Raw genomic sequence first — 57,671 nt, 5'->3', positions numbered from 1 at the left:
GCGGTTGTGCTTCGTGACGTAGTTGACGCCCTCGACGATCACGCGGTTCTGCTCGACGAGGACCTCGAGGACCTTGCCCTGCTTGCCGCGGTCGCCGCCCTTGTCCTGCTTCTTGCCAGTGATGACCTGAACGAGGTCACCCTTCTTGATCTTGGCCATGCGGTCAGATCACCTCCGGGGCGAGCGAGACGATCTTCATGAACTTCTTGTCGCGAAGCTCACGACCGACCGGTCCGAAGATGCGGGTGCCGCGGGGCTCCCCGTCGCTCTTCAGGATGACGGCGGCGTTCTCGTCGAACTTGATGTAGGAACCGTCGGGACGACGGGTCTGCTTGACGGTGCGGACGATGACGGCCTTGACCACGTCGCCCTTCTTGACGTTTCCGCCGGGGATCGCGTCCTTGACCGTGGCGACGATGATGTCACCCAGGCCCGCGTAGCGCCGGGCGGAGCCGCCGAGCACGCGGATGGTGAGCAGCTCCTTGGCGCCGGTGTTGTCGGCGACCTTGAGGCGGGATTCATTCTGAATCATGGGTTACTTCGCCTTCTCGATGATCTCCACCAGGCGCCAGCGCTTGGTGGCGCTGAGCGGGCGGGTCTCGTTGATGAGGACGAGGTCGCCGATGCCGGCGGTGTTGCCCTCGTCGTGCGCCTTGACCTTCGACGTGCGGCGGATGACCTTGCCGTACAGCGGGTGCTTCACGCGGTCTTCGACCTCGACGACGATCGTCTTGTCCATCTTGTCGCTGACGACGTACCCACGACGGGACTTGCGGTACCCGCGGGCGTCCGCGTCGCGGACGTCGTGCTCAGCGTGCTCGTGACCGGGCTCGACGGCCTGGTCTGCCTTCTTGGCGGTGGCCATCACTCAGCCCCCTCTTCCTTGGTGGCCTCGGCGGAGTCCGCCTTGCTGGCCTTGGTCTTCTTGGCCTTGGTCTTGGTCTCCACGGGCGCGGGAGTGGCACGGATGCCGAGCTCGCGCTCACGGATCACGGTGTAGAGCCGCGCGATGTCGCGCTTGACGGCGCGGATGCGACCATGGCTCTCCAGCTGGCCGGTGGCCGACTGGAAGCGCAGGTTGAACAGCTCTTCCTTGGCCTTGCGCAGCTCCTCGACGAGGCGCTGGTCTTCGAACGTGTCGAGCTCGCTCGGTGCGAGCGTCTTGGTGCCGATCGCCATTACGCGTCGCCCTCCTCGCGCTTGATGATGCGTGCCTTCAGCGGCAGCTTGTGGATGGCACGGGTCAGGGCCTCGCGAGCGAGTTCCTCGTTGACACCGGCGACCTCGAACAGGACGCGACCCGGCTTGACGTTTGCAACCCACCACTCCGGCGAACCCTTACCCGAACCCATGCGGGTTTCGGCGGGCTTCTTGGTCAGCGGGCGGTCGGGGTAGATGTTGATCCACACCTTTCCACCACGCTTGATGTGACGGGTCATCGCGATACGCGCCGACTCGATCTGTCGGTTCGTCACGTACGCGGGGGTGAGGGCCTGGATGCCGAACTCGCCGAAGGAGACCTTCGTGCCACCGGTCGCCTGGCCGTCACGCTTGGGGTGATGCTGCTTGCGGTACTTGACCTTGCGGGGGATGAGCATTACGCCGACGCTCCTTCTGCCACGGGGGCCTCGTTGCGAGGACCACGGCGACGGTCGCCGCCGCGGTCGTCACGACCGCGGGACTTCGGCGCGTTGGCCTGCTCGCGGGCGAGCTCCTTGTTGGTGAGGTCGCCCTTGTAGATCCACACCTTCACGCCGATGCGGCCGAAGGTCGTCTTGGCCTCGTAGAAGCCGTAGTCGATGTTCGCGCGCAGCGTGTGCAGGGGCACACGGCCTTCGCGGTAGAACTCCGACCGGCTCATCTCGGCGCCGCCGAGACGGCCCGAGACCTGGATGCGGACACCCTTGGCTCCGGCACGCTGGGCGCCCTGGAGGCCCTTGCGCATCGCGCGGCGGAACGCCACACGAGCGGAGAGCTGCTCGGCCACACCCTGCGCGACCAGCTGAGCGTCGGCCTCGGGGTTCTTGACCTCGAGGATGTTCAGCTGGATCTGCTTGCCGGTGAGCTTCTCGAGGTCCGTGCGGATGCGCTCGGCCTCCGCACCGCGGCGGCCGATCACGATGCCGGGACGCGCGGTGTGGATGTCGACGCGGACGCGGTCACGCGTGCGCTCGATCTCGATGTTGCTGACGCCCGCGCGGTCGAGGTTCGACTGCAGGAGCTTGCGGATCTTGATGTCCTCGGCCACGTAGTCGGCGTAACGCTGGCCCGGCTTCGTCGAGTCGGAGAACCAGCGCGACACGTGGTCCGTGGTGATGCCGAGGCGGAAGCCGTACGGGTTTACCTTCTGGCCCATTACTTGCTCGCCTTCTTCGTGGATGCCGAAACCGTCTCGTCCACCTCGGGGGTGGACAGCACGACGGTGATGTGGCTGGTGCGCTTCTTGATCTGGAAGGCCCGACCCTGGGCGCGGGGCTGGAAACGCTTGAGCGTCGTGCCCTCGTCGACGTACGCGTTCTTCACGTACAGGTCGGACTCGTTCAGGTACTCGCCGTCCTTGTCGGCCTTGACGCGAGCGTTCGCGATGCCGGCGGCGACGAGCTTGTAGATGGGCTCGCTCGCACCCTGGGGCGCGAACTTGAGGATGGCCAGGGCCTCCTCGGCCTGCTTGCCCTTGATGAGGGCGACGACACGACGAGCCTTCTGAGGGGTCACGCGGATGTGTCGCACACGTGCGATGGACTCCACCATTTCTCTCTCCTCTTCGCACCGCCGCGTCAGCGGCGGCGGCCCTTCTTGTCGTCCTTCACGTGGCCGCGGAAGGTGCGGGTGGGCGCGAATTCGCCCAGTTTGTGGCCGACCATGGTCTCGGACACGAACACGGGGATGTGCTTGCGTCCGTCGTGCACGGCGATCGTGTGGCCGAGCATGGCCGGGACGATCATCGAGCGACGAGACCAGGTCTTGATGACGTTCTTGCTGCCGGCTTCGTTCTGCGAGACCACCTTGCGAAGCAGGTGCTCATCGACGAAGGGGCCCTTCTTAAGACTGCGAGGCATCTTCCTCTACTCCTACTTCCGCTTCTTGCCGGCGTTGCGACGACGGACGATGTACTTGTCGCTTTCCTTGTTCGCGTGACGGGTGCGGCCCTCGGCCTGGCCCCACGGCGACACAGGGTGACGTCCACCGGAGGTCTTACCCTCACCACCACCGTGCGGGTGGTCGACCGGGTTCATCGCGACACCGCGGACGGTCGGGCGGACGCCCTTCCAGCGCTTGCGTCCGGCCTTGCCCCAGTTGATGTTCGACTGCTCGGCGTTGCCGACCTCGCCGACGGTCGCGCGGCAGCGCGCGTCGACGTTGCGGATCTCGCCCGAGGGCAGACGCAGCTGCGCGTACGGGCCGTCCTTGGCGACGAGACGCACCGAGGTGCCGGCCGAACGGGCGAGCTTCGCGCCGCCGCCCGGGCGCAGCTCGATGGCGTGCACGACGGTACCGGTGGGGATGTTCTTCAGCGGCAGGTTGTTGCCCGGCTTGATGTCCGCCGAGGCGCCCGACTCGACGACGTCGCCCTGCGACAGCTTGTTCGGCGCGAGGATGTAGCGCTTCTCGCCGTCGAAGTAGTGCAGCAGCGCGATGCGCGCGGTGCGGTTGGGGTCGTACTCGATGTGCGCGACCTTGGCGTTGATGCCGTCCTTGTCATTGCGACGGAAGTCGATGACGCGGTACTGGCGCTTGTGCCCACCACCGATGTGGCGGGTCGTGATGCGGCCCTGGTTGTTGCGACCACCGGTCTTGCTCAGCGGGCGGAGGAGCGACTTCTCGGGCGTCGATCGGGTGATCTCGGCGAAGTCGGCCACCGACGAGCCGCGGCGACCCGGGGTCGTGGGCTTGTACTTGCGAATAGCCATGTTCTTGGTCCTCTGTTCCGCGGGGTCAGCCGACGGCCGTGAAGATGTCGATGGTGCCCGACTTCAGCGTCACGATGGCGCGCTTGGTGTCCTTGCGCTTGCCGGTACCGAAGCGGGTGCGGCGTGCCTTGCCGACACGGTTGATGGTGTTCACCGCGGCGACCTTGACACCGAAGATCTTCTCGATGGCGAGCTTGATCTCGGTCTTGGAGGCACGGGGGTCCACGAGGAAGGTGTACTTGCCCTCGTCGATGAGCGAGTAGCTCTTCTCGGACACCACCGGCTTCAGGATGATGTCGCGCGGGTCCTTGTTGCCCGCGGTCTGCAGAACGTTGTCGGCGCTCATGCGGAGACCTCCTCGGTCGCCGTCTTGGACGCGACGAAGGCGTCGTAGGCGGACTTGGTGAAGACGATGTCGTCGGAGACGAGCACGTCGTAGGCGTTGAGCTGGTCGAAGGTCAGCACGTGGACGTACGCGAGGTTGCGCACGCTCAGGACGCTGAGCTCGTCGGTGCGGTCGATGACCACCAGCACGTTCTTGACGGCGCCGAGGCCGGACAGCACCGCGGCGGCAGCCTTGGTCGAGGGCGCGCCCTCGATGCCGAAGGAGTCGACGATGTGCAGACGCTGGCCGCGTGCGCGGTCGCTGAGCGCACCCGCGAGGGCGGCGGCGATCATCTTCTTCGGGGTGCGCTGGCCGTAGTCGCGCGGCTTCGGGCCGTGGACGATGCCACCACCGGTCATGTGCGGCGCGCGAATCGAGCCCTGACGGGCGTTACCCGTGCCCTTCTGCTTGAAGGGCTTGCGGCCGGCACCGGAGACCTCACCGCGACGCTTGGTCGAGTGCGTTCCCTGGCGGGCGGCGGCGCGCTGGGCGACGACGACCTGGTGGATGAGGGGGATGTTCGTCTTGACGTCGAACAGCGCGGCGGGCAGGTTCACGGAACCGGCCTTCTTGCCGTCGGTGGTGACGACGTCGAGCGCGAGCGTGGAGTCAGCCATGGTCAGGCACCCTTCACTGCGTTGCGGACGTAGACGATGCGGCCGCGCGCACCGGGGACGGCGCCCTTGACGAGCAGCAGACCCTTCTCGGCGTCGACGGCGTGCACCGTGAGGTTGAGGACGGTCACGCGCTCGCCACCCATACGGCCGGCCATGCGCATGCCCTTGAAGACGCGGCTCGGCGTCGACGAGGCGCCGATCGAGCCGGGCTTGCGGTGGTTGCGGTGCGCACCGTGCGAGGCGGAGACGCCCTTGAAGTTGTGGCGCTTCATGACACCCGCGGTGCCCTTGCCCTTGCTGGTGCCGACGACGTCGACCAGCTGGCCGGCCTCGAAGACGCCCTCCGCGGTGAGCTCCTGACCGAGTGAGTAGTCAGCGGCATCCGCGGTACGGATCTCGGTGAGGTGGCGACGCGGGGTGACGCCGGCGGCCTCGAAGTGGGCCGTGAGGGGCTTGTTCACCTTGCGGGGGTCGATCTGCCCGTAGGCGATCTGCACGGCGTTGTAGCCGTCCTTCTCCGGGGTGCGCACCTGGGTGACCACGTTGGGGGCCACCTCGATGACGGTGACGGGAACGAGCTTGCCGTTCTCGTCCCAGACCTGGGTCATGCCGAGCTTGGTGCCGAGCAGGCCCTTGGAAACCTTTTCGTTGATGTGTGCCATGTCGATCGCCTCAGAGCTTGATCTCGATGTTGACATCGGCGGGCAGGTCGAGACGCATCAGCGAGTCGACGGCCTTGGGCGTCGGGTCGATGATGTCGATGAGGCGCTTGTGGGTGCGCATCTCGAAGTGCTCGCGGCTGTCCTTGTACTTGTGGGGCGACCGGATGACGCACACGACGTTCTTCTCGGTCGGCAGGGGCACGGGGCCCACAACGGTTGCGCCCGCACGGGTCACGGTGTCGACGATCTTGCGGGCCGACGAGTCGAGGCCGGCGTGATCGTACGACTTCAGGCGAATGCGGATCTTCTGTCCCGCCATTGTCTGCTCACTCTCTTTCCGCGTCATACCTCGAGGGCATTGGACGCACGATGGCGCTTTCGCGCCAGGGCACTTCTGCACCGCTTGCGCAGTGCGTTGCTGCACCGCTGTTCTGATGTCAATCCGGATGCCGCGCCGAAGCGCCGCATATCCCGGCATCCGTTCCCGCCCGCGCACGATCGCAGGGCGTTCGTGAGGGGGGTGTGGATGTGGTGGTTCTGCTGCCCGCGGCCTAGGACCTTGCGCGAGACCCCGGAGGAGTCGTGCGCCGCCTATGCACTGCCCTGGCAGTGATCCGAGACGCGCCAGTGGGCACCCCGGAATGTGGAACCTCGCTAGTCTACGTGCGGCCCGGGCGTGTCGCAAACTCGGGCGTGTCGCCTCGGCGTGTCGTCCGATCCGACGACGAAGGGCCCGGTTCGCACCGGACCCTTCGTGCTCGGAACGGGCGTCTACTCGCTCCCGATCGCCTTGTCGGCGGCGTCTCGCGCGTTGTCGACGTGCTCGTGCACGCTCTCGGGAGCGACCTTCTTGACGAACTCGGCCGCGGCGCCCAGAACCGAGTCCGAGACCTCCTCGGCCTTGTCGGATTTCACCGCCTCCTGGATCTTGTCCTTGTTCTGCTCCAGGAACTGCTTGCCCTGATTGACCAGGTCGTCGATGGCCATGGCCCCTCCTTCGCTTCGGTGCGCGACCCCCGCGCAGCTGGGTTCATTGTCCCGGTGCGGACGCGCCGGGGGAAGAGGTTCCGCCGTCGAACTCGCCCGGTCGCCACGAGGCACGCCGCGCCGGCGCGGCGGCCGCGCGCACGGGCGCCGGACGACCGCTCCACCACACGTAGAGCGAGAGCAGCGCGGCGGCACCGGCGAGGCCGACGATCCAGGTCGGGAAGCCCGGGATGTCGGGGGTCGCGCCCGCGCGCGCCACGTCCTCGGGCGGGGTGGGGAGGAGCCGCTCGCCGGTGACGAGGATCCGATGACTGTTGATGCCCAGCGGGGTGCAGGTGACGAGGGTCACCAGGTCCTCCCCCGCGAACGGGTACAGCGTCTCGGTCTCGTCGGGCGCGACGACCTGCGTGTCGCGCACCCGATAGGTGAGGACCTCGCCGAAGACCTCGACGGTGAAGGTGTCGCCGACCACGACGCGATCGAGGTTCGTGAACAGCTCCGCCGAGGCGAGCCCCCGGTGCGCGGTGAGGACCGCATGCGTTCCCGTCCCCCCGATCGGGAGCGCCGTCCCCTCGAGGTGGCCGACACCGCGCTCGAGGACGTCTTCGGTGGTGCCGTGGTAGATCGGCAGGTCGACGTCGATCGCGGGGATGCGCACGCGCGCCATGAACCCGTCGTCGTCCGCGGCGAGCAGCCCCTCGTATCCCGCGCCGGCGTCGTCGGACTGCGGGATCCGCTCGTCGGGGTCGAGGAACGCTCCGCCGGTCAGGGCGGCGTTGTAGTCGGCCGCGCGGGCGAGCTCGGCCGCGAGCGCGTCGGGCCCGGCGACTTCAACCTCGCGCGCGTACTCGTCGATGCGGAGGGACTGCTGGTACTGCGACATCCACGCCGCGGCCGCGGGGTACAGCAGCACCCCGACCCCGAGGAAGCACACCACCGCGATCACGAGCGGGACGACCGGAAGCCGCCACCGCGCGCGGCGGGCGCGACGGGTCGGCGGCGGATCGGCCGGAGCCTCGGGGCGGATGGCGGTGAGTGTCATCGGGGAGTCCTTCGTGGAGAACGTGGTACTCCGCGGCGGGGGCTCAGCGCCCCCGCCGCGGAGAGCGGGTCGTGCGTCAGGCGCGCACGCGGCGGCGGGCGATCACGACCGCCGCGCCGGCGGCGATGAGCACGAGGGCTGCGCCGGCGATGCCGAACATGACGGCTCCGTCACCACCGGTGAGGGGCAGGATGGGCGGGGGCACCTGGGTGTTCAGCGCCTTGACGACCTCGGCCTTCTCGATCGAGCCGGGCTTCACCGTGACCTTGATCGGGGTCGTGTCGGCGGTGTAACCGACGGGGGCCTTCGTCTCCACGAGCCAGTAGTCCTTGCCCGCGCCCTTCACGCCGGCGAAGAGACCGCCGACGGTGAGGTTGCCGGACGCGTCGGAGACGAACGTGGTCTTGCCGTTGACCGACACCGGGCTGGTGCGGGCGATGGCGTCGGCCTCGCTGGTGAACACCTGGAACTCGGCATCCTTCAGTCCGGTCTCGACCCGGTCCGACTTCGCGTACTTGAACACCTTCAGCGCACCCCAGGAGGTGACGTCCTCGGAGACGACCTTCGCGTCGTTGACGTAGAGGGTGACCGTGTTCTCGATGGAGCCGTCGCCGATCTCCTTGACGGTGGTCTTCACGGTCGCGGTGACCGTTCCGCCCAGCGCCTTGGCCTGAAGTTCGGCAAGGCCCTTCTCGGTGAAGACGACCTTCAGGTCTCCGGCGGCGCCGGTCGCGGGCGCCGTGACGGTGAACGAGCCGTCGGACAGGGTGACGGGTGCACCGGTGCGGTCGGTGACCGCGACGGAGGCGCCGGCGTAGCCGAGGCGGGCGTCGAGCGTGTCGACGATCTCGAAGCGGTTCAGCGAGCGGCCCTCGCCCACGTTCGGGATCTGCGCGGCGACGGTCCAGCTGATCTCGCTGCCGAGGCCCGTGGCCTTCGCGTCGTCGACGGTCTTCGTCACGCCGGTGAGCGAGTTCTTCGGGTACACGTTGACGTCGTAGAGCCAGGTGTTCTTCTCCGTCGACAGCGGCACCGTCACCAGGAACGGCGGGGTGGAGATCGCGATTGGGTTGGCACCCGCGTCGACCTCGGAGACGACGTAGACGCCGAGCGGCAGGTCCGCGAATCCGACGATGCCGGCGGCATCCGTCGGGCCCGACGTCACCTCGGTCGTCGGGTAGGTGGTCGATCCGCCGGTCACCACGCCGTCGGCCGAGACCTTGAGCGTCGCGGCGGTGGTCCACCCGGCGTTGGTGGTGAGGTCGATGCCGTCCACCTTCGCGATGGAGAACGTCACACCCTTCAGCGGGGTGAGGTTCTTCAGCTGCTCCTCGGTGAGCTTCGTCCCATCGTGGGGCAGGCCGGTGGCCTGGTCGGGCTCGGCGTACTTGTGGATCGTCACCGATCCCTTGGCCTTCGGGTCGATGTTCGGACCGTTCGGCGTCTCCGTGGCCGAGGCGGGCGCCGCGAGGGCCACCGCTCCGATCATGGCGATCGCGACCGCGCCGACGGCGGCGACCACGCGGCGTCCCCAGCCGCCGTTGGTGTTGGTTGTCATTGTCTGTACTCCCCAGTTTTCTTCTTCAGACAGGTGATGGTGCGGGTGATTCGGGTTCGGGTGTGAAGTCGACGGCTGCACCGAGCCGTACGTGTGTGATCGTCGTGAGGGGTGAGCGGATGCCGCGTCACACGCTCCGGCGGAGGGCGAATCTGCTTCGCAGGTTCCAGGCGGCGAGGGCTCCCGCCAGCAGGAGGACGGCGAGACCGCCCAGAAGGAAGGCATCCGTGCTCGCGCCGCCCGTGAGGGGCAGCACCACCGCGGGCACGCGGTCGTTCACGAACCGGTAGGTCGCGTGCGTCCCGGCCGGGACGGTCACCCGGTCGCTGTCGACCGCGACCCAGCTGCCGTCGTCGAGCTGACGCTCCAGCGCGAGCTGACGGTAGGCGATGGCGCCGTCGCCGGCGGTGGGCGCCTCGGACAGCGTGTACACGGTTCCGGGCTTGATCTCGAAGGTGTTGGCCGCACTCGCCTGCGACGCCCCGACAGCGCTCTTGGCCGCGAGACCCGAGCCCGCGCCCGGATCGGCCGTGAGCGTCCAGTCACCGGGCGGAAGGGCCTGACCGACGACCTCCTTGAGGATGGTCAGCTTCGCCGTGGTGTTCACGATCGTGCACTCGACGGTCTGCCCGAGCGGGACGGTCACCGTGGAGGCGGTCACGGGCACCGTGGCGGACCCCGCGACGCACGTCCATACGCCGGCGGCGACGTACTCCTTCGGGCCGCCCGCCTCGCCGAGCGTGTAGGCGACTGAGGTGGAGACGGCGCCCGAGACGGGCTTGTCGGCGCGGTAGGTGCCCGAGGGTCCCGCGAGCGCGCTGCTGCCCGCCGGCTTCGTGGCCGACAGGGTCCACGCGTCGGTGGCCGCCGAGCCGTAGCCCACCGTCTTCACCAGGCTGAGGGTCTGCGTGCAGGTCACGACGTTCGTCATCGTGAACGCGTTGGCTCCCTCGGCGAGGGTGGCCGTGTACGGCAGGGAGGCGTTGACGTCCTTCCCCGCCGCACGCGTGAGGGCCTTCGAGGTGAGAACACAGCCCGGGAGAGCGGCGCGGTCGATCGTGACGGTCTCGTCGAGGGCGACGGTCGCGCCGGAGACGTATCCGGTCCGGGCGACTCCCCACTGCGCCGACTGCCCGCCGATCGTCGGCGACGCCGACAGGCCCGCGGGGAGAGCTGCCGCGCCGGGCTCGGCCGGCTCGCGGTAGGTGCCGATCACGGCACCCGACGAGTCCTTGACCTGCCAGACCTTGTCGACCGTTACCGTCGCCTCCTTCTTCTTCTCCGTGTTGGTGAAGACGCAGGAGAGCTTCTCGGATGCCGTCGACAGCCCGGCGACGGTGACGCTCTTGCCGTCGACGACCGTCTGGTCCTGGAGGGGACCCGCCCCGATCGCGCACTGGACCTTCGAGAGGGTCCAGCCGGTCTGCAGGGTCTCGGTGAGCGTGACCGAGGCGGACTGTCCCGTCGGCTGGGTGAAGCGCAGCGTCCAGTCGGCGGTGCCGTTGACCCCCGCGGTCGTGGTCTGGGTCGCCGTGCCCTGGAGGGTGCCGTCACCGGCGGTCTTCGCGGCGGTGAAGGCCCAGCCACCTGCCGTGGTGGTGGTCTTGCCGCCGGCGTCGATCGTGGTCTTGCTGACCTCGATCGGCAGCTGGCAGGTGGCCGCCTGCACGATTTGGGCGAGCTGCTTCTTCACGTCGTCCCAGCTGGCGGTCTGGAAGTAGTCCGACCCGAGGGTCTCCCCCGACACGGCGCGCAGGTTGGCGCCCGCGCCGGTGATGCCGTTGCCGACGCCCACGGCGACCACGCGCGTGCCGGCGCTCTTCAACGCGTTCGCCGCGTACAGCGGCGCCTCGAGGGAGCGCAGGGTCACGTCGAAGGAGCTGACGGACGAGCCGTTCAGGATGTAGTTCGGCGCGCCGTCGGTGATGAACAGGACCTGGTCGTAGTCGTGGGTGCCGTTGACGTTCTGGATCGTCGACAGCGCGGCATCCCAGTTCGTGGCGTTCTGCGATCCGCCGGGACGGCTGGTCGGGATCAAGGAGGCGTAGTTCGACGGCAGCAGCGCGGGACCCGTCGAGCCGTAGTGCCAGCCGTTGCCGTTGGTGCTCGCGTTCGTGCCGAAGCCGAGGATCGACACCTCCGCATTCGCGTTGCGGAGGAGCTCCAGGACCCCGCCGCTGCTGACCAGCGCGCTCCGGAACTGCGTCCACTGCGCATCGGTGATCGACGCCGACTGGTCCAGCACCAGCGAGATGCGCAGGCGCTCGGGCTCGCACTTGGCCGCGACCGCGGGGTTCTTCCACGAGTTCGCGACGGCGCCGAAGGAGGCGCCCTGGGAGGTGGTGATGCCGTTGCCCAGCTCGTTCGAGGAGATCTGCGTGCCCCCGTTGGTGGTGGTGGACGTCATCGGGACGGTGATCGACGCGTCCGCGGCGACGGCGGTCGTCAGGCCGACGAGGTTCTGGCGGGCGGTCGGGCCCTGGTAGCTGCCGAGGAGGAGCTGCGGGTTGATGTATGTCTTGGCGGCGTCGGAGCCGGCGACGGGCGTGTCCTCCACCACCCAGAAGCGCTTGCCCTTGTTGGCACCGCCCGCGTCGGGGATGGTGATGGTGCACGCGCCACCGGCGGTGACGGTGCAGGTGTAGTCGGTGGAGGACTGCGGGCCGGCCGCGTAAGTCGTGTAAGTCCACAGGCGGAAGCGTGCGCCCACGGTGCCCGAGTAGTCGGTCCCGATGGTCTCGGCGACGGTGCCGGCGAGCGTGGTCGGGTTGGCGAGGGCGCGCTTTCGGACCACGACGCTCATGGACGACGTCGTCACGGTCAGGGGCGCGACCGTCTGTGTGGTCGCGATGGTGGAGCGCACCGCGCGCGTCGGCGCGGTCGGCGTCGGCTCCGGCGTCGCGACCGGCGTCTCGGTCGCAGCGGGCGACGTGCCCTCCGCCGGCGTCGGGTCGGGCGTCGTGGTCGCGGTGTCCGTCGACGCCGAGGACGCCGTCGCGGACGGAGCCGGAGTCGGCGTGGCGTCGGCCGCGATCGCCGGCGCGGCGCCGACGACGACGAGCGCCGCGATCACCGCACCGGCGACCGAGGTGAGCGCAGTGCGCGTCCTCGAGCGCCGACGCTCCATCGAACGTCGGTTTTCGGCGCGCGTCGCACCATTGCTGATCTGCATGAGCCCCCCAGTGGCACAGGCATACAGAACGGCCCCATCCTGCGCCCCTCGGGTGTGGGACGCAGGTCCGTTCAGGGATCACCCTGCGGCCCCATCCCGCGTCGCCTTCGGGTGGCGTCGCGGGTCCGCATCGCGGTGATCCATCGGGAACGCTACCGGACGATCGGACGTCGTATCCAAAGGTTCCCTGCCCTTTTCGCCTAAGGGTTTCTCAGTTTTCGGCCGCGACTGAGAGCGATCACACTCACGGTCGACTCGGGGAACGCGCAGATGCGACGCAGCCACCTCAGACCTGCCGAACGTTTTCCTCAAGCCGCGACCGCCTCGGTCCTCCTAGGCGTATTTTTCTCACACCGGACCGCTGGGGAGCGGGAACGTGACGGCCGGGTGACCCGAAAACCCGGCGACATGGGGCGTGCCGCGCGACCGACGGGCGTGCGGCACGGAGCACTGGGGACCGTCATGACATGTGTTGCACCGACGCGAGCGTCTGCTTCCGTCCGCCCGAGCCGCATCACCGCATTGCTTCCGGCGCACAACGAAGCCGGCACGATCCGCGCGGCGATCGCCGCATTCCGATCTCAGACGCGTCCGCCGGACGCCATCGTCGTCATCGCCGACAACTCAACCGACGAGACCGAGCAGATCGCGCGCGGCGAGGACGTGGACGTGTACCCCACGCGCGGCAACGCGGACAAGAAGGCGGGCGCCCTCAATCAGGTTCTGCAGATCCTCCTGCCCGAGCTGGACGACGACGACGTCGTCCTGGTGCAGGACGCTGATTCCCTTCTGGACCCGCCCTTCATCGAAGAGGCGATGAAACGGTTGGCCGACCCCCGTTACGGCGCGGTGGGTGGCGTGTTCCGAGGAGATGCGCATCGGGGCTTCGTCGCGCCCCTCCAGCGGAACGAATACGCGCGCTACGCGCGCGACGTGGCCCGCCTGAGAGGGCGGTGCCTCGTCGTGACAGGCACCGCGGCGCTGTTCCGTGTGGCGACGCTGCGACGGATCAGCGAGGCACCCGTGTCCGGCGTCCTTCCCCGCGGCGACGGGCAGGGCGGGGTGTACGACACGACCGTCCTGACCGAGGACGACGAGATCAGCTTCGCGATCATGCACCTCGGTTACGGCATCATCTCCCCCAGCGCGTGCACCCTCGTGACCGAGACGATGCCGACCTGGGGAGCGCTCTGGGACCAGCGTCTGCGATGGAAGCGCGGCGCCGTCGAGAACTGCGTGCAGTACGGCCTCACGCGCATCACATGGCGGTACTGGGGGAGGCAGCTCCTGGGGATGCTCGGCGTCCTGGTCACCCTGCTGTGTGTCGCGACGGTCGTGATCGCGATCGTGTCCGCGTCGTTCGAGGTGCACCCGGTGTGGTTCGCACTCACGGGCGTATTCATCATCGAACGGGTTGTGACGGTCCGATACCGCGGCTGGAAGCAGATGCTCGCCGCGGCGACGATGTACGAGCTCGTCCTCGACGGATTCCTTCAGCTCGTCCAGCGCAAGGCGTACCTAGACGCCGTGACTCGGCGCCGCCGGCGCTGGTGAAAGAAAGGATGGGGAGCACATGTACAACCCGAATGCAGCATTGGCCGCCACCGGAGGCGGCGCTCTCGTCGCGGGGGCGAACGGCGTCTGGTGGCTTCTCGCCGCCTTCGCACTGATGGCCGCGGGGACGGCCGTCATGCGCATCGTCCCCCGCAAGACCGACCGCGCGTGACGAACGACGAAGGCCCCCGGGGAATCCCCGGGGGCCTTCGTGCGGAACGGATCCTTACTTGAGGATCTTCGTGACCGTGCCGGCGCCGACGGTGCGGCCACCCTCACGGATGGCGAAGCCGAGGCCGTCTTCCATGGCGATGGGCTGGATCAGCTCGACCGTCATGTCGGTGGTGTCGCCGGGCATGACCATCTCGGTGCCCTCGGGGAGCGAGATGACACCGGTGACGTCGGTGGTGCGGAAGTAGAACTGCGGGCGGTAGTTCGTGAAGAACGGGTTGTGGCGACCGCCCTCCTCCTTGGACAGGATGTACGCCGTGCCCTCGAAATTGGTGTGCGGGGTGACCGAACCGGGCTTCACGACGACCTGGCCGCGCTCGACGTCGTCGCGCTTGAGGCCACGAAGGAGCAGACCACAGTTCTCGCCTGCCCACGCCTCGTCGAGCTGCTTGTGGAACATCTCGATACCGGTGACCGTGGTCTTCTGCGTCGGGCGGATGCCGACGATCTCGACCTCGGAGTTGATGGCGAGGGTTCCACGCTCAGCGCGGCCCGTGACGACGGTGCCACGACCGGTGATCGTGAAGACATCCTCGATGGGCATGAGGAACGGCTTGTCCTTGTCGCGCACCGGGTCCGGGATGGACTCGTCAGCGGCGTCCATGAGGTCCAGGATCGACTGAACCCACTTCTCGTCGCCCTCGAGCGCCTTCAGGCCCGAGACGCGGATGACCGGAGCGTCGTCGCCGGGGAAGCCCTGGCTGGACAGCAGCTCGCGGACCTCGAGCTCGACGAGCTCCAGGATCTCCTCGTCGTCGACCATGTCGGCCTTGTTCAGCGCGACCATCAGGTACGGCACGCCGACCTGCTTGGCGAGCAGAACGTGCTCACGCGTCTGCGCCATCGGGCCGTCGGTGGCGGCGACCACGAGGATCGCGCCGTCCATCTGAGCGGCACCGGTGATCATGTTCTTGATGTAGTCGGCGTGACCGGGGGCGTCGACGTGAGCGTAGTGACGCTTCGGGGTCTCGTACTCGACGTGCGAGATGTTGATCGTGATGCCGCGCTGGCGCTCCTCGGGAGCCGAGTCGATCGACGCGAAGTCACGCTGCACGTTGGTGGCCGACGGGAACTTGTCGGCGAGCACCTTCGAGATCGCTGCGGTGAGCGTGGTCTTGCCGTGGTCGACGTGACCGATCGTTCCGATGTTCACGTGCGGCTTGGTCCGCTCGAACTTGGCCTTAGCCACTGGGTCCTCCTAGGACAGTCGTGTAGATCCTCCGGGCACTGGATTGCGACCGGTCTTCTACGGGATTGGTTTCCACCCTAGTGGGTGGGGGTACTGCTGATTCTGTGAAGTTATGAGGCCCGGATGCCGGGGCTTGCGTCCCGGCATCCGGAAGTGTTACTCGCCCTTGTTCTTCTGGACGATCTCGTCGGCGACGTTGCGTGGCACCTCGGCGTAGGAGTCGAACTCCATCGAGTAGACCGCACGGCCCGAGGTCTTCGAGCGCAGGTCACCGATGTAGCCGAACATCTCCGACAGGGGGACGTTGGCTCGGACGACCTTGACGCCGGCGGCATCCTCCATCGACTGGATCTGTCCGCGGCGGCTGTTCAGGTCGCCGATGACGTCACCCATGTACTCCTCCGGAGTACGCACCTCGACGGCCATGATCGGCTCGAGGATGACGGGGTTCGCACGGCGGATGGCCTCCTTGAAGCCCATGGAGCCAGCGATCTTGAATGCCATTTCGGACGAGTCGACGTCGTGCGAGGCACCGTCGAGCAGGATCGCCTTCACGCCCACCATGGGGTAGCCGGCGAGCACGCCGACGTTCATGGCGTCCTGGAAGCCCTGGTCGGTGGGTCCGATGTACTCGCGCGGGATGCGACCACCGGTGACCTTGTTCTCGAACTCGTAGATCTTGTCCGCCGTGACCTCGAGGGGCTCGATGGTGAACTGGATCTTCGCGAACTGGCCGGAACCACCGGTCTGCTTCTTGTGCGTGTAGTCGTGCTTCTCGACGCTCTTGCGGATCGTCTCGCGGTAGGCCACCTGGGGCTTTCCGACGTTCGCCTCGACCTTGAACTCGCGCTTCATGCGGTCGACCAGGATGTCGAGGTGTAGCTCGCCCATGCCCTTGATGACGGTCTGGCCGGTCTCGGCGTTCTGCTCGACGCGGAACGTCGGGTCCTCTTCCGCGAGCTTCTGGATCGCCAGACCCAGCTTCTCCTGGTCGGCCTTGGTCTTGGGCTCGATCGCAACCTCGATGACCGGCTCGGGGAAGGTCATCGACTCCAGGACCACCTGGTTGTTGCTGTCGGACAGCGTGTCACCGGTGGTGGTGTCCTTCAGGCCGATGACGGCGTAGATGTGACCCGCCGTGACCGAGTCGACCGGCATCTCCTTGTTGGCGTGCATCTGGAAGATCTTCCCGATGCGCTCCCTCTTGCCCTTGGTCGCGTTGACGACCTGCGCGCCGGAGTCGAGGTGACCCGAGTAGACGCGGATGTAGGTGAGGCGACCGAAGAACGGGTGCGTCACGATCTTGAACGCGAGGGCCGCGAAGGGCTCCTCACGGTCGGCGTGGCGCTCGATGACGATCTCTTCGTTCTTGGGGTCCTTCGCCTCGATCGCCGGGACATCCAGCGGGGAGGGGAGGTAGTCCACGACCGCGTCGAGCATCGGCTGCACGCCGCGGTTCTTGAACGCCGAACCGCACAGCACGGGGTAGACCTCGCTGGCGATCGTCATCTTGCGGATGGCGCCCTTGATCTCCTCGTGGGTGAGCTCTTCGCCACCGAAGTACTTCTCGAGGAGCGCGTCGTCGGACTCGGCGACGGTCTCGAGGAGCTTCTCGCGGTACTCGTTCGCCTTGTCGACGAGGTCGGCCGGGATCTCCTGGATCTCGTACTTCGCGCCCATGGTGACATCACCCTTGGCGTCACCGGGCCAGACCAGCGCACGCATGTAGACCAGGTCGATGACGCCGATGAAGTCGTTCTCGGCACCGATCGGGAGCTGGATCACGAGGGGCTTCGCCTTGAGGCGGTTCACGATCGTGTCGACGGTGAAGTAGAAGTCGGCGCCCAGCTTGTCCATCTTGTTGACGAAGCAGATGCGGGGGACGTCGTACTTGTCGGCCTGACGCCACACGGTCTCGGACTGGGGCTCGACGCCCTCCTTGCCGTCGAAGACGGCGACGGCGCCGTCGAGCACGCGGAGCGAGCGCTCCACCTCGACGGTGAAGTCGACGTGACCGGGGGTGTCGATGATGTTGATCTGGTTCTTTTCCCAGAAGCAGGTGACGGCGGCGGAGGTGATCGTGATGCCACGCTCCTGCTCCTGCTCCATCCAGTCGGTGGTGGCGGCGCCGTCGTGGGTCTCGCCGATCTTGTGGTTGACGCCCGTGTAGAACAGGATGCGCTCGGTCGTCGTCGTCTTTCCGGCATCGATGTGCGCCATGATGCCGATGTTGCGGACCTTGTTGAGGTCGGTGAGCACTTCTTGTGCCACGGGGTGTCTTCCTTACCTTGGTGTCGGACTGTGCCGGCCGGAGGGTTCGCCTCCGGCCGGCGACAGGGGTGCTGTTACCAGCGGTAGTGCGCGAAGGCGCGGTTCGACTCGGCCATCTTGTGGGTGTCTTCGCGGCGCTTGACCGCTGCTCCCAGGCCGTTCGAGGCGTCGAGGATCTCGTTCTGCAGACGCTCGGTCATCGTCTTCTCACGACGGCCCTTGGCGTAGCTCACGAGCCAGCGCAGCGCGAGGGTGTTCGCGCGGTGCGGCTTGACCTCGACCGGCACCTGGTAGGTCGAGCCACCGACGCGGCGGGACTTGACCTCGAGGGTGGGGCGGACGTTGTCGAGCGCCTTCTTGAGCGTGGCGACGGCGTCCTGGCCGTTCTTCGCCTCGACGCCCTGGAGGGCGTTGTAGACGATCGACTCGGCGAGCGACTTCTTGCCGTCGACGAGGATCTTGTTCACGAGCTGGGTGACGATGGGGGCACCGTATACCGGGTCGTTGACGACGGGGCGCTTGGGCGCGGGTCCTTTACGAGGCATCTGACTCAGCCCTTCTTCGCGCCGTAGCGGCTGCGCGCCTGCTTGCGGTTCTTGACAGCCTGGGTGTCCAGGGCTCCACGGACGATCTTGTAGCGGACACCCGGGAGGTCCTTCACACGGCCGCCACGCACGAGCACGAGCGAGTGCTCCTGCAGGTTGTGGCCCTCACCGGGGATGTACGCGGTGACCTCGGTGCCGTTGCGGAGCTTCACACGGGCGACCTTGCGCATCGCCGAGTTCGGCTTCTTCGGGGTGGTGGTGTACACACGGGTGCAGACACCGGCCTGCTGCGGGTTCGACTTCAGTGCCGGCGCCTTGGTCTTGGTGACCTTCGGCGAACGGCCCTTGCGAACCAACTGCTGAATGGTTGGCACGTTCTCTCCTTCTCGGCTGCGCGGGAATCCTCCCGCGCAGGGTGCTGCACGGTGACAGCGTTGTGGTTTCACCACAGATCCACCCGGTGCGCGACGGAATCGGCGCGCGTCGTAGCGGTGGATATGCCGTGGGGGTGGCCTGTTCGCAGACCGGTCCCGGTCGTGAGGCTCTGCGACCGGCATCCGCGCCGGTGGCACGGCGGACGGCGCGCAGCGCGCACACCCGCTCAATGATACGCGTCGGGGGCGGGGCGGGCAAACGCGGGCGGCAAGTACTCAGCGGAGGGTCAGCAAGACGACCGCAGCGGCCCCGGCCGCGACGACGACGGCCACCGCGATCGCGATCCCGACGGCCAGGCGGCGGCGGGCGCGACGACGTCGGCGCTGCTCCGACGCCGCGGTGTCGACGACGGGTTGGAGCGGATGCCGCTCGGGAGCCGTGCGCTCGGCGAAGGCCGTGCGCACGGGACGCGCGCGATAGATCTCGGCGGGGGCGTTCGGCGACGGCGTCGAACCGCGCGACGGCGGCGGCGCGGCGGGCGCGGGATCGAGGACCCGACGCGTCGACAGCGCGGTCTCCTCCGACACCGGGGCGGATGCGGGTGCGCCGGCCCGGCGGGCCGCGATCCGCGTGTCCTCCGCGGGCGGCTCCGCGGGAAGAGCCGCGGAGCCGCGGCGGGACGCTACCTCGGTCTGCTCTTCGACGTCCGGGAGCGGGACCTCGCGCGCGCGGCGGGCGGCGATCTCCGTGGCCTCGATGTCCGCCGCGGTCGAGGTCCGGCGGCCGGGCGCCGTCCGCTCCTCGGGTAGATCGCTCACGCGTCGCTCCGCACGAGCCGGATCTCGGCGTCGCCGAGGAGGAAGCGATCACCCGCCTCGATCTCCTCGCCGGGGGTCGCCTCGACCTCGGTGCCCATGAGAGTGGCGAAGACGACGCCGTTCGTCGAGCCGAGATCGGTGATGTACCAGCGGTCCTGGCGGAGCACCAGGCGGGCGTGGGTCTTGGAGACGGTGCCGTCGTCGATCGCGATCAGCTGGGCGCGCGGGTACGCAGCATCCGGAGCCGGGCGCCGACCGAGCAGCACGGTGTCGGACGCGATCGTCACCGGCGTCCCGCGCGGGGGCACGAGGGACCACTGCGTGCGGCGGCGTCGGGCGATGATCGTCTCGTCGGCGGGCTCGTCGGGGATCTCGGGGCGCACGTGCAGCGCGGAGACCGAGGTGCGCGCCGACCGCGGCGCGCCGGCGTCGGGGGCGCCGACGATGGCGGAGACCTCGCCCGACAGCTCCGGGAAGGAGTCGGATGCCGGCAGACGCGACCGCCGCGGTGCCCACGGCTCGTCGGAGCCGTCGTCCGACCCGCCGTCCGAGGCGGCAGGCAGGCGCGTCACCGGCGGGGAGGTGAGCGGGGGGACGGGGGCGCCCGGCGCGGCGCCGGCGGAGACGGGGGCCGGGGCGTCGGTGACGGCCCCCGTGACCTCGCCGGTGAACTCGTCGTTCGCCGAGATCGCGAACCCCTCCCAGGGCTTGCGGGAGACCGGCTCCGGCTCGGGAGCGGGCTCCGGCTCGAACTCCGGGTCGGGCTCGGGCTCGGGCTCGGGCGCCGGGGCGGGCTCCGGCTCGGGCTCCGGAGCGGGGGCGGACGCGCGGGCAGGCTCCGGCTCCGGCGCCCGCTCAGGCCGTGCCGGCGGCGCGAACGTCGCCGGCAGCGGTTCGACGGGACCGGTCAGCCAGGCGATGAGGGGATCCGCCGCCGCCGGATCGACCGGCTCCTCCACGCGGGTCCGTGAGACCGGGATCGCCGCGGTCGGCGCAGCCGACTCGACGGGATCGGGCGCCACGTCGACGACCGGTTCCGGCTCGAGCTCCGGTTCGACGACCGGTTCCGGCTCCGGCTCCGGCTCCACGAACGGCTCCGGCTCCACGAACGGCTCCGGATCGGGCTCGGGCTCGACGGACGGCTCGGGTTCCGGCGCCGGCTCGGGTTCCGGCGCGACCTGCGCCTCCGGTTCCGGGGTGGTCACGGGCTGCCACCACGCCGCGGCCGCGGGGCGTCCGACCTCGGTCGCCCCGTCCACCGCGTCCTCCCGATCCGCGCGGTGCGGAGCCGGGAACGGCCACGGCTCGACCTCGGGGAGCGGAGCGGACGCATCCGCGTCGACGCCGCGGGAGGCGCCATCCGGAGCGGGGAAGAGCGGGCGCTCCTCGGGGCGCGGGGTACGCCGCGGCCCCGCCGGCGCGGCGTGCTCGGCGGCGCCGAGCCAGCGTGCTGAGCCGAAGCCGACGACCGAGGCCCACACGGGGAAGAGGAACGCCGCGAGGACGGTGATCCCCGCGGGAAGACCGAAGTCGATCCCGATGCGGTAGCAGGCGACGATGATCGCCACCCAGACGAAGATCGGGCCGACCGGGAACAGCAGCCACAGCAGCAGCAGCCAGCCCGACATCCCCGCCAGGCGCAGCAGCACGACCTGGTTGAGGATCGGCACCCAGGCCTGCCAGCCGGGGCGTCCGGTCTTGCGGAACACGGCCGCGAGGGCGAGGGCGGTCCAGACGTAGACGGCGACGCCCACGACGAGGGTGATCATGCCGAAGACGACGGCGGTGGAGTCTGCGGTGGCGTTCATGATGCCTGACGCGCGGGTATCGGGTCCCGGCGTCTCCCCCTCTCGGAATCTCGTGCACCCGCATCGGGTGACACCTGACGCACGAATGACCTCAACGATACGGTCCGCACGATCCTGCGCCAGACGCCGCCCTCGCGCATCAGGTGTCGGCGTTCTTCGTCGACGGTCTCCCAGTACCGGGTGGTCTCGGCCGGTGTCGGCTCGCCGCCGGAGAACGCGGCGCGATCGGCCGCGACCGCGAGCTCGTCCCCGTGCGGCGTTCCCCAGCGGGACGCGAGCTCGGAGCGGGTCAGGATGCCGGGCGCCGAGCGGCCCGCATCGACGGCTGCGTCGACGTACTCCTCCCAGCCTCCGGCGATGCGCGCCGCCCCGTCGGCGGCGCGGCGCCGCGCGCGACGACGCGCGGCCTTGGCGCCGAGGACGAGGGCGAAGGGCCCGAGGAGCAGGAGGAGGGCGAGGAGGATCAGTCCCGCGACGCGGAGCACAGGCCACAGCCACGACAGATCGGTGCCGGTCTCCTCCTCGTCGCGATCCTCGGAGGCGGAGTCCTCCTGCACCGGGTCGGGCGGGACGACGTCTTCGACGGCGTCGGGGAGCACGTCGGTGACGACCTCCGGGTCGCGCTGCTCGGTGACGTCGAGGCTCGGCGACTGCGCGTACTGGGGGCTGGCGTCCAGCGCCACCCATGCGCCGCCGGCATCCTGCACCTCCACCCACGCCGCGAGGTCGCCCGCGCGGCAGACCCCGTCCTCGCACGCGCTGAGTCCTGCGGGGGCGCTGAGGCGCGTCCCCACCACGACCCGCGACGGGAAGCCGAGCTCCTGGGCGATGAGGGCGGCGGCGACGGCGAACTGCTCGTCGTCGCCGACGGCGGCGACGTAGTTGCCCGACGCCTGAGCCCGAGGATCGTCCTCGCGCTCGAGCAGGCGGGTGAACATCTGATCCACGCGGGCGAGCGAGTGTCCCGACGTGCTGGGCTGGAAGCGGTAGTCCCCGAGCTCCGCAGCCCAGGCGGGCTGCTCCTCGCCCACCGTGAGGGCGTGGCTGAGGTAGCCGCGCTCGCGGAGGAGCGTCACGAGCTGTTCCAGGGCCGCCCCGTCTTCGCCGACGCGATGCCGCTCGACCCAGGTGCGGAGGCTCTCCGGCGCCTCGACGGCAGCGGATGCCGTGCCGGGCGCGACCGCCGCGCTGACTTCCAGCGGGGTGGGTTCGACGGCACGCAGGCGATAGCGGTCGCCGTCCTGCCAGCCGCCCTCGACGGTCTGCACGGCCGCATCCGCGCCCGAGCTGTAGTAGAACCGATCGGCGAGCGCCACCGCGCGCGGGCCCTGGAACTCGGCCTCGACCAGCCGGCCGGCCGACGGCATCCAGATCCCGGGGAGGTCGCCGACGACGATCGTCGCCTCGACCTCGGCCCCCTCCCCCGCGGGGCGCACCGCGGGCACGCGGACGAAGCGCGACGGGGCACCGGAACCGGTGCGGAAGACTTCGCCGTCGTAGCTGTCGAGGACGGCGAGGCGCACGCGTTCGGGCGCGGCGCCGCCCGCCTCGACGGTGAAGAGGACGTCGTCGATGCGCTCGTCGGTGAAGAGGGCCCGGTACTCCGCGAGGGGGCTGGTCGCCGCGGTGAGGGAGATCTCGGGGCCGACCGCCCAGCGGAGGGTCTGCCGTTCGGAACCCGCCGCGGTCATCGGCACGACGGCACCCGCGATGACGACCGCTCCCGCGAGCATCGCCGCGCCGAGGGCCGTGCGGCGACGGTCCGATCCGCGGGCGCGACGCCCGACCTGCACCTCGCCGGATTCGGCGGCGCGGGCGAGGGCCCGCACCCGCTCGTGGTGCGTGCGCCACGCGAGCCAGGCGAAGCACACGAAAAGACCGGCGAGTCCCAGTGCACTCTCCCGGGGAGCACCCAGGGTGATCGGGCCGAGGGCCAGGGGCGCACTCACGACGGTCCGCCCGAAGAACAGCCCGAACCCGAGCATGACGAGACCGAGGGGCACGGCGAGGAGGGCCACGCGCCCCTCCCGCCACGACAGGCGGAGGAGCGCGACGGTGCCGACGAGGAAGACGACCAGCGCCGGAACCAGCAGGTTCCGGTAGTCGCCGACGGGGAGGTCGACGGTGAGGAGGTCCTTCCACGCCAGGACGAGACCGGTCCCGAGCTCGCCGAGACCCCGGAGGAGGTCGGCGGGACCGCCGAGGCGTCCCGGGACGGCGAGCGGTACACCGAGGACGAGGAGGGCACCGGCCGTGACGGCGGCCGTCGCGGCGAAGCGCCACCGCAGCAGCGCGGTTCCGATCGCGATGCCGGCGGCCACCAGCGCGCAGACGGCCACGAGGATCACGAAGGCGGAACCGGCGTAGATGGGCCACGCGGCGACGGCGGCGAGCACGACGATCGCTGCTGAGAAGACGGAGCCGGCCACGACGGCGGCGCGCGCGGTCGCGCGACGGCTCACGAGGTCGCTCCGCGCAGCAGCAGGCCCGAGAGGTCGTCGAGCGTTCCGACGGTGAGGACCGTCATCCCCGTCAGCGCCCGCATGCGCGGGTGTGCGCGCTCGTCGCAGACGACCGCGACCACCGCGGTGTCGACCGGGAACGCCAGCGCCGCCTTCTGCAGCGCAGCGAGCGGCACTGTCGAACCTGTCACGAGCACGGCGACGGACAGGCGCTCCTCGCTCTCGGCGGTGAGGCGGCAAACGTCGCCGAGGGCCATCGTGCTCTCGAGCATCTCCACGCCGCTGAAGCCGTCGAGCATCGGTCGGGGAGCGGCTGCCGGCACGCGGCGGATCGCGCGGAGGCGCCCGCGGACGACCCGGGGGATCTCGGATCCGGTCACCACCGCGACGTCGCGCGCATCCCGGATCGCACGGAGTCCGAGCGATGCGGCGCACGAAACGGCGAGTTCGTACTCGTCGGCGTCGGCGTACTCGCCGCGCGCGGCGGAGAGGATGACCGCCATGCGGGAGCGGCGCGACTCCTCGTACTGACGCACCATGAGGCGGCCGGTCTTGGCCGTGGAGGCCCAGTGGATGTGACGGCGCGAGTCGCCGGGGGCGTACTCGCGGATCGCGTGGAAGGACATGTCCGCGTCGACGAGGCGCCGCGTGGGGCTCCCCTCGAGATCGCGGATGAGGCCCGCGCTGGTGGAGGGGAGGGCGACGGTGCGGGGGTGGACGTAGATCTCGTGGACGTCCTCGAACGCGTGCTCGCGGCGGAGGAGGGCGAGGGGGTCGGCCCGCACCGTGGTGGCGGGTCCGACGGTGACGACGCCGCGGCGGAGGCCGGGGAGCGACAGCTCCTGGGCGACCTCGTTCCCGGGGCGGAGGAAGGGCACCCCGACTTCGACCAGGCCCTGCCCGATGGGGACGTCGATGCGCCCGGGGAGGGCGGCGCGGGGAGCGACGTTGCGCACCACGACCCGGCCGGCCACCCCGGTCCCGGCGACGACCCGCTCGTGCGCGAGGTCGAGGTCGACCGCGTAGGAACGGGCACCGAAGAGGAAGGGGATCGCCACGATCAGCAGCACGAGGGCGGCGACGCCGGCGATCATCCACTCGACGTACCCGAAGCGGATGCCGAGCACCAGGCCCGCGGTCGCGGCGACGAGCATGAGCGCACCGGCGGGGCGGACGGTGCGTCCGAGCCACGCCGCGGCGCGGCGGAGCGCGCGGACGGTCGTCCGCCACGCCGCCGCTGCCCACACCGCCGCGCGCAGGAGCGCGCGATCGCGCCCGCTGACCGCGGAGGTGGCGGTCAGCTCGCCGCGACCGGTGGTGCCGGTGGCGGCCGAGGTGCGGGTGAGGCGGGACTCGGTGAGACTCATACGGCCTCTCGGCGGCGGGGCGGTGCGACATCCAGCAGCACCTGGCCGATGACGGCCTCCTGCGTGACGCCGTCGAACTCGGCCTCGGCCTGGAGGATGAGGCGGTGCGAGAGCACCGCGACGGCGAGCGCCTTGACGTCGTCGGGGGTGGCGTAGGTGCGCCCCTGCGACGCGGCACGCGTCCGGACGGCGCGGGTGAGGGCGAGCGCGCCGCGGATGCTGACGCCCAGGCGCACCTCGTCGGCGGCGCGCGTGGCGTCCACGAGACGGGCGATGTAGTCCAGCACCAGCGCGTCGACGTAGACCTCGGCGGCGAGGTCGGCCATCCCCGCGAGCACCTGGGGGGTGACGATCGGGGTGAGCTCGGCGGTGTCGATCGCCGCCCCGTCGAGGATCCGGACGGTGGCAGCGTGGTCGGGGTAGCCGAGGGAGGTGCGCATCATGAAGCGGTCCAGCTGCGCCTCGGGGAGCCGATAGGTTCCCGCCTGCTCGACGGGGTTCTGCGTGGCGAGGACGAGGAACGGCTCGCCCACCGGGCGCGTGACGCCGTCGATCGTGACGCGGCCCTCCTCCATGACCTCGAGCAGCGCCGACTGGGTCTTCGGGCTCGCGCGGTTGATCTCGTCCGCGAGGACGATGTTGGCGAAGACAGGCCCGGCGTGGAACTCGAACACGCCCTGCTTCTGGTCGTAGACGCTGATGCCGGTGATGTCGCCGGGGAGGAGGTCGGGGGTGAACTGGATGCGGGTGTTGGTGCCCTGCACCGACTGCCCCATGGCCCGCGCGAGCGAGGTCTTCCCCGTCCCGGGGACGTCCTCGAGCAGCACGTGGCCGTCGCTCAGCATCGCGGTGAGCACGAGCTCCACGACGTGGCGCTTCCCCAGCACCGCCCGCTCGACGTTGTCGGCGAGCTGAGAGAAGGTCTGCGCGAACCAGTTCGCCTGCTCCTGCGTGATCGTCATGTTTCCTCGTCCTGCGTCGTGTCGGTCGTCGGGGCGGTCGGGAGGGCGGATGCCGCTCAGGGGTTCGGCGCGGGCTCGGGCTCGGGCTCGGCCGGAGGTGGGGGCGGCGGCGCCTCGGTCGGGGTGCAGTCCGCCGTCACCGTGCCGGTGGCGTTCTGAAGCCCCCAGCCCTGGGCGCTCCAGTCGACCGTCACCGTCGTCTCCATGCGCGTGGCGGCATACGGGACGGTCCAGCTGTCGGCCGTGCGCTCGAGCCTCGCACCGGAAGCATCGTAGAAGCGGAGGTCGGCGTTGCTGAAGGTGACCGCCGCGCGACCGCCACCGGGCGCGTTCGAGGAGTCCCACGTGCGTCCGAGCTCGCCGCCGCCGACGCACGAGGAGATGCCCCACGTCGCCTGCACCTGGTAGGGCGCGCTGCCGGAGCGCGGGGTGACCCGCGCCCAGTCGCTCGCCGTGCCCCAGAACTCGTGGACGTAGCGCACGGCAATCTCGGGGTCGGCGCCGAAGCGTGTGCTCGGGTAGCCGCCGAACTCGACGCGGTTGCGGTTGGGCACGCGCTCGTCCGAGGTCGGCTCGGCGCGGATCAGCCACTCCGCCCGCTGGCCGGTGACGTTCGGGGCCGGATCGACGGCGAAGGTGTAGCCGCGGGGCGCGCGGCCGGACTGCTGCGCGCGAACGGATGCCGTCGCCTCGGTGCGGCCGAACACCCGGTCGTCGAACACCGACTCCACGCATGCGACGAAGCGGTACTCCTCACCGTCGGGGAGGCCGGGGAACGAGGCGGTGGCGCCGTCGGGTCCGGTCTGGCAGCGGTCGCCCTCGCGCACGACGCCGTAGCGGAGCGATGACCCGTCCCCGTTCAGGCGCGCGGTCGCCCGCGCAGTGACGGTCGAGGTCCCGTCGCCGTTGGAGACCGAGTCCAGCACCAGCTGGGCATCCCGCGGGGCCCCGACGCCGTTTCCGGAGACCGTGATCGACCCGCCCGACGGGCTGCCGCCGAGCCCGGGAGGGAGGTCGAAGCGCGAGAACGGCGTGATGGTGATCGGAGAGGTCGTGTTCGTGCCGATGCGGTAGCTGCCGACCTCGACGCGAGTCTGGCCGCGGCGGACGCTCAGGCGCTGGGTCTCGCCGGCGGGGCTCGTGATCTCGAGATAGCCGGTCTCGTTGGGGTCGACGCCGTCGATGACGAGCGAGACGATGTTCCCCGAGCCGTCGCGGGTCTGCACCGGGGCGACCTGGACCTGACCGGGGGTGTTGGGGGCGGCGTACGCCCACGCGGTGGTGCGCACGCCCGAGCGCGATTCGCCGACCGCGTTGACCGCGACGGCGTCGTACTGGCGCTGCTCGCCGTTCGGTGCGGGGATCGAGGGGCAGACGCCGTCGCTGGAGCACTGGGCGACGACCGCGCCCCCGCTGCGGACGACGAAGCCACTGAGCCCCGGGTAGGCCGACCGCGCGGCGCCGGGGTCGATGCGGAGAGTGACCGAGCCGTTCTCGAAGCCGACCTGTCCGATGCTCGCGGGCGCCTTGGGGTAGCCCTGCAGGTCCAGCAGCAGACGACCCTCGCGGTCGCCGGCCGTGGCGCGACCCTGGGCGTCACGCACGGTGAAGGCCGCCGAGCACGTGGCGCCCGGGGCATCCGCACTCCACGAGGCCGTCACCGTCGTGGCGGAGGCGACCGAGAAGCTCACACCGATGCACTCGCCCGTCGGCCGGACGCCGGTGAGCTCGAGCGGCGTCCGCGGCAGCGGGTTGACCTCGCCCGAGGCCCCCACGACCGAGATGCTGCACGACGAGCCGGCGGCCTGCGAGCACTGCTGGGCGACCGATCCGCCGCGCGGCAGGGTCGAGGGCGCCGCCCCGACGCGGAGGATGAGTCGACCGGGCGCGGTCTCGGCGTGGCTCGGCACGGTGACGACGGCCGCTTCGTCGCGACCGGGCACGGCGTCGTCCTTGCCGGTGACGGTGACGGTGCTCCCCGCGAGCGAGACGTCGAACGACACCCCGCCGTAGTCGAGGGCGTACTGGATGCCGTCCCAGTCCTCGCGGAGCTGCCACGTGGTGAGGGTCCGCAGGTCGAAGGTCGCCGTCTCGCCCGGGCCGACCGTGAGCGACCCGGCGCGCAGCTCCGGCTGCGGGTCGAGCGCGACCACGATGATCGGCACGGAGAGGTAGGAGAAGTCCTCGGTCCCGGCGAGCCGCACCGGCACACGGCACGAATCCGACCACGGGGCGCCCGCCCCGGCGTCGTAGCGGATGCGGGTGCCGCCGTCGAGCGAGCAGACCGCCTCTCCGCGGGCGCCGGACGCTCGGATGTCGGGCCCGATCTCGACCGTGCTGCCGCGGGGGCGGGCGACGAGGTCGGCCATGTCGAAGACGACCGACTCGAGCTCGTTCACCTCGGGCGGGACGGCGCCGGCGCGCAGGGCCAGGGTCAGATCGGCGTCGCCCGGGACGCGGAGGAACGCGTAGGTCTCGATCTCGCCGGACGCCCCCTCCCCCGAGACGCGGAACGGGATCAGGCGGGTGCGCTCGGGCAGTTCGCCGCGCAGGCGCGTGCCGGCCACGTCGACGTCGTCGATGTCGCCCCACAGGGCCACGTCGAGGTCGCCGACGTCGCCCGACGCCCAGGTCGCCTTCCCGTCGAGGACGTCCACGCCCTCGACGAAGTCCTCGCGCGTCTCGGCCGTGAGGACGGTGTCGGACACGATCGGGTAGTCCGGCACGCTCTCGCGCACCACCCGCACCACGATCCGTCCGCGCGCGGTGTTGCCCGAGCTCGACTCGAGGTCGTAGAGGAACGACATCGTCGCCGGCTCGGTCCCCGCCTCGATCTCCAGCGACGTGTCGTCGCGGGAGAGGATGCGCTCGGCCAGCCGCGTGTACTCGGCGGTGACCGCGCCGTCGGCATCCGTCTCGGGGAGATCCGGCCGCACGTCGGTGAGGGTCAGCGAGCCGAGGGTCGGATCGACGTCGTTCGCGAGCGGGGAGACGCGGATGCTGTTGCCCTCGCCCGCCTGGACCTGCACGTAGTCGGTGTAGGTGATCGGGCTGGGGTTGGTCTGTCCGTCGAGGACGCCGACGCGCACCGTCCCCTCGCCCGTGGCCCCGAAGGCGTCCACGACGCGATAGCGGAAGGTGACCTGGCCGCGATCGCCGGGGACGCTGGTGTAGACGATGCCCGCGCCGTCGGCGGCGATCGTCGCCGCGCCGCGCTCGGGCTGCTCGAGGATCCGGTCGAGGGTCACGCCGTCGCCGTCGGGGTCGACGCCGAAGCCGTCGAAGTCGATGCGGGTCGTCTGGCCGCTGAGGACCCGGCCCTCGATGGTGTCGGCCACGGGCGGGCGGTTCGCCTCCTCGTCGAGGACGCGCACGCGCACCGTGGCGTCGTCGGCGAGGGAGGGGGCGCCGGTCGTGTAGACCGAATAGGTGATCGTGTAGTCGCCCGGCTCCTGCGGCGCGAGGTAGCGCACGACATCGGACGACGCGAAGGCGAGCGCGTCGGGCGACGAAGAGACGACGGATGCCGGGTTCAGCGTCGGGCGCCCACCCGCCGGGGCGACGTCGTTGGCGAGGGCAGGGATGTCGATCTGCGCCCCGGCCCGCACGACGACGCGGTCGTCGACCGCGATCGGGGCGAGCTCGGGAGCCGGTGGGAGGAGGTAGACCGTCGCCTCGCCCTCGACGCTCGCCCCCTGGTCCTCGGTGCCGTCGCTGACGACGTAGCGGACCGTGCCGAGCCGGCCCGGCTCGCCCGACGCGGTCGAGCCGGAGACCCGCAGCTGGTTCTGGCCGACCGCGTCGACCGAGAGCACCGCGCCCGGGTCGGCGGCGGTGGTGACGTCGCTGAGGAGGAGCACGCGGCGCGTCGGGTTGGAGACCGCGGCGAAGATGTCGAGGGTCGCATCCTCCTGCGGGTGGACGAAGGCCACGACCGGGGAGGTCGCCAGCTCCGCCGGCGCGTCGGCGGGCAGAAGCGTGATGCGGGTCGTGCCGGTGGCCTCGGTGGAGCCGTCGGTGACGGTGAAGTCGACGCGGTACGTGCCGGGCTCGCGCGCGGTGAAGTCGAAGCCGGTCGTCCCGCCCGTCACCGTCGCCGTCGCCGCGGCGTCGTCGAGGACGCGCACGGACTCCAGCGACAGCGACCCCGTCGTCCCGGAGACGTGCGGGGCGACGTCGACGTTGATCGCGCCGCCGACGACGTCGCGGACCGCGAAGGACTCCACGGCCAGGCGCGGCTGGGGCGAGACGCGGACGACGAGCTGACGCTCGGTGGTGTTGCCGGCGGTGTCCGACACGGTCACGGCGAGGTCGATGAGCTGCTCCCCGCCCGCGCCGTCGTCGGAGTGCTGATAGACGACGTCGCCCGACGGCGTCGCGGCGACGCTGCCGATGCCCGACCGGTTGACGACGGAGAGGAGGAGCAGCGGGTCGGACTCGGGGTCGACCCAGCCGGGGAGGATCGGAACGGTCACAGTGCCGCCGCGCGCGACCTCCGGCGCCGGCCACTCGACGAGGCACCGCTCCACCCCGCACCAGACGGGGGCCGAATCCGCATCCTCGCCCACAACGGTGAGCGTGACCGTCGTCGGCTCGGAGGCGAGGCCGTCCGCGGTGGTGCCGTCGGTCACGCGGTAGCTGAAGGTGGCCGAGCCGGTCGCGCCCGGCTCGGTGCGGACGGCGAGACGCTGCGCGTCGTCCGTGACGGTGACGGTGCCGAAGCCGGGGTCGAGGCCCGTGACGGAGGTCGGATCGATGCTGAGGACGTCCTCGTTCGGATCGTGGTCGTTCATCAGCACCGGGAGGGTCGACAGGCTCCCCGCCCGCACGCCGAATGCGTCGGGTTCGGCGACCGGCGGCTTCGGGTCCAGCTGCACCGGCAGCTGCTCCTCGGCGGGAACGGCATCCGGATCCACACGATCGTCGAGCGACCAGTTCTGACTCGACGGCACGAGCTGCCCGTCGGGCACGGTCCACGCCCACCCCGAGCGCGTCTCGTTCAGGATGATCGATCCCCCGCCGTCAACGAACACCGGCCGGCGCTCATCGCCCAGCGACTCGCCGCCGTAGTCGAGCGTGCGGGGCTCCGCATCCGATCCCCAGAGGATGCCTGTGCCCGTCCCCTCGGGCAGCCACGCGGCGTACACCTCGCCGTCGCGCTGGATGGGCCGAGCCGGGATGCCGAGGACGGTCGCCCCGGTGCCGAAGGCGATGTCGGCACCCGACCCGTCCGGCGCGACGCGCACGAGCGCCGTCTCGGTGGCGACGTAGATCTCCTCCGCCGTGGACGAGGGCTCGGCGACCGTCATCGCCCCGGTGGCGGGAAGCGGCGGCGCATCCTCGGCGTCGCGGAGCCACATGCGGCCGGACTCGCCGTCCACCACCGCCCACGTGTCGCCGGCGGCGGTGACCGCCGGCGCGGCGATCTCGTCGATCTCCAGGGCGTCGCGCCCGCGCACCTCGCTCCGGCCGATGTCGTAGCGGAGCACCGAGGCATCCGCGCGGGAGTAGGCGAACAGCACGCCGCGGTCGTCGATCGCGACGGCGTCGGCGGTGTACGCCGCGGCATCCTCGTCGGTGGAGGGGAACGGGTCGAGCGCGCGAGGCTGCTCCCCGCCGAGAATGCCGACGTAGACGGTGCCGGAATCGGTGAGGTACGCCACCCGATTTCCGGATGCGGCGACGTCGATCGTGCCGGGAGGCGTGGAATCCGAGGCCCGGAGGGCCTCTTCGTCGAGATCGGCGGGGAGGGCCTCGTCGATGCGGGTGATCTTGCTGAAGGAGTCGCTGAAGAGGTAGACCCCGGCGGGAGAGGAGACCACCGCATCGGGATTGCTGATGCTCCGAACGGTGTCGAGCTCGCCGACCGCGGTGTTCACGCGCGCGTAGCGGCGACCGTCGCCGGTCTGCAGCGCCCACACCGACGTCGACGCCTCGGGGGTCTCCTGCGCGTCGAGGCCCGGCCACACCACGGCGATCCCCACGACGAGGGCTCCGGCGGCGACGCTCGCGGCGAGGGCGGCGATCGTGCGGCGACGCATCAGAACACCCCCACGGCCCACAGGGCCCCGATGACCGCGCCGACGGCGACGACGAACGACAGACCCGCCGCGATCCACGGCACGGTCGTGCTCGCGCGCGGCCCTCGCGCAACCGGGGTGGAGATGTCGGTGTCCTCGTCACGCGCGAGGGAGGTGACGTCCGCGCCCGGCCGGCGCTTGCGGCGGTCGTCGCGCTCGAGCTGCGATCGCACCGGGCCGCGGAGGGAGGAGTCGGCGAAGTCCACCGGCGCCCCGGCGGGAGCCCACTCCTCGTCGGGGATCTCCAGGCGGGTGATCGACAGGCCGAGCTCGGCCTGCACCCGCTGGAGCGCCTCCGCGAACGCGCGGGCCGAGTCGAACCGCTTCCCGGGGTCGCGCGCCATCGCCGTCGCGAGCGCCACCTGGAGCGAGGCCGGCACATCCGTCCGGGGGATGTCGGTGTATGCCGCGCGGGCGATACGGCGGCGCAGCTGCTCTTTGGTGTTCTGCCCGCGCTCGCGACGCTCGAATGGGCTGTGCCCCGCCAGCAGCGAGTACACCGTCGCGCCGAGGCTCCACACCTCGCTCGAGATCGTCCCGGCGGTCTGCTCGGCGATCACCTCGGGCGCGCTCCACGGGATCGACATCGCCAGCACCTCCTCGGCCTCCAGCCGCAGAAGCGAGGACGAGATCCCGAAGTCGGCGAGGACAGGGGCCCCGAAGGTCGTGATGAGGATGTTGCTGGGCTTCACATCGCGGTGCACGAGGCCGGCACGGTGGGCGGACTCCAGCGCACCCGCCATCCGCACCCCGGTGGAGAGGACCTCCTCGACCGGGATCCGCTCGAGCCGATAGCGCTGGGCGAGCGACCCGGGGCAGTACTCCATGACGATGTACGGGCGACCGTCGGCGGAGATCCCCGCCTGGTAGACGGTGACGATCGCGGGGTGCGCCGACAGGTGCGCGAGCACATCCGCCTCGGCGTTGAACATGCGACGAAGCTCCGGGTCGCGCACGTCGCTCGGCATCACCTTCACCGCGACATTGCGGCGCGGCATGTCCTGCTCATAGAGGAAGACGTCGGCGAATCCACCCGATCCGAGAGGGCGGACGTACGTCAGGCCGGGCAGGATCGGGGGCGCGGACGGGAGGCGTGTGGACACGTCACCTCCTCGCTCGGACGCCCGCCGGCGCGCGGAAGCACTCGCCGGGGAAACCCGGACATGCTAACAAACCGCGCCCGCGGGTACGTCCGCGCCGCGACCGGCCCGTCACGCGTGTGGGTCCCGCGGGTCGAACGGCGCATCGAGCGAGCGGGTGAGCTCGTCGAGCATCGCGGCGATCTGGGGCTCGACGTACTGGGTGACCGCCGCCTGCACGCGCACGCGGTGGTGGAGGAGGATCGTGCACACCTCCCGGCCGACCATGTTCGCGAAGTCGTCGGCGAGGGACACCTCCTGCCGCAGCGCCGCCTTCGCTTCGTCCGTAAGCGGCGGGAGGGCCGGGATCGCGGCATCCACCTCCTCGGCGAGACCCGCGATGGTGAAGAGGAACGGGGCGCCCGGCTGCGGCTCGGGGTCCAACGGCAATCCCTCGAACTCGGGCTCGAGCCCTTCGGAGGGGAGGTAGGTGCGCGCGCGGTTGCGGGCTGCCTGCTGGTCGAGCTCGGCCTGCAGCATGGGCAGGTTCTGAGCGGTGTATTCCGCGACCGAGCGGTCGACGATCGTCTTCACGCGCGTGGAGAGTCCGTGCTGCACGCCGTGCGGGACATCGGCGCCGAGCCCCACGGCTGAGAGCACCGGCGAGCCGAAGCAGCGCCGGCACGGGGCGACGCGTCCGCGGTGCGTGGCCGGTTCCCAGCGCGGCAACCACGCCAACCAGGCGTCCACGGCCTGGCTGACCTGCGTCTCGAGCGAGCGCTCCACCGTTCCACGGTAGCCCGTCGGGCGTGTCATCCGCGGGATTCCGGGCTTCGGCGCGCTCTCACTCCTCGTCCGACTCCCGCTCCCACGGCCACTGGGCACGTCCGCCGCGGGTGCGCACCATCGCGATGGCGGCCACAGCCGCGAGCAGGGCGGATGTCGCGACCGCGAGCCCGAATGCTCCGGTGACGTGACGGAGGACGACCGCGGTGGCGACCCCGAGCTCGCCGCCGACGATGAGGATGCCGAGCGCCGCCACGAGGGGGTAGGCGAGGAAGCAGGCCAGGGCCGTCCACAGCGCCGAGGCGTAGCTCGGCTGGGGACGACCGAGCCCCGGGCGGAGGGTGAGCAGGAAGGCGAGCGTCATCCCCGCCATCGCGAGGATGCCGGGGATCTGGCCGAGCCCGGGCTCGGCGATCACGCTCGCGTCGAGGAGGAGGCTCGTCATCCCGAGCGCGAACACCGCCAGGGCGAAGAACGTCGCCGTCGACAGAACCAGGGCCAGCCGAGGGCTCATCGGCCCCGGCTGACCCCGGTCATGGTCGTGTTCGGAGGTCACGCGCGGACCAGCTGCGGTCCTGCCTCGAGCGTCCGCTCGTACTCCCGCTGCGCTTCGACGTTCAGCTCGGTCACACGGCGGCCGCGCGCCGCGACCCACGCGCCGAACCAGATCGTCAGCTCGCGGCCGATGATGAACGCCGCGATCGCACCCGGTGCGAGCAGCTGCTCCTCCGCAAGGGCCGCACCCTCGCGGGCGGTGAGCATCCAGAACGGCGCCTGGAAGAGCTGGCCGAGGATGTGGCCGGCGTAGGCGGCGGCGCCCACGAGCAGGCCGAAGATGACCCACTGTCCCCAGCGACCGCGGTTGATGATCGCGCCGAGGAGCCAGAAGGCGACGAAGAAGACGACGGTGGGAACCCAGAGGGACCACGTGCCGAGCATCGCGAGCGCTTCGGTGCCGATGTTCTCTCCGCTGACCTCGCCCGCGATCGCGCGGAACCCGATCCACGCGCCGAGGTACAGCACGGCGAAGGCGAGCGCGGCGAGGAGGCCGATCGCCCCGGCGGCGGCGCGGTTGCCCCGGGGGCGAGGAGCCTCCGGCGCCTGGACGAAGATCGGCTGCGGCGCGAAGGCGGTCGTGGCGGCGGCGCCGGCACCCACGCCGGCGGCGGCACCCGCGGCGCCGTAGCCCGAGCCCGGCTCGCTCGCGGTGACCGTCGGCGCGTCCCGATCCGGGTCCGTGGCGTAGGCGGTGGTCGCCGCGGACGAGTCGTGGACGGGCGCGGCGGCGGTCGTGTCGTCGTACGCGGAGGACGTCGCCGCCGGTGCGGCGGCGGGCGTGTCGTACGACAGCGACGAGGCCTCCGGCGAATCCCACGGGTCGGGCTCGGCCGCGGGGGCAGAGTCGGCGGGTGCGGCATCCGTCGACGCGGGGCTGTGCGCCATGTGCGCGTCCGCCGGGTCGGCGGCCCCCTCGGAAACGACGGGATCGTGGTGGACGGGATCCTGGTGGACGGCGGGCGGGGCGGATGCCGCGGCCTCGGCCTCGGCCAGGCCTTCGTTGGCGCGACCGACGACGTCACCGTCGGCCGGGGTCGGCTCCTCGACCGGCTCGCCGTAGGACGACTTGGGGTCACTCATCGAAAGCACTCCTCACGCGGGTTCGGTTCCGCTCCTGCAGGGTAGCCTCTGGCACCCCCGGGACCGCGGAGGCGTGCCGCGTCGCGGGATGTCGGGCGCGCCGCGCGGGACGACGACCTTGTTAAGGTGTGGTGATGGACTCCCTCCCCGCGCGCATCGTCGCGTCCGCGGCATCCGTCCTGGTCGTCCTGTCATTGGCGGCCTGCGCCCCCGAGCCCGACGATTCCGCGACGCTCGGCCCGACGCCGTCGGGCACGCCGACGCCCATCGTGACCCTCACCCCCGACGCCACCCCGACTCCGCTCGCGCAGATCCCCGACGACTGCCGGTCGATGCTCACCGAGACCGTGCTCTCGCAGCTCGACGACATCCCGCTCAACGACCCCGAGGCCGGTGTGTCGACCGGGCCGCGTCCCGACGGATCACTCGTGTGCCTCTGGCGAGACCCGGGCGCCGACACGACGTTCCTGCAGACGACGATCAGCGGCCTCGCACGGGGGCCGGCGCTCGATCTCCTCAACGACCTCGCCGACGAGCAGGACTTCACCTGCTACACGCCCGAGGGCGGGACCCGCTGCGAGAAGACGTGGGAGAACGAGACGTATCCCGTCACCGACGGCCGGACGCTCTTCTGGCGCGACGGCATCCTCATCGACACGACGTTCTCGAACCTGGCGCCGTCCGGATACACCTCGGCGATCATCGCCGGAATCTGGGGCTGACCGGCCGGAGGCCTGGACGGGTCACCATCCCCAGATGTGCTTCTCCAGCCGGGCGTCGAACTCCTCGGGGTATGCACCGTCGGCCGAGGTGACGATCCACATGCCGTCCCGGACGATGTGGTGCTCGCTCGCCCCCGCCTCGCCCGCCGCGTTCCCGCGGTCGCAGCGGAGCGCGTCATCGGCGCGGACGCACGTGAAGCCCTGACCGCGCAGCGCCGCGTCGACGAGACCGGCGGCATCCTCCCCCACGCGGGTGAACGCGGTCGTGATGGCCCCGGCATCCGATCTCCAGGCGCATGTGACGACCACGTCCGGACCGAGCGCGTCGATGAGGGCGTCGGCGCCCGTCGGCGGGGCGTCGGTGCTCTGGTCGAGCAGCGACCCGCCGCGCCACGTGAGCTCGCTCCAGAGACTGTCAGGGTAGGCCGCGCGGCAGTCGACGCCGCCCTCGGCGAGGGCGCGGCGCACCTCGCCGTCTTCGCGGTCGAGAGCAGCCGCCTGCCGGGCGCTCGCGTCGCGGAGGGTGTCTCCCACCCAGGCGACGGAGACCGGGATCATCGGCGCCGCCAGCCACACCAGAGCGCCCACCACCGCCGCGCAAAGAATGCCGACCGGCACCGCGATCCAGCGGTTGCGTCCCGCGACCCGCGTCATCTTCCGCCCTCCCGAACGTCCTCTCCCACGGTACGCGCGGGGTCCCGCACCGCTCGCGCGGCACGCGCGCGGAAGCCTGCGCGCCGCGGAAAGTTATCCACAGGCGGTCCGGCACCGCGTGCCGATGTGTCTAGGATCGCGTCTCATGCGCCCGTGCGCCGGCGGTTTCACCTGTTGGACACATGAGCGTCAGAATTCGTGCGTTTTGCGAGCCTACGGTCGCACAATCGCGCTGATTCAGCCGTCACCGAAACCTGCGTTCTGACACCGAGGAGATTCATGTCCGTCCCACCCCGCTCCGGGAGGCGATCGCTCCTCGCGACCGTCGTCGCCGCAGCTCTCGCCGCCGCCGGCACACTGGCGCCGCTGCCGGCCGCAGCTGCCGAGGGCTCCCGCGTCCTCATCAACGAGGTGTACTTCAAGGGAGGCAGCGCCAACGCCGCCTACTCGAGCAAGTTCATCGAGCTCTACAACGACAGCGACGTGGCGCAGAGCCTCGACGGCTGGTCGGTCCAGTACAGCCCTGCGACGCGCAACGCCGGCGCACAGCCCTCGACCTCGAACACCGTCGCCCTCTCCGGCGAGATCGCAGCGCGCGACTACTACCTGATCGGTCTGCCCGGCAACGGCGGCGCGAACGCCGTCGGCGCCGCCCTCCCGACGCCGGACATCACCGGGTCGATGAACCCGGGCGGCGAGAACGGCGTCGTCTGGCTCGCCTCGACCACCGAGCGCCTCGGCCTTCCCACCGGCGACATCGCCGGTGTCGTGAATGTCGTCGACCTCCTCGGAACCGGCACCGCGAACACCTTCGAGGGCGCCGCCGCCCCCGTCACCGGTGGCAACTCCGTCCCCAACTCCCTCGCCCGGACCGGCTTCGTCGACACCGGTGACAACGCCGCGGACTTCAGCCACCCGGCCACGATCACTCCGCAGGCCTCGGCATCCGTCACGCCCGACCCGGAGCCGACCCCGGATCCGACCGGCGACCCCGAGCCCACCGGAGAGCCGACGCCCACCGGAGAGCCGACGCCCACCGGTGAGCCGACGGAACCTGGAACCCCCGCGCTGACCCCCATTCGCGAGATCCAGGGCACCGGCGCCGCCAGCCCGCTCGTCGGATCGACTGTCACCACGCGCGGTGTCGTGACCGCCGCCTACACCACCGGCGGCTACAACGGCTTCGCCATTCAGACCCCCGGCACCGGCGGACCGCTCGACCTGGCGACGCACACCGCCTCCGAGGGCATCTACGTCTTCTCCTCAGCCGCGGCCGCGAAGGTCGCGATCGGCGACCACGTCGAGGTCACCGGTCCGGTCGTGGAGTTCAACGGTCTGACCGAGATCTCCCCCACCTCCGCCGACGCCGTCACGGTGCTCGACGAACCCGCCGAGCCGGTCACCCCGGCCGAGGTCGTCTGGCCCGGCACGGATGCCGAGCGCGAGACGCTCGAGTCGATGCTGCTCGCCCCGCAGGGCGCGTACACCGTCAGCGACGTGTACTCGACCAACTTCTACGGTTCGATCGGTCTCGCCGCGGGCACGCAGCCGCTGCTGACCCCGACCGAGGTCGCCGCACCCGGCTCGCCGGAGTACGACGCCGCAGTCGCCGACAACGCCGCCCGCAAGGTCACCCTCGACGACGGCGCCTCGATCAACTTCAACAGCAACGCCAACAAGTCGGTTCCGCTGACCTACCTCTCCACCACCGATCCGGTGCGCGTGGGCGCGGCCGTCACCTTCACCGCTCCGGTGGTGCTGGACTTCCGCAACGACCTGTGGAACTTCCAGCCCACGCGGCACCTGACGGCGGAGAACGCCGCCGACGTGCAGCCGGTGACGTTCGAGAACACCCGCACCGCGGCTCCGGCCGAGGTGGGTGGCGACATCCGCATCGCCGGGTTCAACGTGCTGAACTACTTCACCACCACCGGCGCCGACGCGATCGCCGCCGGTGCGAGCTGCAGGTTCTACAACGACCGCGCGGGCAACCCCGTCACGGTGAACACCTGCAGCAACGGCCCCGCCCCGCGCGGTGCCGCCGACGACGCCAACCTCGAGCGCCAGCAGGCCAAGATCGTCGCGGCGATCAACGGCCTCGACGCCGATGTGGTCTCGCTCGAGGAGATCGAGAACTCCCTCATCTCCGGCACCGACCGCGACGTCGCGGTGTCCACCCTGGTGGACGCCCTCAACGCCGCGCTCGGCGACGATGTGTGGGCGTTCGCGCCGTCTCCGGCATCCGTTCCGTCCGGCGAAGACGTCATCCGCACCGCGTTCATCTACAAGAAGGATGCCGTCGAGCTCGTCGGCGACGCGGTCATCGACGGCGACGCGGCGTTCTCGAACGCCCGCTACCCGCTCGCTCAGGCGTTCGCCCCGGTGGACGGCGGCGAGGACGACGTCTTCGTCGCGATCGTCAACCACTTCAAGTCGAAGGGATCGGGCTCGGGCGCCGACGCCGACCAGGGCGACGGGCAGGGCGCATCCAACGCCTCGCGCGTGGCCCAGGCCGAAGCGCTGGTGGACTTCGCCGAGGAGCTGAAGGTCGACGTCGACACCGACTACGTCTTCCTCATCGGAGACTTCAACTCCTACACGCAGGAAGACCCGATGCAGGTCTTCTACGAGGCCGGCTACGTCAACCAGGGGGCCGAGAAGACCGACAAGTACACCTACTCGTTCTCCGGCCAGAGCGGCTCGCTCGACCACATCCTGGCCTCCCCGGCCGCGGATGAGCTCGTCACCGGCGTCGACATCTGGAACATCAACGCCGCCGAGTCGATCGCGCTGGAGTACAGCCGGTTCAACTACAACGTCACGAACCTCTACGACGCCTCGCCCTACCGCTCCTCCGACCACGACCCGGTCGTCGTCGGCCTCGCCTTCCCCGAAGACGAGGAGCCGGGAACGGTCGACCTCAACCTGCTGAACATCAACGACTTCCACGGTCGGATCGACGCCAACACGGTGAAGTTCGCCGGAACGGTCGAGCAGCTACGCGCGCAGTACGGCGACGAGAACACCCTGTTCCTCTCCGCCGGCGACAACATCGGCGCCTCCCTGTTCGCGTCGGCGGTGGCCGAGGACGTTCCGACCCTGGACGTTCTCAACGCGCTGGAGATGGCCGCATCGGCGGTCGGCAACCACGAGTTCGACCGGGGCCTGGACGACCTCACCGGTCGCGTCGCGGACGTCGCGGACTTCCCGTACCTCGGCGCGAACGTCTACGCCAAGGGCACGCAGGAGCCCGTGCTCGACGAGTACGCGCTGTTCGAGGTCGACGGTCTGACCGTGGCCGTCATCGGCACCGTGACCGAGGAGACCGATGCGCTCGTCTCGCCCGGCGGGATCGAGACGATCGAGTTCGGCGACCCCGTCGACGCGGTGAACCGCGTCGCGGCCGAGCTCGAAGGCGTCGCGGACGTCATCATCGCCGAGTTCCACGAGGGCGCAGGCGACGGCGTGGTCGAGGGCTCGACGCTTGCGGAAGAGGTCGCCGCCGGCGGCGTCTTCGCGAAGATCGTGACCGAGACCTCTCCCGCGGTGGACGTGATCTTCACCGGCCACACCCACAAGCAGTACGTGTGGGACGGTCCGGTGCCTGGCACCGACACCACCCGCCCGATCGTGCAGACCGGCAACTACGGCGAGTTCATCGGACAGATCGAGCTGGAGCTCGACGCAGTCGACGGTGCGGTGATCTCGTACGAGGGCCGCAACGTCGCGCGCATCGGCGGAGCGGACGCCCCGACCGACGCGCAGCTCGCGGAGCAGTACCCCCGCGTCGCGGAGGTCTCCGCGATCGTCGCGGACGCCCTCGCGGAGGCCGCTGTCATCGGGAACGAGCCGATCGGATCGGTGACCGCCGACATCACCAGCGCCTTCTCCGGCGGCAGCTACGTCGACGGCGTCTACGTCGGAGGAACCCGTGATGACCGCGCCAGCGAGTCCACTCTCGGAAACCTCGTCGCCGAGTCGCTGGTGTCGAGCCTCTCCGCTCCCGAGCGGGGCGGCGCCGAGATCGGCGTCGTCAACCCCGGCGGTCTGCGCGCGGAGCTGTTCTACGCGCCGGACGGCGTGGTCACCTACGCCGAGGCCAACGCGGTCCTGCCCTTCGTGAACAACCTGTGGACGACGACCCTCACCGGGGAGCAGTTCATCCAGGTGCTCGAGCAGCAGTGGCAGCCGGACGGCTCGAGCCGCTCCTACCTGCAGCTCGGCCTGTCGTCGAACGTGTCGTATACGTTCGACGCCGGCGCGGCGCGCGGTGAGCGCATCACCGGTGTCTGGATCGACGGTGAGCCGATCGACCCGGCCGGGGAGTACCGGATCGGCTCGTTCAACTTCCTCCTGCAGGGTGGCGACAACTTCACCACCTTCCGCGAGGGAGCAGACACCCGCGACTCGGGTCTGGTCGACCGTGACGCGTGGATCGAGTACATCCGCGCCAACTCGCCGCTGAGCCCGGACCACGCCTCGCGGGGTGTGCAGGTGACCGGCGTCCCGGCATCCGCCGAGCGTCTCACCGACGTCTCGTTCCAGGTCTCGGGTCTCGACCTGACGTCGCTCGGAAGCCCCGCCAACACCACGCTCGTCCCGAGCGTGGAGGGAAGCGCGGCGACCTTCGCTCCGGTCGCGGTGACGAACGGCGCGGCGACGGTGACGATGACCATCCCGCTGGACGCCCCCGCGGCGACCACCGTGGTTCTCACGGCGCCCGACAGCGGCACCGAGGTGCGTCTGTCGCTCGCGGTCCGCGACATCCTCGAGCCGGTCGACCCGGAGGAGCCCGGCGAGGGCACCGAGCCTCCGGCGACCACCCCGGCTGCACCCGGTGTCGAGGAGCTGACCCCGGCGCTCCAAGGTTCGAACGCCGGCATCAGCGGTGACGTCGTCCCCGGAGGCACCGTCACGGTGCTGGTGGGCGAGCAGTACGCCGGCCAGTGGGTCACTGCGTGGCTGTACTCCACGCCGCAGCAGCTCGGCGGCTGGCACCTCGTGCAGGCGGACGGCACCATCTCGGTGACGCTCCCGAACGACGTGTCGGGTGAGCACCGCCTGGTGATCCTGGATGTCGAGGGCGGCGTCCTGGTCTGGTACGACCTCGACATCCCCGCCGCGGGTGGACAGCCCGCGACCGGCGGACAGACCGGTGGCCTCGCCGTCACAGGTGGCGAGCCCGGTGACCTGACCGGCCTGTGGCTGGCCGTGATGCTGATGATCGGGGCGGGAGCCGCCCTCCGCATCGGCAGCATCCGACGCCAGCGGGCCTAACACCCCACGACGAAGCGCCGGCGGATCTCGATCCGCCGGCGCTTCGTCGTTCCCGCCGCGCTCACCCTCCCCGCCGCCGGCTGAACCGAACTCCTCCAATCCGGCCCCACAGGGCCCGGAACCGGCCCCACAGGCCCCCGCACCCCCGAATCAGAGGAGTTCGGTACGCCGGGGCGGACGCGTCTCGCGGAACCGGGTCGCCCGCCTGCCCGGCGCCAGACCCTGGGACCTCGTCAGCCCTGGCCGGGCCTAACTCCTCAAATCCGGCCCCGAAAGGCTTGGAACCGGCCCCACAGGCACCCACCGCGCCGGATCGGAGGAGTTCGGCTCGCGGGGCGGGCCGAACTCCGGGCGGGAACGACGAAGGGCCCCGGCGAAAGCCGGGGCCCTTCGGGACGTGCCTCAGGTCAGTTGTAGGTGCCCGGGGTGAAGTCGTCCGTGGAGAAGCTGTCGAAGTCGACGTAGCTCAGGTCGGCGTCGCTGTACGCGCCGTCCGAGGCGAAGATGCGGTTGGGGTACCGCTCGCTCTTGGCCTCCTCCGTCGCCTCGACCGTGACGTTGCGGTACTTCGCAAGTCCGGTTCCGGCGGGGATGAGCTTTCCGATGATGACGTTCTCCTTGAGGCCGACCAGAGGGTCGCTCTTGCCCTCCATCGCCGCCTGGGTGAGCACGCGGGTCGTCTCCTGGAAGGAGGCGGCCGACAGCCACGACTCCGTCGCGAGCGACGCCTTGGTGATACCCATCAGCTCCGGACGACCCGACGCGGGGCGCTTGCCCTCGCCGACGGCCTCGCGGTTGATCTGCTGGTAGCGCTTGAAGTCCACCAGCTCACCCGGAAGCAGCGTCGTGTCACCGTGGTCGACCACGGTGACCTTCCGCAGCATCTGGCGCACGATGACCTCGATGTGCTTGTCGTGGATCGGCACACCCTGCGAGCGGTAGACGCCCTGCACGCCGCCGACGAGGTACTTCTGCACCTCGCGGGCACCCATGACACGCATGACCTCCTTGGGGTCGAGCGTGCCGACCTGCAGGGGCTGGCCGACCGTGACGTGCTGGCCGTCCTCGACCAGCAGCGTCACGCGCTTGAGCACGGGGTACACGTGCGGCTCGTCGCCGTTGTCGGGCGTGAGGATGACCTTCTTGCTCTTGTCGGTCTCGTCGATCGTGATGCGGCCGTCGGCCTCGGCGATCGGCGATGCGCCCTTGGGGGTACGCGCCTCGAACAGCTCCTGCACACGGGGAAGACCCTGCGTGATGTCATCCGCGGATGCCGAACCACCGGTGTGGAAGGTACGCATCGTCAGCTGGGTACCGGGCTCACCGATCGACTGGGCGGCGATGATGCCGACGGCCTCGCCGATGTCGACGATCTTGCCGGTGGCCAGCGAACGGCCGTAGCACTTCGCGCAGACGCCGACGGCCGAGTCGCAGGTGAGGACCGAGCGCACCTTGATGCTCTCGACACCCGACTCCACCAGACGGTTGATCAGCACGTCGCCGACGTCGTCACCGGCTTCGGCGACGACCTCGCCCGCGGGGTTGACGACATCCGCCGACAGGGTCCGCGCGAACACCGAGTTCTCGACGTTGGCGTCCTTGATGAGCTCGCCGTCGGCACCGGGCGCCGCGATCGGCAGCTCGAGACCCTTGGTCGTGCCGCAGTCCTCTTCGCGGATGATGACATCCTGCGAGACGTCCACCAGACGACGGGTCAGGTAGCCCGAGTCGGCGGTACGGAGGGCGGTGTCGGCCAGACCCTTGCGGGCACCGTGGGTGGCGATGAAGTACTCCGCGACCGACAGACCCTCGCGGTACGAGGAGATGATCGGGCGAGGGATGATCTCACCCTTGGGGTTGTTCACCAGGCCTCGCATACCGGCGATGTTCCGGATCTGCAGCCAGTTACCACGCGCACCGGAGGACACCATGCGGTTGATGGTGTTGTCCTCGGGGAAGTTGGCGCGCATCGCCTTCTGGACCTCGTCGGTGGCGGCGGTCCAGATCTTGATGAGCTCCTGACGACGCTCGGCGTCGGTGGTGAGACCCTTCTCGAACTGGCCCTGGACCTTCGCGGCCTGCTTCTCGTAGCCCGCGACGATCTCCGCCTTGTTCGGCGGGGTCAGGATGTCGCTCAGCGCCACCGTGACACCCGAACGGGTGGCCCAGTAGAAGCCGGCGTCCTTGATGCGGTCCAGCGTCGCCGCGACCTCGACCTTGGGGTACTCCTCGGCCAGCTTGTTGACGATCTGGCTGAGCTTGCCCTTGTCGGCCTGCTCACGGACGAACGGGTAGCCCTTGGGCAGCGCGTCGTTGAAGATCGCCTGGCCGAGCGAGGCGTCCAGGAGACCGTGGCGCTCGTAGCCCTCGGGGGCGTCGCCCTCGAGGAAGGTGAGACCCGGAACGCGGATGCGGACCTTGGCCTGCAGGTCGAGGGTGCCCTCGTCCTTGGCCAGGATCGCCTCGGAGACCGAACCGAACACGCGGCCCTCACCGGTCGCACCCTCCTTGACCGTGGTCAGGTGGTGCAGGCCGATGATCATGTCCTGCGAGGGCAGGGTGACCGGCCGGCCGTCGGACGGCTTCAGGATGTTGTTCGAGGCGAGCATCAGGATGCGGGCCTCGGCCTGGGCCTCGACGGACAGCGGCAGGTGGACGGCCATCTGGTCACCGTCGAAGTCGGCGTTGAACGCCGCGCAGACGAGCGGGTGGAGCTGGATGGCCTTGCCCTCGACGAGCTGCGGCTCGAACGCCTGGATGCCGAGGCGGTGGAGCGTGGGCGCACGGTTCAGCAGAACCGGACGCTCGCGGATGATCTCCTCGAGCACGTCCCAGACCTCGGGGCGCGTGCGCTCGACGGCGCGCTTGGCAGCCTTGATGTTCTGCGAGTGACCGAGGTCGATCAGGCGCTTGATGACGAACGGCTTGAAGAGCTCGAGCGCCATCTGCTTGGGCAGACCGCACTGGTGCAGCTTCAGCTGGGGACCGACGACGATGACCGAACGGCCCGAGTAGTCCACGCGCTTTCCGAGCAGGTTCTGGCGGAAGCGACCCTGCTTTCCCTTGAGCATGTCGCTCAGGGACTTGAGGGCGCGGTTGCCGGTACCGGTGACGGGGCGACCGCGGCGGCCGTTGTCGAACAGCGCGTCGACGGCCTCCTGCAGCATCCGCTTCTCGTTGTTGACGATGATCTCGGGGGCGCCGAGGTCGATCAGACGACGAAGACGGTTGTTGCGGTTGATCACGCGACGGTAGAGGTCGTTCAGGTCGCTGGTCGCGAAGCGGCCACCGTCCAGCTGCACCATCGGGCGCAGCTCCGGCGGGATCACCGGGACGACGTCCAGGACCATGGATGCCGGGCTCATGCCGGTCTGCAGGAACGAGTTGACGACCTTCAGGCGCTTGATCGCGCGGATCTTGCGCTGACCCTTGCCCTCGGAGATCTGCAGGTGGAGGCTGTCGGCCTCGGCCTGCAGGTCGAAGGTCTCCAGGCGACGCTTGATCGACTCCGCACCCATGTGGGCCTCGAAGTACTGACCGAAGCGGTCCTGCAGCTCGTGGAAGATCTCGTCCTCGCCCTTGAGCGAGCCGACCTCGAGCGTGCGGAACTCCTCCCACACGCGCTCGAGACGGGCGATCTGGTCGTCCGCGTTCTTGCGGATCGACGTCATCTCCTTCTCAGCGGCGTCCTTGACCTTCTTCTTCTGGTCGGCCTTGGCACCCTCCGCCTCCAGGGCGGCGAGCTCGTCCTCCAGCTTCTGCAGGCGCGCGGCGACGCGGGCGTCGCGGCGGTCGGCGAGCGTCTTCAGCTCGAGACGGATGTTGTTCTCCTGCGTGGCGAGGTCGCGGTGACGCGCATCCTCGTCGACGGAGATGACCATGTACGCGGCGAAGTAGATGACCTTCTCGAGGTCCTTCGGCGCCATGTCCAGCAGGTACCCGAGGCGCGAGGGCACGCCCTTGAAGTACCAGATGTGGGTGACGGGCGCGGCGAGCTCGATGTGGCCCATGCGCTCGCGGCGGACGGAGCTCTTGGTGACCTCCACGCCGCAGCGCTCGCAGACGATGCCCTTGAAGCGGACGCGCTTGTACTTTCCGCAAGCGCACTCCCAGTCGCGGGAGGGTCCGAAGATCTGCTCGCCGAAGAGGCCGTCCTTCTCCGGCTTCAGCGTGCGGTAGTTGATGGTCTCGGGCTTCTTGACCTCGCCGAAGGACCAACGACGGATGTCGTCAGCGGTGGCCAGGCCGATGCGAAGCTGATCGAAAGTAGTTGATTCGAGCACTAGTTCTCAGTTCTCCTGTGAAGAATTCTGTTTCGGACCCGGCGGCTTAGATCTCGTCGATCGACGAGGACTCGAAGCGGCTGGAGATATTGATGCCGAGCTCTTCCGCAGCGCGGAACGCGTCGTCATCCGTGTCACGGAGGTTGACCGCGGTGCCGTCGGCCGAGAGGACCTCGACGTTCAGGCAGAGCGACTGCATCTCCTTCATGAGGACCTTGAACGACTCGGGGATGCCGGGCTCCTGGATGTTCTCGCCCTTGACGATCGCCTCATAGACCTTCACGCGGCCGAGGATGTCGTCGGACTTGATCGTCAGAAGCTCCTGGAGGGCGTATGCGGCACCGTATGCCTCGAGCGCCCACACCTCCATCTCACCGAAGCGCTGTCCACCGAACTGCGCCTTACCACCGAGCGGCTGCTGGGTGATCATCGAGTACGGACCCGTGGAGCGCGCGTGGATCTTGTCGTCGACGAGGTGGTGGAGCTTCAGGATGTACATGTAGCCGACCGAGATGGGCGCCGGGAACGGCTCGCCGGAGCGGCCGTCGAACAGCAGCGTCTTGCCCGAGCGGTCGATGAGGCGCTCGCCGTCGCGCGTGGGGAGCGTCGAGTCGAGCAGACCCGCGATCTCGTCCTCGTACGCACCGTCGAACACCGGGGTGGCGACCTTGGTGCCCGGCGCCGCCTCGCGGGCGGCCTCGGGGAGGCTGGCAGCCCACTCGGGGGTGCCCTCGACCTTCCAGCCCTGCTGGGCGATCCAGCCGAGGTGGAGCTCGAGGACCTGGCCGAAGTTCATTCGACCCGGGATGCCGAGCGGGTTCAGGATGACCTGGACGGGGGTGCCGTCCGCGAGGAACGGCATGTCCTCGACGGGCAGGATCTTGGCGATGACACCCTTGTTGCCGTGGCGGCCGGCGAGCTTGTCGCCCTCGGTGATCTTGCGCTTCTGGGCGATGTAGACCACGACGCGGCGGTTGACGCCCGAGCCGAGCTCGTCGTCGCCGTCCTCGGCGTTGAACTCCTTGACCGCGATGATCGTACCCTGCTCACCGTGGGGCACCTTCAGCGACGTGTCGCGGACCTCGCGGCTCTTCTCGTTGAAGATCGCGCGGAGCAGGCGCTCCTCGGCCGAGAGCTCGGTCTCACCCTTCGGGGTGACCTTTCCGACGAGGATGTCGCCGGGACGGACCTCGGCGCCGATGCGGATGATGCCGCGCTCGTCGAGGTCCTTCAGCAGGTCGGGGCTGACGTTGGGGAGGTCACGGGTGATCTCCTCCTTGCCGAGCTTGGTGTCGCGGGCGTCGACCTCGTACTCCTCGATGTGGATCGAGGAGAGCGTGTCGTCCTTCACCAGGTCCTGGCTGAGGATGATCGCGTCTTCGAAGTTGTGACCCTCCCACGTCATGAACGCCACGAGGAGGTTCTTGCCGAGCGCGAGCTCGCCGTTCTCGGTGGCGGGGCCGTCGGCGATGACCTCGCCGGCCTCGACGCGGTCGCCGGCGGAGACGACGACGCGCTGGTTGTAGGACGTGCCCTGGTTCGAGCGGTCGAACTTGCGGAGGAAGTACTCCTGCGTGCCGCCCTCGTCGAGCTGGACGGTGACGACGTCGGCCGAGACCTCCAGGACGACACCGGCCTTGTCGGCGGTGACCACGTCACCGGCGTCGATGGCCGCGTAGCCCTCCATACCGGTTCCGACGACGGGCGACTCGCTGCGCAGCAGCGGGACGGCCTGACGCTGCATGTTCGCACCCATGAGGGCGCGGTTGGCGTCGTCGTGCTCGAGGAACGGGATGAGCGAGGTCGCCACCGACACCATCTGGCGCGGCGAGACGTCCATGTAGCCGATCTCCTCGGCGGGGATGAGGTCCACCTCGCCGCCGATCTTGCGGGCGAGGACGCGGGTCTCCTGGAAGTGGCCGTCGGCCTTCAGAGGCGCGTTGGCCTGGGCGACGATGAAGTCGGCCTCTTCGCTGGCGGTCAGGTAGTCGATCTGGTCGGTGACCCGACCGTCGACGACCTTGCGGTACGGCGTCTCGATGAACCCGAACGCGTTGATGCGCGCGAAGGACGCGAGCGAGCCGATCAGACCGATGTTCGGGCCTTCGGGGGTCTCGATCGGGCACATGCGGCCGTAGTGCGAGGGGTGGACGTCACGGACCTCGACGCCCGCGCGCTCACGCGACAGACCGCCGGGGCCGAGCGCCGAGAGGCGGCGCTTGTGGGTCAGGCCCGCGAGCGGGTTGTTCTGATCCATGAACTGCGACAGCTGCGAGGTGCCGAAGAACTCCTTGATCGCCGCCACGACGGGGCGGACGTTGATCAGGGTCTGCGGGGTGATCGCCTCGATGTCCTGCGTGGTCATGCGCTCGCGGACGACGCGCTCCATGCGGGACAGACCGGTGCGGACCTGGTTCTGGATGAGCTCGCCGACGGCGCGGATGCGGCGGTTGCCGAAGTTGTCGATGTCGTCGACGTCCAGGCGGATCTCGGCGGGCTTGCCGGCGCGGGTGCCGTCGAACGTCGTGTCACCGCGGTGCAGGCGCACGAGGTACTTGATCGTCGCGACGATGTCCTCGACGGTCAGCACCGAGTCGGACAGCGGGCCGGTGAGGCCGAGCTTCTGGTTGATCTTGTAGCGACCGACCTTCGCGAGGTCGTAGCGCTTGGCGTTGAAGTAGAAGTTGTCCAGCAGCGCGCGGGCGGCCTCGGCGGCGACCTGCTCGCCCGGACGGAGCTTGCGGTAGATGTCGCGGAGCGCGTCTTCCTTGCTCAGGATGGTGTCCTTGGACAGCGTCTCCTCGATGGAGTCGAAGCCGGCGAACTCGGCGAGGATGTCCTCGCTCGTGAGGCCCAGGGCCTTGAGGAACACGGTGACGGACTGCTTGCGCTTGCGGTCGATGCGCACGCCGACCTGGTCGCGCTTGTCGATCTCGAACTCGAGCCACGCACCGCGGCTGGGGATGATGCGCGCCGAGACGATGTCCTTGTCGGAGGTCTTGTCGGGCGTCTTGTCGAAGTAGACACCGGGCGAGCGGACGAGCTGGGAGACCACGACACGCTCGGTGCCGTTGATGATGAAGGTTCCCTTGTCGGTCTGGAGCGGGAAGTCGCCCATGAAGACCGTCTGCGTCTTGATCTCACCGGTCTGGTGGTTCATGAACTCGGCCTCGACGTAGAGCGGGGCGGCGTACGTCTTGCCGCGCTCCTTGCACTCCTCGATGGAGTACTTCTCGGGCTCGAGGTAGGGGTTCGTGAACGAGAGCTGCATGGTCTCGCTCAGGTCCTCGATCGGGGAGATCTCCTCGAAGATCTCCTCCAGTCCGCTGATCTCGGGGACATCGGTGCGGCCGGCGGCCTTCGCCGCTTCGACGCGAGCCTTCCAGGACTCGTTGCCGACGAGCCAGTCGAAGGACTCGGTCTGCAGCGCGAGGAGGTCGGGGACCGTCAACGTGTCGGAGATCTTGGCGAACGAGAGGCGGGAAGCTCCGCGTCCGTTCTTGAGGGTGGTGGCAGGGGTGGATGCGTTGGGCGCAGCAACCAAGGGGATTACCTCCGTGGGCCCGAGTGGGCTCGTTTCCTTGTCGTCAGGTGGAGTGCTCGATCATTCCCCGAAAACCCGCGCGTCACGCCGTGTCGCAAGGCACGGGCACGCAAGCACCGCCGACCACCATATGAGGGCAGGGGGAATCCAAGAGCGCAAAGGCCCACTATACGTCGCGCGACGCGCCATGTCCAGCAGGATCCTTGAAAAGGACCGGATGCTGCGGTATAACTCCGCGCGCGCCGGCGGTCATCCCCCTCGCGCGTGGCGGAAACGCACCCTGGTCCCGGGGCGCGCCTGACCCAGCGCGTCGAGCCCGGCATCCGTCGCCACGGCGATGACCGGATATCCGCCCGTGACCGGTCCGTCGCGCCCGAGCACCACCACGCGGCCTCCGGGCGGGACCTGCAGGGCGCCGGGGACCATCGGCTCGCTCGGCAGCTCGCCGGGGACGGCGCGCGCGAGGTCGGGTCCGATGAGGCGGATGCCGACGCGGTCGGTGTCGGCGGTGACGGTGAACACATCCGCGTAGAGGGCCTCCTGCGCCGCCGCGGTGAACCAGTCCGCGCGGGGTCCGGGGTGGACCTCGACGACGAGGTCGTCGCCGGCTCGGGTGTCGAAGGGCATCACCTCGGCGACCGGGATGGGCGACTCCGGCTCGGTGTCGAGCGCCAGGACGTCGCCGTCGGCGAGCGCGGCGGGCCCGAGGCCGGAGAGCGTGTCGGTGGCGGAGGAGCCCAGGACGGGCGGCACCGCGATGCCGCCGCGGACGGCGAGGTAGGCCCGCACCCCGGCGGTGAGGGGCGCGATCTCGAGCGTCGTCCCCGCGGGCCAGGCGTGCGCGGCGGCGGGATCGCAGGCGTGTCCGTCGATCCAGAGCGCGCGTCCGGCTCCGGTGACCGCCACCCAGACGTCGCGCGCGGCGACGGCGCGGAAGCCGCCGAGGGTCACCTCCACGCCCGCCGCGTCCGGGGGATTGCCGACGAGACGGTTCGCCAGACGCAGCGCACCCCGATCTGCGGCTCCGGACACTGAGACGCCGATGCTCGCGCGGCCGGGCCGCCCGGCATCCTGGACCGTGGAGAGGATGCCGGCGCGGGTGACGCGGATGTCCGCGCGGGCCGCCGCGCCCCGCGGAACCGGCGTACCCGCCGTCCGCACGACGGGGAGGGCCTCGACCTCGCGGAAGCGCACCCGCCGCCCCGGCGCGAGAAGGGCGGGCGGATCCGCGAACGGGTCGAACAGCGCGGCGGAGGTCCGCGCGATCAGCCGCCAGCCGCCCGGCGTCGCCCGCGGGTAGGCGCCGGTGAAGCCCGCCGCGAGGCCGACCGCTCCGGCCGGCACGCGGGTGCGCGGGGTGTCCAGGCGCGGGACGTCGAAGGGCCAGTCCGGGCTCTCGAGGTAGCCGAAGCCGGGCGCGAACCCGGTGAAGGCGACCCGCCATCGCGCATCGCGGTGACGGGCGACGAGCGCCTCGGTGCTCAGCCCGAGCAGCCGCGCCGTCTCGGCGAGGTCCTCGCCGTCGTACACGACGTCCAGGTCGACCGCCGGCGCCTCGCCTCCCTCCTCGGGAGGGATGACGGATGCCGCGGCCGAGCGCGCCCACCGCGCGGCGTGAGCGAGCGGCAGGACGCGCGGATCGACGTGGATGAGCAGCGTCCGCGCCGCCGGAATGAGGTCGAGCACGCCGTCCGGCGGCGTCGCCTGGAGCCGCGCGAGGAGCTCCCCCACGCCGCCGGGTGCGACGTCGAGGAGCACGGCGGCCTCGCCCATCGGACGGGCGGCGAGGAGGAGGCCGGCATCCGTTCCGGCGGCCTCGGACGGGGTCGCGCCGCTCACCACGGCGCCCGCACGCTCACCCCGGCCGCGTCGAGGGCCGCCCGCACGGCGCGCGCCATCGCGAGGGCGGCGGGCGAATCGCCGTGGAGGCACAGCGACACGGCGCCGGTCTCGAGGACGCCGCCGTCGACGGCGATCACCGTTCCCTCCTGCGCGAGCCGGACGGCGCGCGCGGCGACCTCGGCCGGATCGTGCAGCACGGCGCCGGGTTCGCCGCGTGCGACGAGGGCGCCGTCGGGGCGGTAGGCGCGGTCGAGGAACGCCTCGGCGAGGAACGGCAGGCCGTGCGCGGCGGCGGCGTCGGACACCGCGCCCGGCAGACCGAGGAGCGGCAGCGCCCGCCCGATGCGCTCGGCGCGCTCCGCGACGGCACGGGCCAGGGCGCCCGCCTGCGCGGGGTCGGCGCGCACGGCGTGGTAGAGCGCGCCGTGCGGCTTGACGTAGCGGAGGTCGGCGCCGGCGGCGAGGAGCGCGTCCAGCTGCGACCCGATGCTGCGCTCGAGTTCATCGGTCGGGACCCGGAGGGCCACGCGGCCGAAGTTCTCCGGATCGGCGTACGACGGGTGCGCGCCGACGGCGACCCCGAACCGGGTGGCGCGCTCGACCGAGGCGCGCATCGATACGGCGTCGCCGGCGTGCCCGCCGCACGCGACGCTGGCGCTGGAGACGACGGCGAACAGCGCCTCGTCGTCGGCGGTGGGCACCCCCGCGATCGTCTCGCCGAGGTCGGCGTTCAGGTCGATGACGGCCATGCCTCCACGGTATCCCCGCGACCGGTCGGCGGTGCCGACTACCGTGGAGCCCATGGGACGCACGCGGGAGCAGCCGACGCCGTCGCGGCGCCTCGGCGACGGCACTCTCGCCCGGGTGATCCCCTCGGCCTACGCCGGCGGCTTCGAGCTCGACGTCGACGGCACTCCGCAGTCCCACGTCGACCTCGACGACCCCACGCACCTGCACTTCGAGTACGTCGCCCGCATGGGGGCGGTCATCGACCAGCTCCGGATGCCGGGGCAGCCGCTCACCGCGGTGCACCTGGGCGCGGGGGCGCTGACCCTGCCGCGGTACGTCGAGGCGACCCGGCCGGGCTCGCGCCAGCAGGTCATCGAGCTGGAGGCGGAGCTCTGGGACCTCGTGCGCGAGGAGCTGCCGCTCCCCCGCGGCGCCTCGGTGCGCGTGCGGATCGGCGACGCCCGGGCGGGCCTCGCCCGCCTCCCCGCGAGCATGCGGGGGCAGGCCGATCTGGTCGTCTCCGACGTGTACTCCGGCGCGCAGACCCCCGCCCACCTCACCACGGTGGAGTTCTACCGGGAGGCCGCGGAGCTCCTCGCCCCCGACGGCGTGCTGCTGGTCAACGTCGCCGACGGGGCGGGTCTGGAATTCGCCCGCGGCCAGGTGGCGACGATCGCGCACGTGCTCGACCACGTCATCGTCCTCGCCGAGGTGCAGGTGCTGAAGGGTCGGCGCTTCGGCAACCTCGTGGTCGCGGCATCCGCTCGGCCGCTTCCGACCGCCTGGCTTCCGCGTCTGCTCGCGGCGGGACCGCACCCCGCGAAGATCGCCGAGGGGACGGAGGTCTCGGAGTTCGCCCGGGCCGGTCGCATCGTCACGGACGCCTCGGCGACGGCGTCGCCCAAGCCGTCGTCGTCGCTCTTCGAGCGGTGACCCGGCGTGGCACGACCGGCGTTCGACGACCGGCGTTGCACACTGGTGGGAGCCGATCGAACGGGAGGAGTGCATCGTGAGCTACATCCAGGGATACGACCCCGACACCCTCCGCGAGATCGTCGACCCGCGCCACTGCAGCGAACGTCTCGAGGAGATCGGGGAGCAGCGGAGCCTTCCGGCGCTGCTCGAGCGCGTATGGCTGCTGAAGGTGCTCGGCCGACCCGAGGACGCCCTGTCGATCTCGGACCAGTCGGTCCGCGTCGCCCGCATGGCCGGCACCCGGAAGGACCTGCTGCGCGCCCGGATCCTGCACGCCACCGTGCTCCAGGCTCTCCGCGCGTACGCGGCCGCCGAGCAGGAGCTCACCGCGTGCGCCGACGAAGCCGAAGGCCAGGGCTGGTCGGCGATCGCCGCCTTCGCCTACCAGCACCGCGGCAAGGTCCACTACGACGAGGGCGACTACGACAGCGCCCGTCGCGACTTCAAGAGCGCGCTGTTCCTGCGCCAGGAGTCCGGCGTCCCTGACGACCAGCTGGAGTCGACGCTGCTCGCCATCGACGCCGCCGACCGGCGCCGGGTGGTCGGGGCGGTCGCCGGTTCCGTCGCCAGCTGAGCCCGGTGTCCGAGGCCGGATCTAGCCTTCCCCCATGTCGGAACTGCACCGTGTGCGCGGGTGGGCGCACGCTCTGATCGCCCTCCATCTCGATGAGAGCTGGACGTTCGGGTTCGACAACGCCAAGCGCCGCGCCGGGCTCTGCGACTACCGCGCGCGTCGCATCAGCGTCTCGCGCTACCTCGCCGCCCGCTACAGCGACGATGAGAACCATCAGACCCTCCTCCACGAGGTCGCGCACGCCCTCGCCGGCCCGCAGGCGGGCCACGGTCCGCAGTGGAAGAGGGTGGCGCGCGATCTCGGCTACGTCGGGGGCACGACGCACCACGGCGAAACCGCCGTCGAGCTCGCCCCCTGGGTCGGGGTGTGCCCCGCCGGCCACGTCGCGTACCGTCACCGCCGGGCGAGCCGGCCGACCTCCTGCGCGAAGTGCGCTCCGCGCTTCGATCCGGCACACGCGTTCACGTGGACGCGGCGGGAGATCACCCGCGCGGCACGCGACGCGGCCCTCACTCCCCGCTGATCGCGGCGGCGGAGAAGGTTCCGTCGATCAGGCGCGGTGCGGCGGATGCGGCATCCACCATCGCCGCGGCAATCGCGTCGTCGCGCGCGCCGTCCGCGATGAGCTGCTGACCCGATCCGGCGGCGGTCAGGAGGTGCCGGACCGCCGGACGCAGCCCCTGGAAGGCCGCGCACGCGGCGGCTGCTTCGGGCGAGGTGTGGTCGATGCCGAAGGCCGCGAGGGCGTCGATGATCGCGCCGGCGCCGAGTTCGTCCTCGACGGCGAAGCGGATGCCTCCCGCAGGCGTCGCCTCACCGACCGCGATCAGCGACACACTGGTGCGCTCGCCGCGGGCCCGCTGCACGGCGGCCACGGCCTCGGCGACCGCACGCGCCGTGCGGAGGCTCCCGAGCAGCACCCCCGCGCCGGCGTCGACGGCGGCGCGCACCACGACCGCGGCATCCGGGAAGCGCTGATCGAGCGCGGCGTGGGCGAGGGGCGATCCGGCCTCGATCGCGTCGGAGGCCGCGGTGCCGGCGCCGAGGACGTCGACGACGACGACGAGGTCGGCCGGGGCGAGCCGTGAGAGCCCGGCGACCCCCCAGTCGAAGCGGACCTGGTAGCGATGCTGATCGAACGATGACGACACCCCGATACCTTACGATCCCCCTCGCCGCCAGCGGGTCCTCCCGATGACGCCGGATGACAGACTGAGCGCATGCGGGTGCTGCTGAAGTTCACCATCGACTGCGATCCGGATGCCGCCTGGCGGGCGCTGCATTCCCCCCGAGCGGTGTCGGAGCTGTACGGGCCCATGGTCGACATGGAGCCGATGGCCCCTGAGGGTCTGCCGACCACCTTCTCGCCCGGCGACGACATCCCGGTGCAGCTGACCGCCCTCGGCGCGATCCCGCTCGGCCGGCAGCTGATCCACGCCTCGGAGCGCGTCGTCGACGAACCCGCGGGCCGGGCGCGGATCTTCCGCGACAGCGGCATCCCGCTGACCGGGCCGCTCGCGGCGCTGGACGTGTGGGATCACCAGATGGCGGTGTCGCCGGTGCCCGGTCGTCCCGATCAGGCCCTCTGGCGCGATCGTCTCGTGATCGGCGGGGCCGCGGCCCCCGCTCTGTGGCCCATGCTGTGGACGGTGTGGCAGTGGCGCGGCGCGCGGATCCGCGCCCTCGCCCCGACCTGGGCCCACGACCCGGCATCCGATCGGGCGAGCGACGAGGCATCCGGCGAGAGCTGACGCGCGTTCATGTGGCGGTCGTGGCCGCCTCCCGACGGGGGACGCGGCCACGAGTGCCACACGAACGCGCGGGGCTCAGCGTCCCGCGGGGCTCAGTGCGGTGCGGGCACCGCGGCGACGGTAGCGACGGATGCCGCGCGGACGCTGCTTCTCGCGCGATGCCGGCGCTCCCCCGTCCTCGCGCAGCGCCTCGACAGGCGTGACGTTCGTCGCGAGCCGGGTCGGCGCGACCGCGGCGAGGAGGGTGAGGACGGCCGTCGCCACCACGATGACCGCCACCGGCCCCCACGGGACCGCGGGGAGCACGAAGGTGGGCGTCGACCACGCCGGCGGCATCGGGATCGCCCCGAACAGCGACTGCGCGGCGACCCAGCCGTAGAGGATGCCGAGCACGAGGCCCGTGACGGTCGCCGTCACCGTGACGTGCGCGGCCTCGAGCAGCACGAGGCGCCGCACCTGGCGGTCGGTCACGCCGAGCGCGCGAAGGAGTCCGAGTTCGCGTCTGCGCTGCAGGATCCCGAGGGTCAGGAGGTTCACCAGCCCGACGGCGGCGATGACGGCGGCCACCGCGACGAGCCCCATCATGATGCCGCTGAAGGTGTCGAGGAGGGTCGTCAGCTCCGCGGGCGCTTCGCCCTCGCCCGAGGCGGCGATGACGCTCTTGGTCGTCTCGCCCGCTACACCGAACATCGTCACGAGCGCCACCCCCATCACGACGCCGATGGTCATGCGGCTGGAGCGTTCGGGGTGGCGGAGGGCGTTCTCGGCCGCGAGCCTCGCCATCGCCGAGCGCCCGAACAGACGGCCGACGGCGCGCAGCAGCGGCGGCATGAACAGCGTCGACGCACCGGCGAGCCCGGAGAACGACAGGACACCGCCGAAGAAGGCCACGACCACCCCGAACGGGGTGACGAAGCCGACGAGGATGCCGCCGGCGAGGAGCACGACTCCGCACCCGAGCAGGACGAGCGCCCCGACGGTCCGGGCCCGGCTCCCTCGGGCCTCGCGGTAGGGCTGCTCGACCGCACCGCCGAGCGCCTGGAGCGGGGTGACGGTCAGCACCCGGCGCGAACCCGCCCACGCCGCGGCCCACGTCGTCAGCGTCACCGCGATCGCGGGGAGCACGAGCACCGGCTGCACGACCGGGTAGTCCACCGACGGCACGCCGAGGAACGTCTCGGCCGCGATGATGCCGAGAGCCGCGATGCCGATGCCGGCGGCGAGTCCGATCAGCGCGCCCCAGAGGCCCGCCGACAGACCCTGGCGACCGATCTCCGAGCGCTGCGAGCGGGCCGAGGCCCCGATCAGGCGGAGGAGCGCGATGCGGCGCGTGCGCCCCGCGACCACGGTGGCGAAGGTGTTGGCCGTCACGATCGCCGCGACGTACAGCGCCACCCCGAGGAGGAGCGCCGACAGGATGCCGAGGACGAGGGCCAGCGTGTCGCTCTCGCCGAGATAGGGGTCGGCGCTGAGCACCGCCGCCAGATACCCCGTCGCGCTCAGGAGCACCACGCCGAACGCGGTGGAGATCGCCGCCACGAGGATGCTCGCCCCGGTGCCGCGGCTCTCCCGGATGCCGGCGCTCACCGGAGCGCTCCGGCGGAGGCGACGGATGCGGCGGGCGCGGCATCCGTCCGGGGCTCCGTCTCCGCCTCGGCGGCGAGCATGTAGGCGGAGATCTGCTCGGCGGTCTGGCGCGGCTTGTCGGCCACGAGGTGTCCGTCGGCGAGGAACAGCACGCGGTCGGCGTGCGCCGCGGCCACCGGGTCGTGGGTGACCATCGCGATCGTCTGGCCGTGCGCGCGGCTCGCGTCGGCGAGG

The 57,671-nt window shown here is 70.6% G+C and carries 47 protein-coding genes (2 of these 47 running past the window's edge); 8 read left to right on the top strand and 39 right to left on the bottom strand.

The window, feature by feature from the left end; all coding sequences use genetic code 11:
* The 17 genes from rplX to LTL01_RS06970 all read right to left on the bottom strand — a co-directional run.
* Positions 1-159, bottom strand: the start of a protein-coding gene (rplX, locus tag LTL01_RS07050) for a 50S ribosomal protein L24 (RefSeq protein WP_053546366.1). Its footprint begins 201 nt before the window's first position; only the first 159 of its 360 coding nucleotides appear in the window; its start codon is at positions 157-159; its stop codon lies off the left edge, out of view.
* Between the two features lie 4 nt (positions 160-163).
* Positions 164-532, bottom strand: coding sequence for a 50S ribosomal protein L14 (gene rplN, locus LTL01_RS07045; RefSeq protein ID WP_053546367.1), 369 nt, complete (start codon positions 530-532; stop codon positions 164-166).
* 3 nt (positions 533-535) lie between these two features.
* A complete protein-coding gene (gene rpsQ / locus LTL01_RS07040; protein WP_053546368.1) occupies positions 536-865 on the bottom strand; it encodes a 30S ribosomal protein S17 in 330 nt (109 codons plus the stop codon).
* A complete protein-coding gene (gene rpmC, locus LTL01_RS07035) occupies positions 865-1,179 on the bottom strand; it encodes a 50S ribosomal protein L29 (RefSeq protein WP_053546369.1) in 315 nt (104 codons plus the stop codon). Before rpmC ends, rpsQ begins: the two co-directional genes overlap by 1 nt.
* The gene (gene rplP, locus LTL01_RS07030; protein WP_045275476.1) at positions 1,179-1,598 is read right to left on the bottom strand and encodes a 50S ribosomal protein L16; all 420 of its coding nucleotides are present in this window, start codon (positions 1,596-1,598) and stop codon (positions 1,179-1,181) included. The genes rpmC and rplP overlap by 1 nt, the downstream gene beginning before the upstream one ends.
* On the bottom strand, positions 1,598-2,356 hold the full coding sequence (gene rpsC / locus LTL01_RS07025; protein WP_053546370.1) for a 30S ribosomal protein S3: 759 nt from the start codon (positions 2,354-2,356) through the stop codon (positions 1,598-1,600). The genes rplP and rpsC overlap by 1 nt, the downstream gene beginning before the upstream one ends.
* A complete protein-coding gene (gene rplV / locus LTL01_RS07020; protein ID WP_236967968.1) occupies positions 2,356-2,751 on the bottom strand; it encodes a 50S ribosomal protein L22 in 396 nt (131 codons plus the stop codon). Before rplV ends, rpsC begins: the two co-directional genes overlap by 1 nt.
* Before the next feature lie 26 nt (positions 2,752-2,777).
* Positions 2,778-3,059 (bottom strand): 30S ribosomal protein S19, encoded by a 282-nt coding sequence (gene rpsS / locus LTL01_RS07015; protein ID WP_053546372.1) that lies wholly within the window; start codon positions 3,057-3,059, stop codon positions 2,778-2,780.
* Between the two features lie 12 nt (positions 3,060-3,071).
* Complete coding sequence (rplB, locus tag LTL01_RS07010) at positions 3,072-3,911, bottom strand: 50S ribosomal protein L2 (protein ID WP_053546373.1); 840 nt, start codon at positions 3,909-3,911, stop codon at positions 3,072-3,074.
* Positions 3,912-3,936: 25 nt separating this feature from the next.
* Positions 3,937-4,257, bottom strand: coding sequence for a 50S ribosomal protein L23 (rplW, locus tag LTL01_RS07005; RefSeq protein WP_053546374.1), 321 nt, complete (start codon positions 4,255-4,257; stop codon positions 3,937-3,939).
* Positions 4,254-4,913, bottom strand: a complete 660-nt coding sequence (gene rplD, locus LTL01_RS07000) for a 50S ribosomal protein L4 (RefSeq protein WP_236967967.1) — start codon at positions 4,911-4,913, stop codon at positions 4,254-4,256. The genes rplW and rplD overlap by 4 nt, the downstream gene beginning before the upstream one ends.
* A gap of 2 nt (positions 4,914-4,915) precedes the next feature.
* Positions 4,916-5,575, bottom strand: coding sequence for a 50S ribosomal protein L3 (rplC, locus tag LTL01_RS06995; protein WP_053546376.1), 660 nt, complete (start codon positions 5,573-5,575; stop codon positions 4,916-4,918).
* 10 nt (positions 5,576-5,585) lie between these two features.
* Positions 5,586-5,894: a 30S ribosomal protein S10 gene (gene rpsJ / locus LTL01_RS06990; protein ID WP_013584016.1), complete on the bottom strand. Its 309-nt coding sequence runs from the start codon at positions 5,892-5,894 to the stop codon at positions 5,586-5,588.
* A 452-nt stretch (positions 5,895-6,346) separates the two neighbouring features.
* On the bottom strand, positions 6,347-6,562 hold the full coding sequence (locus LTL01_RS06985) for an Rv0909 family putative TA system antitoxin (protein WP_236967966.1): 216 nt from the start codon (positions 6,560-6,562) through the stop codon (positions 6,347-6,349).
* A gap of 43 nt (positions 6,563-6,605) precedes the next feature.
* Positions 6,606-7,604: a class C sortase gene (locus LTL01_RS06980; RefSeq protein ID WP_272877822.1), complete on the bottom strand. Its 999-nt coding sequence runs from the start codon at positions 7,602-7,604 to the stop codon at positions 6,606-6,608.
* Between the two features lie 76 nt (positions 7,605-7,680).
* Positions 7,681-9,162 (bottom strand): SpaH/EbpB family LPXTG-anchored major pilin, encoded by a 1,482-nt coding sequence (locus LTL01_RS06975; RefSeq protein ID WP_236967965.1) that lies wholly within the window; start codon positions 9,160-9,162, stop codon positions 7,681-7,683.
* A 127-nt stretch (positions 9,163-9,289) separates the two neighbouring features.
* Entirely contained in the window at positions 9,290-12,289 is a 3,000-nt protein-coding gene (locus LTL01_RS06970) for a prealbumin-like fold domain-containing protein (RefSeq protein WP_236967964.1), read from the bottom strand.
* Between the two features lie 507 nt (positions 12,290-12,796).
* Here LTL01_RS06970 and LTL01_RS06965 point away from each other — a divergent pair.
* Together LTL01_RS06965 and LTL01_RS06960 are read left to right on the top strand one after the other, a co-directional pair.
* Positions 12,797-13,888, top strand: a complete 1,092-nt coding sequence (locus tag LTL01_RS06965) for a glycosyltransferase family 2 protein (protein ID WP_236967963.1) — start codon at positions 12,797-12,799, stop codon at positions 13,886-13,888.
* 19 nt (positions 13,889-13,907) lie between these two features.
* Positions 13,908-14,060, top strand: a complete 153-nt coding sequence (locus LTL01_RS06960) for a hypothetical protein (protein ID WP_236967962.1) — start codon at positions 13,908-13,910, stop codon at positions 14,058-14,060.
* A gap of 54 nt (positions 14,061-14,114) precedes the next feature.
* On the opposite strand, the gene tuf is transcribed toward LTL01_RS06960, so the two are convergent.
* The 14 genes from tuf to LTL01_RS06890 form a co-directional block, all read right to left on the bottom strand.
* Entirely contained in the window at positions 14,115-15,308 is a 1,194-nt protein-coding gene (gene tuf / locus LTL01_RS06955; protein ID WP_053546381.1) for an elongation factor Tu, read from the bottom strand.
* Between the two features lie 156 nt (positions 15,309-15,464).
* Positions 15,465-17,579, bottom strand: a complete 2,115-nt coding sequence (gene fusA / locus LTL01_RS06950; RefSeq protein ID WP_236967961.1) for an elongation factor G — start codon at positions 17,577-17,579, stop codon at positions 15,465-15,467.
* 74 nt (positions 17,580-17,653) lie between these two features.
* Positions 17,654-18,124 (bottom strand): 30S ribosomal protein S7, encoded by a 471-nt coding sequence (gene rpsG / locus LTL01_RS06945; RefSeq protein ID WP_236967960.1) that lies wholly within the window; start codon positions 18,122-18,124, stop codon positions 17,654-17,656.
* A gap of 5 nt (positions 18,125-18,129) precedes the next feature.
* The gene (gene rpsL / locus LTL01_RS06940) at positions 18,130-18,498 is read right to left on the bottom strand and encodes a 30S ribosomal protein S12 (protein ID WP_017201609.1); all 369 of its coding nucleotides are present in this window, start codon (positions 18,496-18,498) and stop codon (positions 18,130-18,132) included.
* Between the two features lie 276 nt (positions 18,499-18,774).
* Complete coding sequence (locus LTL01_RS06935; RefSeq protein WP_236967959.1) at positions 18,775-19,317, bottom strand: hypothetical protein; 543 nt, start codon at positions 19,315-19,317, stop codon at positions 18,775-18,777.
* Positions 19,314-21,125, bottom strand: a complete 1,812-nt coding sequence (locus tag LTL01_RS06930) for a DUF5684 domain-containing protein (RefSeq protein ID WP_236967958.1) — start codon at positions 21,123-21,125, stop codon at positions 19,314-19,316. The genes LTL01_RS06935 and LTL01_RS06930 overlap by 4 nt, the downstream gene beginning before the upstream one ends.
* Positions 21,122-23,587: a transglutaminase TgpA family protein gene (locus LTL01_RS14845; protein ID WP_236967957.1), complete on the bottom strand. Its 2,466-nt coding sequence runs from the start codon at positions 23,585-23,587 to the stop codon at positions 21,122-21,124. Before LTL01_RS14845 ends, LTL01_RS06930 begins: the two co-directional genes overlap by 4 nt.
* Positions 23,584-24,954: a DUF58 domain-containing protein gene (locus LTL01_RS06920; RefSeq protein ID WP_236967956.1), complete on the bottom strand. Its 1,371-nt coding sequence runs from the start codon at positions 24,952-24,954 to the stop codon at positions 23,584-23,586. Before LTL01_RS06920 ends, LTL01_RS14845 begins: the two co-directional genes overlap by 4 nt.
* Entirely contained in the window at positions 24,951-25,916 is a 966-nt protein-coding gene (locus LTL01_RS06915; protein WP_236967955.1) for an AAA family ATPase, read from the bottom strand. Before LTL01_RS06915 ends, LTL01_RS06920 begins: the two co-directional genes overlap by 4 nt.
* Before the next feature lie 56 nt (positions 25,917-25,972).
* Positions 25,973-31,957, bottom strand: coding sequence for an Ig-like domain-containing protein (locus LTL01_RS06910; RefSeq protein ID WP_236967954.1), 5,985 nt, complete (start codon positions 31,955-31,957; stop codon positions 25,973-25,975).
* Entirely contained in the window at positions 31,957-33,099 is a 1,143-nt protein-coding gene (locus LTL01_RS06905; RefSeq protein WP_236967953.1) for a serine/threonine-protein kinase, read from the bottom strand. Before LTL01_RS06905 ends, LTL01_RS06910 begins: the two co-directional genes overlap by 1 nt.
* Positions 33,100-33,207: 108 nt before the next feature.
* Positions 33,208-33,861 (bottom strand): spermidine/putrescine ABC transporter substrate-binding protein, encoded by a 654-nt coding sequence (locus LTL01_RS06900; RefSeq protein ID WP_236968189.1) that lies wholly within the window; start codon positions 33,859-33,861, stop codon positions 33,208-33,210.
* A gap of 58 nt (positions 33,862-33,919) precedes the next feature.
* A complete protein-coding gene (locus tag LTL01_RS06895; protein ID WP_236967952.1) occupies positions 33,920-34,375 on the bottom strand; it encodes a DUF6121 family protein in 456 nt (151 codons plus the stop codon).
* A 38-nt stretch (positions 34,376-34,413) separates the two neighbouring features.
* Positions 34,414-35,499: an ABC transporter gene (locus LTL01_RS06890; RefSeq protein WP_236967951.1), complete on the bottom strand. Its 1,086-nt coding sequence runs from the start codon at positions 35,497-35,499 to the stop codon at positions 34,414-34,416.
* A 134-nt stretch (positions 35,500-35,633) separates the two neighbouring features.
* On the opposite strand from LTL01_RS06890, the gene LTL01_RS06885 reads away from it, so the two are divergent.
* The gene (locus tag LTL01_RS06885; protein ID WP_236967950.1) at positions 35,634-36,221 is read left to right on the top strand and encodes a hypothetical protein; all 588 of its coding nucleotides are present in this window, start codon (positions 35,634-35,636) and stop codon (positions 36,219-36,221) included.
* A 21-nt stretch (positions 36,222-36,242) separates the two neighbouring features.
* Here LTL01_RS06885 and LTL01_RS06880 read toward each other — a convergent pair whose 3' ends face one another.
* A complete protein-coding gene (locus tag LTL01_RS06880; protein ID WP_236967949.1) occupies positions 36,243-36,875 on the bottom strand; it encodes a hypothetical protein in 633 nt (210 codons plus the stop codon).
* Between the two features lie 279 nt (positions 36,876-37,154).
* Here LTL01_RS06880 and LTL01_RS06875 point away from each other — a divergent pair, with 279 nt between their 5' ends.
* The gene (locus LTL01_RS06875) at positions 37,155-42,152 is read left to right on the top strand and encodes an ExeM/NucH family extracellular endonuclease (RefSeq protein WP_236967948.1); all 4,998 of its coding nucleotides are present in this window, start codon (positions 37,155-37,157) and stop codon (positions 42,150-42,152) included.
* Positions 42,153-42,559: 407 nt separating this feature from the next.
* On the opposite strand, the gene rpoC is transcribed toward LTL01_RS06875, so the two are convergent.
* From rpoC to LTL01_RS06855, 4 genes are all read right to left on the bottom strand, one after another.
* On the bottom strand, positions 42,560-46,435 hold the full coding sequence (gene rpoC / locus LTL01_RS06870) for a DNA-directed RNA polymerase subunit beta' (protein ID WP_236967947.1): 3,876 nt from the start codon (positions 46,433-46,435) through the stop codon (positions 42,560-42,562).
* 46 nt (positions 46,436-46,481) lie between these two features.
* Positions 46,482-49,979: a DNA-directed RNA polymerase subunit beta gene (gene rpoB / locus LTL01_RS06865; protein ID WP_053546396.1), complete on the bottom strand. Its 3,498-nt coding sequence runs from the start codon at positions 49,977-49,979 to the stop codon at positions 46,482-46,484.
* 249 nt (positions 49,980-50,228) lie between these two features.
* On the bottom strand, positions 50,229-51,818 hold the full coding sequence (locus LTL01_RS06860; RefSeq protein ID WP_236967946.1) for a 5-oxoprolinase subunit B/C family protein: 1,590 nt from the start codon (positions 51,816-51,818) through the stop codon (positions 50,229-50,231).
* Complete coding sequence (locus LTL01_RS06855) at positions 51,815-52,570, bottom strand: LamB/YcsF family protein (protein ID WP_236967945.1); 756 nt, start codon at positions 52,568-52,570, stop codon at positions 51,815-51,817. Before LTL01_RS06855 ends, LTL01_RS06860 begins: the two co-directional genes overlap by 4 nt.
* A 52-nt stretch (positions 52,571-52,622) precedes the next feature.
* Here LTL01_RS06855 and LTL01_RS06850 point away from each other — a divergent pair, with 52 nt between their 5' ends.
* The 3 genes from LTL01_RS06850 (at position 52,623) to LTL01_RS06840 (ending at position 54,622) form a co-directional block, all read left to right on the top strand.
* Positions 52,623-53,483: a spermidine synthase gene (locus LTL01_RS06850; protein ID WP_053546398.1), complete on the top strand. Its 861-nt coding sequence runs from the start codon at positions 52,623-52,625 to the stop codon at positions 53,481-53,483.
* Between the two features lie 76 nt (positions 53,484-53,559).
* Entirely contained in the window at positions 53,560-54,099 is a 540-nt protein-coding gene (locus tag LTL01_RS06845; RefSeq protein ID WP_053546399.1) for a hypothetical protein, read from the top strand.
* A 34-nt stretch (positions 54,100-54,133) separates the two neighbouring features.
* The gene (locus tag LTL01_RS06840) at positions 54,134-54,622 is read left to right on the top strand and encodes a SprT-like domain-containing protein (protein ID WP_236967944.1); all 489 of its coding nucleotides are present in this window, start codon (positions 54,134-54,136) and stop codon (positions 54,620-54,622) included.
* Here the strand turns inward: LTL01_RS06840 and LTL01_RS06835 are convergent.
* Positions 54,609-55,250, bottom strand: a complete 642-nt coding sequence (locus LTL01_RS06835; RefSeq protein WP_236967943.1) for a 2-phosphosulfolactate phosphatase — start codon at positions 55,248-55,250, stop codon at positions 54,609-54,611. The two genes, LTL01_RS06840 and LTL01_RS06835, sit on opposite strands and share 14 nt — an antisense overlap.
* Before the next feature lie 69 nt (positions 55,251-55,319).
* On the opposite strand from LTL01_RS06835, the gene LTL01_RS06830 reads away from it, so the two are divergent.
* Entirely contained in the window at positions 55,320-55,850 is a 531-nt protein-coding gene (locus tag LTL01_RS06830) for a hypothetical protein (protein ID WP_236967942.1), read from the top strand.
* 75 nt (positions 55,851-55,925) lie between these two features.
* On the opposite strand, the gene LTL01_RS06825 is transcribed toward LTL01_RS06830, so the two are convergent.
* The gene (locus LTL01_RS06825) at positions 55,926-57,437 is read right to left on the bottom strand and encodes an ABC transporter permease (RefSeq protein ID WP_236967941.1); all 1,512 of its coding nucleotides are present in this window, start codon (positions 57,435-57,437) and stop codon (positions 55,926-55,928) included.
* A protein-coding gene (locus LTL01_RS06820; RefSeq protein WP_236967940.1) for an ABC transporter ATP-binding protein crosses the window boundary here: on the bottom strand, positions 57,434-57,671 show its final stretch. 581 nt of this gene lie beyond the right edge of the window; the window shows 238 of its 819 coding nt (coding positions 582-819); its start codon lies beyond the right edge, outside the window — the gene reads right to left on this strand; its stop codon occupies positions 57,434-57,436. Before LTL01_RS06820 ends, LTL01_RS06825 begins: the two co-directional genes overlap by 4 nt.

Origin of the sequence: Microbacterium aurantiacum, assembly GCF_021654035.1 — a bacterium.
GTDB classification, from domain to species: domain Bacteria; phylum Actinomycetota; class Actinomycetes; order Actinomycetales; family Microbacteriaceae; genus Microbacterium; species Microbacterium aurantiacum.
Note: the sequence above shows the minus strand (reverse complement) of the source record. Positions and strands in the feature narration are given on the sequence as shown.

Excerpts from the sequence above, each read along its gene's own strand:
- rplN (WP_053546367.1), bottom strand. The coding sequence starts at position 532 with ATGATTCAGAATGAATCCCGCCTCAAGGTCGCCGACAACACCGGCGCC.
- rpsQ (WP_053546368.1), bottom strand. The coding sequence starts at position 865 with ATGGCCACCGCCAAGAAGGCAGACCAGGCCGTCGAGCCCGGTCACGAG.
- rpmC (WP_053546369.1), bottom strand. The coding sequence starts at position 1,179 with ATGGCGATCGGCACCAAGACGCTCGCACCGAGCGAGCTCGACACGTTC.
- rplP (WP_045275476.1), bottom strand. The coding sequence starts at position 1,598 with ATGCTCATCCCCCGCAAGGTCAAGTACCGCAAGCAGCATCACCCCAAG.
- rpsC (WP_053546370.1), bottom strand. The coding sequence starts at position 2,356 with ATGGGCCAGAAGGTAAACCCGTACGGCTTCCGCCTCGGCATCACCACG.
- rplV (WP_236967968.1), bottom strand. The coding sequence starts at position 2,751 with ATGGTGGAGTCCATCGCACGTGTGCGACACATCCGCGTGACCCCTCAG.
- rpsS (WP_053546372.1), bottom strand. The coding sequence starts at position 3,059 with ATGCCTCGCAGTCTTAAGAAGGGCCCCTTCGTCGATGAGCACCTGCTT.
- rplB (WP_053546373.1), bottom strand. The coding sequence starts at position 3,911 with ATGGCTATTCGCAAGTACAAGCCCACGACCCCGGGTCGCCGCGGCTCG.
- rplW (WP_053546374.1), bottom strand. The coding sequence starts at position 4,257 with ATGAGCGCCGACAACGTTCTGCAGACCGCGGGCAACAAGGACCCGCGC.
- rplD (WP_236967967.1), bottom strand. The coding sequence starts at position 4,913 with ATGGCTGACTCCACGCTCGCGCTCGACGTCGTCACCACCGACGGCAAG.
- rplC (WP_053546376.1), bottom strand. The coding sequence starts at position 5,575 with ATGGCACACATCAACGAAAAGGTTTCCAAGGGCCTGCTCGGCACCAAG.
- rpsJ (WP_013584016.1), bottom strand. The coding sequence starts at position 5,894 with ATGGCGGGACAGAAGATCCGCATTCGCCTGAAGTCGTACGATCACGCC.
- LTL01_RS06985 (WP_236967966.1), bottom strand. The coding sequence starts at position 6,562 with ATGGCCATCGACGACCTGGTCAATCAGGGCAAGCAGTTCCTGGAGCAG.
- LTL01_RS06980 (WP_272877822.1), bottom strand. The coding sequence starts at position 7,604 with ATGACACTCACCGCCATCCGCCCCGAGGCTCCGGCCGATCCGCCGCCG.
- LTL01_RS06975 (WP_236967965.1), bottom strand. The coding sequence starts at position 9,162 with ATGACAACCAACACCAACGGCGGCTGGGGACGCCGCGTGGTCGCCGCC.
- LTL01_RS06970 (WP_236967964.1), bottom strand. The coding sequence starts at position 12,289 with ATGGAGCGTCGGCGCTCGAGGACGCGCACTGCGCTCACCTCGGTCGCC.
- LTL01_RS06965 (WP_236967963.1), top strand. The coding sequence starts at position 12,797 with ATGACATGTGTTGCACCGACGCGAGCGTCTGCTTCCGTCCGCCCGAGC.
- LTL01_RS06960 (WP_236967962.1), top strand. The coding sequence starts at position 13,908 with ATGTACAACCCGAATGCAGCATTGGCCGCCACCGGAGGCGGCGCTCTC.
- rpsG (WP_236967960.1), bottom strand. The coding sequence starts at position 18,124 with ATGCCTCGTAAAGGACCCGCGCCCAAGCGCCCCGTCGTCAACGACCCG.
- LTL01_RS06930 (WP_236967958.1), bottom strand. The coding sequence starts at position 21,125 with ATGAACGCCACCGCAGACTCCACCGCCGTCGTCTTCGGCATGATCACC.
- LTL01_RS06920 (WP_236967956.1), bottom strand. The coding sequence starts at position 24,954 with ATGAGTCTCACCGAGTCCCGCCTCACCCGCACCTCGGCCGCCACCGGC.
- LTL01_RS06915 (WP_236967955.1), bottom strand. The coding sequence starts at position 25,916 with ATGACGATCACGCAGGAGCAGGCGAACTGGTTCGCGCAGACCTTCTCT.
- LTL01_RS06910 (WP_236967954.1), bottom strand. The coding sequence starts at position 31,957 with ATGCGTCGCCGCACGATCGCCGCCCTCGCCGCGAGCGTCGCCGCCGGA.
- LTL01_RS06895 (WP_236967952.1), bottom strand. The coding sequence starts at position 34,375 with ATGAGCCCTCGGCTGGCCCTGGTTCTGTCGACGGCGACGTTCTTCGCC.
- LTL01_RS06890 (WP_236967951.1), bottom strand. The coding sequence starts at position 35,499 with ATGAGTGACCCCAAGTCGTCCTACGGCGAGCCGGTCGAGGAGCCGACC.
- LTL01_RS06885 (WP_236967950.1), top strand. The coding sequence starts at position 35,634 with ATGGACTCCCTCCCCGCGCGCATCGTCGCGTCCGCGGCATCCGTCCTG.
- LTL01_RS06880 (WP_236967949.1), bottom strand. The coding sequence starts at position 36,875 with ATGACGCGGGTCGCGGGACGCAACCGCTGGATCGCGGTGCCGGTCGGC.
- LTL01_RS06875 (WP_236967948.1), top strand. The coding sequence starts at position 37,155 with ATGTCCGTCCCACCCCGCTCCGGGAGGCGATCGCTCCTCGCGACCGTC.
- LTL01_RS06855 (WP_236967945.1), bottom strand. The coding sequence starts at position 52,570 with ATGGCCGTCATCGACCTGAACGCCGACCTCGGCGAGACGATCGCGGGG.
- LTL01_RS06850 (WP_053546398.1), top strand. The coding sequence starts at position 52,623 with ATGGGACGCACGCGGGAGCAGCCGACGCCGTCGCGGCGCCTCGGCGAC.
- LTL01_RS06840 (WP_236967944.1), top strand. The coding sequence starts at position 54,134 with ATGTCGGAACTGCACCGTGTGCGCGGGTGGGCGCACGCTCTGATCGCC.
- LTL01_RS06830 (WP_236967942.1), top strand. The coding sequence starts at position 55,320 with ATGCGGGTGCTGCTGAAGTTCACCATCGACTGCGATCCGGATGCCGCC.